Below are 57,282 nucleotides of genomic sequence, written 5' to 3'. Positions count from 1 at the left end.
TTTCAGTCCGGCATCGTGCGCGCGGTTGATGGTGTCGATGCTGCGCTGGGTGATGAACCGGTCCTCGAATACCTCGGCGTCGTGCAGCAACGTGCCGTCGAGGTCGGCGACCAGCAGTCGGGGTTGTTTCGGTGTGATGGCGTCGAGAATCACAGCAGCCCCTCGCAGTGTACACGCACGAGTTCGGCGGAATGGTGCAGTTTGGCCCGCTCGTCCTCGCTCAGATCGAGTTCGACGATCTCGTTGGCACCATTGGCCCGCAGTTCAGTGGGGACGCCGAGAAACACGTTATGTTCGCCGTATTCGCCGTCCAGCAGGGTGGAGACGGGCACGATACGGCGTTCGTCCCACAGGATGGTCTGCACGATGCCGGCCACGGTGGAGGCGATGCCGAAGTTGGTGCCGCCCTTGGCCGCGACGATCTCATCGCCACGGGTGCGGGTCTTCTCTTCGATTTCGGTGGTGGACACGGAGGCGAAACGGTCTTGGTTGTCGGCCAGGAAACGGGCGAATGGCTTGCCGCCGAGCGAGACGGTGGACCATGCGGTGAACTGGGAGTCGCCGTGCTCGCCCATCACGAAGCCGCCCACATTGCGCGGGTCAAGGCCGGTCTCTTCGCCGATGATGGTCTTGAGACGCGAGGTGTCGAGCGCAGTGCCGGTACCGAGCACCTGGGTGCGAGGCAGACCGGAACGTTTCCAGGCATACCAAGCCATCACGTCGACCGGGTTGGAGACCATGACGATCACGCCGTCAAAGCCGGAGGCCATGACGTTGTCGACCACTTCGCCCACAAGACCCACGGTGAAGCCGAGTTCGGCCATGCGGTTGGAGTTGGCCGGCGGCTTGCGGCCCACGGTGATGACGACGATGTCCGCGTCCTTGCAGTCGGCGTAGTCGCCGGCGCGCACCTTGACGTGGCGGTCCTGGAATTCGCTGCCATCATCGAGGTCGCGGGCCTCCCCCAGGGCCTTGGCGGCGGAACGGTCGATGAGCACAAGCTCATTGCACAGGCCGTGCGTGACGATGCCGAAGGCGGCGGTGGCACCGACCTGGCCGGTGCCGACGATAACGACTTTGTTGCGGTTCATAGTGACCATGGTGATGTCCTTTCGTAATACTCGATAGAACGCATACGACCCATGACCGACGGTAACGGTCATGGGTCGCGAGCGACAAGTCTATATGGCGTGCAAGCCGATCAGCCGAGGTTGAACTTGGTCATCATGTCGAGGCCGATGATCAAGGCCACCCACACCAGAGCGATGATAACGGTCCAACGGTTCAGGTTCTTTTCGGCGACACCGGAAGTACCGGCGTTCTGGGTCAGACCGCCGCCGAACATGTCGGACAAACCGCCGCCCTTGCCCTTGTGCATAAGGATGAGCAGGGTCAGCACGAAGCTGAGCAGCACGACGATGACTTGCAGCGTGATCTTAAGAGCGGTCACAGGGTACCTCCGGATTGATTGGACTGTTGACCAGCATAGCGCACACACGGGAAAACCGTGGTATTAGTTCCGTGATTTCATGGATTTAAGTGCCAATCGAGCGATTTTGGCGAGTTCCTCAACGTCCAAGGCCGCCCCTCCGATCAGGAAGCCGTCAACATCGGGCTGGGAAATGAGTTCCGCCGCATTTTTCGAGGTGACCGATCCGCCGTACAGGATACGTACGCTATCGGATACCTTCGTGCCAAAGGTGGTCTTCAAATCGTTGCGGATGGCGTTTGCGGCATCCTGGGCGGATTGCGGAGTGGCCACCATGCCGGTGCCAATGGCCCAGACAGGTTCGTAGGCCACGATGAGTTCGGCGGCTTGTTCTTCGTTGAGATCGCGGGTGACGTCTCGTACCTGGCCCACGGCGAAATCGAGTTCAATGCCTTGGCGTCGTTCCTCGAAGCTTTCGCCGACGCACAAAATCGGCTGCATGCCGGCGGCGAACACGGCACGTACCTGATCGACGATATTGGCGTCATCTTCAGGATGGTATTTGCGGCGTTCGGAGTGGCCGACGATGACGTATGAGCAGCCGAGATGGGCGATCATGTCCGCGGACACATCGCCGGTGAAGGCACCTTGGGTGGTCACGGAAACGGATTGTGCGCCGTAGGCGACATGGAGCTTGTCGGCTTCGACCAGCACCTGTACGCTGCGCAATGACGTGAACGAGGGGAAAAGCGCGACTTCGCAGCGTTTGAAGTCGAAGTGAGCGTCACGCAACAGCCATACCAGCTTCTGCACGAAGTAAGTGGCTTCAAGATGGTCGAAATTCATCTTCCAGTTGCCGGCCACCAACGGAATGCGTTTGGACGCCATATGTTTCCCTTCTAAAAAATACGTAGCTCCCCTCAAGGAGGGGAGCTAGAAAATGGATTACTCAAGCACCTTCAGGCCAGGGAGCTCCTTGCCTTCGAGGAACTCGAGGGAAGCGCCACCACCGGTGGAGATGTGGGAGAAGCCGTCCTCCGGGAAGCCGAGGTTGCGCACGGCGGAAGCGGAGTCGCCGCCACCGACGATGGTGAACGCACCGGCTGCGGTGGCGTCGACCAGACCCTGGGCCACGGCCTTGGTGCCGGCGGCGAACTCAGGAACCTCGAACACGCCCATCGGGCCGTTCCACACGACGGTCTTGGAGTCGACGATCTTGTCGTGGAAGAGCTTCTGGGACTCCGGGCCGATGTCCAGACCCATCTTGTCGGCCGGGATGGCGTCGGCGGCAACGACTTCCGGAGCAACCGGGGTGTCACCGGCCGGGAAGCCGGCGTTCACGACGACGTCGGTCGGCAGCACGAGCTCAACGCCGTTCTTCTCGGCGGTCTCGATGTAGCCCTTGACCTTCTCAAGCTGGTCCTCTTCAAGCAGGGAGGTGCCGACCTCGTAGCCCTTGGCCTTGAGGAAGGTGAACACCATGCCGCCGCCGATGACCAGACGGTTGGCCTTGTCGAGCAGGTTCTCGATGACGCCGAGCTTGTCGGAGACCTTGGAACCGCCGAGCACCACGGTGAACGGACGCTCCGGGTTCTCGGTGGCCTTGGACAGGGCCTTGACTTCCTTCTCGACCAGCAGGCCTGCGGCGGCCGGCAGATCGGCGGCAACGTCGTAGTTGGAGCCCTGGGCGCGGTGGACCACGCCGAAGCCATCGGAAACGAAGGCCTCGCCGAGGGCGGCGATCTTCTTGGCGTAAGCGGCGCGTTCGTCGGCGTCCTTGGAGGTCTCCTCCGGGTTGAAACGAACGTTCTCAAGCAGCACAACGTCGCCATCGTTCATGGCGGCGACCTTGGCCTGAGCGTCCTCGCCGTAGGTGTCCTTGGCCAGCGGCACGTTGGTGCCGAGCAGCTCGCCGAGGCGGGCGGCAACCGGGGCCAGGCTCAGCTCAGGAACGACCTTGCCCTTCGGGCGGCCAAGGTGGGCCATGAGGATGACCTTGGCGCCTTCTTCGCGCAGGGTCTTGATGGTCGGCAGAGCAGCCTTGATTCGACCGTCATCGGTGATGGTGGTGCCGTCCAGCGGAACATTAAAATCAGCGCGAACCAGAACGCGCTTGCCCTTGAGATCTCCAAGGTCCTTGAGTGTCTTCATGAATATCCTTTCCTTGACGAATCGCACGTCAAAGTGGCCAATTTTGCCACTTTGCATATTACAGGCATTCCGGAACAAAACACCGCATTCGTCTACTGACTGAATGCGGTGTTTTGTTCTGTTGTTGTCGCGTTCTGCCGAATAGGCACGGCAAATCGGATTGTCGGGTTACTTGCCTTCGGCTGCTCGAGCCTTCTCCGTCTTCTCGGCAAGCTGAAGCAGTCGGCGAATTCGTCCGGCAATCGCATCCTTGGTGATCTGCGGTTCGGCGATCTTGCCGAGCTCCTCGAGGCTCTTGTCCACGTGATCGATGCGCAGCTGGCCGGCCTGACGGAGGTTGTCCGGAATGTTATCGCCGAGTACTTCGAAAGCATGCTGCACTTTTTCGCTGGCTTCGGCGGCGGCCTTGGCGGAACGGCGCATATTGGCGTCATCGAAGTTGGCCAGACGATTGGCCTTGCCGCGGGCCTCGCCATCGGAGCGCTTGCCGGTCCATTCGCGGGCCGAACGGGTGGCGCCCATGAGCTTGAGCATGCGTTCGATGGCGTCGGGATCCTTGAGGGTCACGCGCTCGGAGCTGCGCAGCGTGCGATGCTTGGCCTGGATGCCGAGACGACGGGCCACGCCGCACAGGGCCATGGCGGCCTCTTCCGTAGGGCAAGCGATTTCCAGGAAGCTGGCCTTACCGGGATCGGATAGGAAGCCACGGGCCATGAAGGCGCCGCGCCATGCCGCTTTGATTTGGGCGATGGATCCGTTGACCACTTCAGACGGCAGTCCACGGACCTGCTGCTTACGGCGGTCGACCAGTCCGGTCTGCAAAGCCAAGGCCACTACGTTGCGGGTGACGAGCACCACGTAGGTCTCGACAGGGCCGTTCGGGGTCTGACGGGTGAGGTGGTTGATCTCGGCTTCGTGCCCGAACGTGTTCCTCAACGTGTTCTTCAGCCATTCTGCAACGTCAAGCGAGGTGAATACGGCTTGGATAACGTATGTATTCTGTACCGGTCGAAGACCGCCGCCAAAACGGATCATGGCCGCAGCTTGGGCCTTGATCGCGGCTGGCGAATCGCCTTCAAAGGCCGCCAACTCGCTTTTGACATCGTCCAGAAGAGCCAAGATCTACCTCCTACAGTCCCGTTCTTCTCAATGCTTCAGGCGCTTCGTGCCGTTATTTGCTGTCACACGGTCGGAAGCCATCGGCTTTCTGTGATACCTAATCTGGTGGACAAGCGAACCCGTTTGATACATACTATGGGCTTTGCTTTCTCGCAGTGTGGTCACCGAACGCTTGCCCGATGACCGCTCGACGCCTGCTTACGATGAGTGACGCTTGTGCTGTTCTCTCGCGGAAACGGTTACGTTGAGCCCATGTGCGCGTAAGCGGCGAGCCAGCTCCTCGCTCATCGCCACCGACCGGTGCTGGCCACCGGTGCAGCCGACGGCGATGGTTACGTAGTGCTTGTCTTCCTGGGCGTATCCTTCCAACGCAATCTCGATAGCTTTCTCATAAGCGTCGAGAAATTCCTTGGCACCCTTGCTGGAAAGCACGTAGTCGGCGACCGGCTTGTCGTGCCCGGTAAGCTCGCGCAGGTTGGGCACCCAGAACGGGTTGGGCAGAAAACGCACGTCGGCCACGAAATCGGCGTCGATGGGCATGCCGTATTTGAAGCCGAAGCTGAAGATGTGTACCGCCACGGTGGTGGGGCCTGAACCGAGCATCGTCTCGTAGAGTTTGGTGGACAGCTGGTGGATGCTCAGGGAGCTGGTGTCGATGACCCAGTCGGCTCGTTCCTTGAGGTCTTCCAGTAGGTGACGTTCCTCAAGGATGCCGTCGATCAGACAGTTGCCGTGCTGCAGCGGGTGCGGGCGGCGCACGGATTCATAGCGCTTGATGAGCACTTCGTTGCTGGCGGCGAGGAACAGAATACGGGTTTTGACGCCGAGATCATCCAGATGGCCGAGCACGGCGGCCAGCTCGTCGAAATAGCTGGAGCGCACGTCGATGACGGCGGCAAGCTTGTGGACGCCCGACCCCGATCCGGAACCGGAGGTGGTCATCATGTCGACAAGCGGGATAAGCAGTTTGGGAGGCAGGTTGTCGATCACATACCATCCCATGTCTTCCACGCAGTCAGCGGCATGAGAGCGGCCTGCGCCGGACATACCGGTGATGAGCAGCACTTCGAAGGCATCAAGCGGGGTCGGCTGGTTGTCCGGAGTCGATGTGGCTGTCGCGGAATTCGCCGGCGCATTCGTGGCGGCCGCCTCGCCGGTATCGAGGATTGTTGTCTGTTGACTCATTACAGGGCCTCCTCAAGAGCTTTGCGCATCGCGATCTCCAGCTGGTCGTCTTCGGTGGTGGTGTCCTGCAGACGCTGGTCGGCATCGCTGGGCGGGTCGTCATCCCAGATACCGGTCATCAGCAATACCTGTACGAGAGCTTGGTACAGCAGCATTTCTTCACCGCCGATGGCGTGACCGCCATGAGCGCGCCAGGCTTCCATGAGCTTGGTGGGGCGTGGATCGTAGACCACGTCCAGCAGCAGTCCGGAGAATGGCTCGGTTCCGGCATTGGTGAGGGCATCCGCGACGTTGTCGGCCGCATGTCCGGGAATCGTGTTGATGACATAGGTGGCGTTGCGGGCTGCCTCGAGCAGGGCCTGATCGTCGCCTAATTCGATTTCGCTATACGGGTTATGCACGTTGACGAACTTCTCGGCCACTGGTTTAAGCCCGGTGTTTTTTCCGGGGTGGCGGGCGGCGACGATGATATGGCCGATTTCGGGCATCATGCAGCATGCGGCCAACGCCGAAGTGGCGGTGTTGCCATTGCCGATGATCAGCGCGGCGCCGCTTCTCGATGCGGTGTGGTGTTCGCCGAGTTCGCGATTGGCATGGTCGAAGGCGAGTTGGATGCCGATGACATCGGTGTTGTATAGCTTGATGTCTGGCTTGCCGTTCGGCCAAGCGGGATCATCGGTAGCCACGCTCCAGTCGAATACCGCGGTATTCGCCACCTTCAGTTCCTTGGCCCACAGATTTTCCGGAACACCGTACGGTTGGATGGCCTTTTTCAACGGCATGGTCAGGCTCAGGCCAGCCCACGTCGAGTCGAGGCCTTTGAGGAAAGCGTCGAGGTCATCCTCTCCCACTTCGTGCTTGTCGTACAGCCAATCGTCGAGTTTCAGCGAACGGTAGGCCGCGTTGTGGAGCACGGGTGACAATGAGTGCGCGACGGGTTTGCCGAGTACAGCGCAACGATGATTGGCCATATCCCCTCCTTGATGTCTGTTCCCATGCTAGCCGACACTTTGCTTCGAATATGTCAACCACAGGCCCCGCAACCGAAAATTCACTCTGGGCTGCTGGACCGGGCCGGCTCACTGCTCGTGCAGCGCGTTGTACAGCGCTTCGGCTTTGGCGTGGCCGATGCCTTTGACCTTCTCGAAGTCCTCGACACTGGCTTCGCGCATGGCTTTGACCGAGCCGAAGTGGTTGAGCAGCCGCTTCTGGTAGCTTTTGCCGATGCCTGGAATCTCGTCGAGCGCGCTGCGCAGGGCACCTTTGCGCCGCTGTTGGCGGTGGTAGGTGATGGCGAAGCGGTGGGATTCGTCGCGTACACGCTGCAGCAGATACATGCCTTCGGACTGGCGTTTGAGGATGATCGGATAGTCGTCGTCCGGCACCCACACCTCTTCCAAGCGTTTGGCCAGTCCGCAGACGGCCACGTCGTTCACGCCACAGTCCTCGAGCGCCTTGGCGGCGGCCATGACCTGCGGCTTGCCGCCGTCGACCACCACCAGGTTCGGCTTGTAGGCAAAGTGATGCCGGTTTGTGTTCTGCTGGACGATGTCGGGCGAAGTTTCCCGTGTATCGTTCTGCACTCCGTCCGGCACCGCGTGCCCCTTGCCACTGATGTCGGAACCGTTCTCACCATTGTCGTTACCGTTCGCAGCGATTGTCTCCGCCGCCACGGCAGTGGTCATCTTGCCGGCGGCCGAGGCCGCGCGCTGTTCCGCGTCGATGCTTTCGCCGGAGTCGCCGGCGATGTTGCCGTGCTTGAAGCGGCGGGTGAGCGTCTCGTAAAGTGCGGACAGATCATCCACCGCGCCTTTGCCGTCCTTGCCTCGGATGGCGAAGCGTCGGTATTCGGATTTCTTGGCGATCGCGTCTTCGAACACCACCATGGAGGACACCTGGAAGGCACCGCCCACAGTGTTCGAAATGTCGTAGCATTCGATGCGCAGCGGGGCTTCCGCGAGTCCCAATGCCTTGGCCACATCGTTCATGGCCTGGGTGCGTGCGCCCATGTCGGAGATGCGGCTCATCTTGCTGCGCTGCAGTGCTTGGCTGGCGTTCTCGTTGGCGCGGCCCATGAGCTGCTTCTTGTCGCCTCGCGAGGCCACGCGGATGGTCACCGCTCCCCCGCGCAGATTGGTCAGCCAGCCTTCGAGTTCCTCACGGCGGGCCGGTTCGACGGGCACGATGATTTCGCGCGGTACCGGTGCGATGGGTGCCAGCAGGTCCGCGCGTCCGGTGGTCTCCTGACGGGTGTTGCGTTCTCGGGTGGCCTGGGCGCGTGCCACAGCGTCCGCGGCCGTGATGGTTTGCGTGGAGCCGATGGCCTCGCGATTGGTGGAGATGGTCGCGGCCGACTGGGGGTGATTGTCCCCGGCGGCGTCCGAATACACCTGCGCCAGAAGGTCGGCCATCAAGTCGGCGTCATCGATGTCCTCAACTCGTTCGACGCTCCAATTGCGTTCGCCGCGAATCGAGCCGGCGCGCACATAAAAGGCGTGCACTGAGGCTTCGAGCTCGTCGCTGGCGAAGCCGAACACGTCCGCGTCCACATCCTGGTCGAAGACGACGGCGTTCTGTTGCACCACGGTTTCCAGCATTTGGATCTGGTCGCGCAGTCGGGCGGCTTTCTCGAATTCGAGTTCGGCGCTGGCCTCTTTCATGTCACGAGTCAACTGGGCGATGTAGGGCCGTCCGAGTCGTCCGGTCATCACGCCGACCAGCTGTTCGCACAGCCGCCGGTGTTCGTCCGCTTCGATACGGTTCACGCAGGGTGCGGAGCATTTGCCGATGGAGGCGAACAGGCATGGCCGTCCGGGCAGTTGCGCCTTGTGGAATACGTTGGTGGTGCAGGTGCGGACCGGGAACGTGCGCAACAGCCGGTCAAGGCTGTGCCGCAATTCCCATACTTTGGCATAGGGGCCGAAATACCGGGTATCCCGACGTTTGCGCGACCGAGTGACCCACACGCGCGGAATTCGCTCCCCCGTGCTGACCGCGAGATACGGATAGGTCTTGTCGTCGCGGAACTGCACGTTGAACCGTGGGTCGAATTCCTTGATCCACGTGTATTCCAACGTCAGTGATTCCAGTTCGGTGGCGACGACCGTCCACTCCAGACTGCGTGCGGTCAGCACCATGGTCTGCGTGCGCGGATGCAGCAGATACAGCGGCTGGAAATAATTGGTGAGCCTGTTGCGCAGGTTCTTCGCCTTGCCCACATAAATGACGCGCCCTTCCCCGTCGCGCCATTTGTACACACCGGGTTTGGTGGGAATATCCGAGGTCTTGGGTCGGAACAGGTCGCGAGAATCCCCCAGCAAAGGTGCCCCATTCGCATTCACCTTCGCCGTCGTTTCCCCGGCACCCACAGCTACGCTTTCCGGCATTAACGCCGCCGCAGTCTTCCGCCACTCATCCGGACTATGCCGCTCAATATCGTTCGTCATAATCCTCCTCGCTATTAAGCAAAACCAATCATCAGGGATTGGGTGGGTTGGGGTGTGTGTTGCTGGACCGTAAAGACTTGGCCTGAGCGGCCCGGAGCATGTCCAGCAACATGCCACCCCCACCCCCCAAGGTCAGCTGCAATGGAAGGCTAAAGCATGGGCTTCAGGAACTTGCCGGTCCATGAGGATTCGCATTCGGCAACCTGTTCGGGCGTGCCCTGCGTGACGATGGTGCCGCCTCCGTCGCCGCCCTCCGGACCGAGATCGATCAGCCAGTCGGCCTCCTTGATCACATCCAGATTATGTTCGATGACGATGACCGTATTGCCCTTGTCCACCAGGGACTGCAGCACCTTGAGCAGCTTGTTCACGTCTTCGAAGTGCAGGCCGGTGGTCGGCTCGTCGAGGATGTACACGGTTTTGCCGTCGGATCGGCGCTGCAGCTCGGTGGCAAGCTTGACGCGCTGAGATTCGCCGCCGGACAGGGTGGGTGCGGGCTGGCCGAGTCGGATGTAGCCGAGGCCGACGTCCACGAGGGTCTTCAGGTATCGGGAGATGCCGGTGTACGCCTTGAAGAAGTCGGCGGCCTCCTCGATGGGCATGTTGAGGATGTCGGCCACGGTCTTGCCGTTGTACGTGACTTCGAGAGTCTCGCGGTTGTATCGTTTGCCGTGGCAGACCTCGCAGTCCACGTAGACGTCGGGCAGGAAGTTCATTTCGATCTTCAGCGTGCCATCACCGTGGCAGGCCTCACATCGGCCGCCTTTGACGTTGAAACTGAAGCGGCCGGGGCCGTAGCCGCGCACCTGGGCTTCGGGAGTCTTGGCGAACAGGGTGCGGATCTTGTCCCACACACCGGTGTAGGTGGCGGGGTTGGATCGCGGCGTGCGGCCGATCGGGTTCTGGTCGACGTGGATCACCTTGCGCACCTGGTCGACGCCTTCCACGCGCCTGTGGCGGCCGGGTACGATGCGTGCACCGTTGAGCTTGTCGGCGAGCACCGGGTAGAGGATCGTGTTGACCAGCGAGGATTTGCCGGAGCCGGAGACGCCGGTGACCACGGTAAGCACGCCGAGCGGGAAGCTCACGTCGATGTTCTTGAGGTTGTTCTCGCGGGCACCCACGACTTTGAGCACCTGGGTCTTGTGGATCTTGCGGCGCTTGGCGGGCACGGCGATCTCTCGCCGGTGGGCGATGTAGTCGCCGGTGATGGAGCGCTTGGCTTCTATGAGGTGCTTGGCGGGGCCGGAGTAGATGACTTCGCCGCCGTGTTCGCCGGCTCCGGGGCCGATGTCGACCACCCAGTCGGCACGGCGTATCGTGTCCTCGTCGTGTTCGACGACAATCAGCGTGTTGCCGAGATCGCGCAGGTGGTGCAGGGTTTCGATGAGGCGTTCGTTGTCACGCTGGTGCAGGCCGATGGACGGCTCGTCGAGCACGTACATGACGCCGACCAGGCCGGAGCCGATCTGCGTGGCGAGTCGGATGCGCTGCGCTTCTCCGCCGGACAGGGTGGCGGCCGCGCGCGAGAGGGTCAGGTAGTCGAGGCCGACGTCGTTCAGGAAGCCGAGTCGGGCCTTGATCTCCTTGAGCACTTCGCCGGCGATCAGCTGTGCCGAGCCTTCGAGTTTCAGGCCGTTGATCCAGGCGAGTTCGCGTACGACGGGCATGTCACACACGTCGAAGATGGATTTGCCGTCCACGGTGACAGCGAGCACTTCGGGCTTCAGACGGCGTCCGTGGCAGACCTGGCAGGGCACTTCGCGCATGTACGACTCGTAGTATTCGCGCATGGACTGCGAATCGGTTTCGTCGTGGCGGCGCATGAGCGTGCGGATCACGCCTTCGAAGCCGGTGGAGTATTCGCGCAGGCGTCCCCAGCGATTGCGGTAGGAGACGTTGACCTTGAAGTCGTGGCCGTAGAGGATGTCGTGCTTGACGTCGTCCGGCAGGTCCTTCCAAGGAGTCTTCATGGAGAAGCCCATTTCCTTGGCCAGACCTTCGAGGATGTGGCCGTAGTACTGGGCGGTCATCTTGGTGCCGCTCCACGGTTCGATGACGCCGTCGGCCAGTGACTTGTCCGGGTCGGAGATGATGAGGTCCGGGTCGATTTCCAGTTTGAAGCCGAGACCGGTGCAGGCGGGGCAGGCGCCGTAGGGGGCGTTGAAGGAGAAGGTGCGCGGCCCGACCTCGTCGAGTTCGAGCGTGTGCCCGTTCGGGCAGCTGCGGTGTTCGGAGAACGGCTGGCGGCGGGCCGGGCTGCCTTCCTCCTCGTCCACGAAGTCGATGACGATGCTGCCGTTGGCGAGCTTGAGGGCGGTTTCCACCGAATCAGTCAAACGTTGGCGGATACCGTCCTTGACCACGAGTCGGTCGACCACGACCTCGATGGTGTGCTTCTTCTGCTTGGTGAGTTTGATGTCGTCGGACAGCTGCGTCATCTCGCCGTCGATGAGCGCGCGGGCGTAGCCGTCGGAGCGCAGCAGCTCGATCATGTCCACGAACTCGCCCTTGCGGCCCTTGACCACGGGCGCGAGAATCTGGAATCGCGTGCGCTCCGGATAGCCGAGCAGTGTGTCGACGATCTGCTGCGGGGTCTGGGAGGCGACGGGCTCGCCGCATTCAGGGCAGTGAGGGATGCCGGTGCGGGCGAAGAGCAGTCGCAGGTAATCGTAGATTTCGGTGATGGTGCCGACGGTAGAACGCGGGTTGCGGTTGGTGGTCTTCTGATCGATGGAGACGGCCGGGCTCAGGCCCTCGATGAAGTCAACGTCGGGCTTGTCCATCTGACCCAGGAACTGGCGGGCGTAGGCGGACAGGGATTCGACGTAGCGTCGCTGGCCTTCGGCGAACAGGGTGTCAAACGCGAGCGCGGATTTGCCGGAACCGGACAGGCCGGTGAACACGACCATGCAATTGCGCGGAATCGCTAGGTCGACGTTCTTGAGGTTGTGTTCGCGCGCACCCTGAATCGTGATCTTGAGATCGTTCGGGATGTGCGAGATATCAGCTACCAGCGAACCATCGTGTTCGATCAGCGGCGCCTTTTTGATCTCCCGGCTCAGGAAGGAGTCGCTGGTCATCACCTTTTCGACGATGACCTCACCATTCTTGCCCTTGCTGCTTTTCGCGCCCGTTGCGCTTGTTGCGCGCCTTGCGCCAGTCCGCGTTGCTGCCACAGCCACACCCCACCTTCCATCTCACCGTTCCCGCGCGCACGGTTATGCGCGCGCCAAATCTGTCCCAAGGATACCCGAACACACGACCAAATTCGAACGCTTGTTCGATGGCGTGTCAGGCCGGAAAACCGAACCATAGTATGCATAATTCCGGACCATCAGTGGACCGAAACGCAAGAGCCGGCCCACGCGACATCAACCGTGCGCCCAGCCCCAGTCAAGCTCTATCCCGAAGACCTCTCCTCCTCTGATTTGCCCCGGTTCACATGTCAATCGTTTGACGTCCGCATCGGGGCAAAACCCGCTGTCCCGGTTCGTGATTTTGGCCTGTTTTCGAGAACCAGGACATTCCAGTTTCCACGAACCACATAAAACGCGAACGGAAACGGCGGAATAAAGCCAATCTCAGAATCGCCATGTTGTCCCGATTCTCGCATCAAACGATTGACGCCCATACCGGGGCAACACAACATGTCCCGGTTCGCGAAAAACACCCGAAATCACAAACCGGGACAACGGATTCTGCCCCGGTACGTCCGTCAAACGATTGATGTTCGAACCGGGACAAAATCTTCAATGGACTCCACGGGGATGCCAAGCTTGCGTAATTCGTCAACTGCATCACGCATGGGAATGCGTTCCTGTTCGATACGCCGATAAGCGATGGTTTTGTCAGCACACAGTCGTTCATAAAGACGTCGCTCCGCCGATTGAAGGCCGGGCGTCGGCTTAGGCTCCCGCATAGCAATCTTCGCGCTGCGTTCAGTACGATCGGTACCAAAATCGTCGTGGCCCGGATCGAGATAACGGAACCGCAGTTCGGTCGGCCGTTTTGACAGACCCAACGTTTCGACACCGAGCAGTCGGCAAATGGCCTTACGACGATTGGTTTTTGACTCATTCAGCCATTTGCCGCTGAATCCTGTCAGTGGAATCTGTGCGACGGTGCGCTTCGCGATATTCCGCCGCCAGCGTACGACCAACCACACGCATGGCTATTGATTCGTCAGGAACGACGACTTTGGAGATCAACTCGACAGAGGTGCCTATGGTGCGATGCTTGGTTATGATTTCGCAACCATTCTTGCTTGCCCATTGCCGTATCTCATTGTTGTTGTCATGCACTGCAATCGCATTGGTTTCCAAAAATGCTTGGTCCGGCAATCCCACCGGCACGGGAAATGGCCATGCCGGTTCGATGTCGTACATATGTGAACGCATGTGGTGATCGCAGCGATGTCTTTCATGCCGGCCATAGTTCCCATCACCTGCTTTCGAACATCGTCGAGTCGAACCGAATCGTCTTAATACCGGCGACGCCGGGATTGCTCATTCGGCAACCCCGTCATCCTTCAATATATCCGACGATGATTCATCATCCATGTCATTCTGGTGCAGCACGGCCTCGCGCAGGGAGGTGAGGCCGGTGTCGGGGTCCTTGTAGGTCACGTAGGCCTTGGTGGAGACCTCGAGGATTTCGCCGGTCTTGCTTTCCGGGGCGGAGACGATGACCTGGAATCCGAGGCGCGGCAGCACCGCGAGGGCGCGCTGCGTGTAACGGCCGTCGGCCTTGATGAGCGCCTCGTCGAGGAACAGCGTGGTGTACGAGGGTTCGCTGGTCAGGCCGCCGCCGAGCAGGTAGATGAGCGCCGCGCCGTATACGAATGAGGTGAGCTCCTGCAAGGCGCCGCCCGAGCGACCACCGGTGGAGGTGATGCGTTCGTCCGGACCGTCGGCATGATGCACGATGGCGTAGAAGGACGAGCGGCAGCGCGGGTCGAGATTGCGGGCACCGTAGCTTTTCACGCCGTTCGCGTCCTTGACCTGCGCGAGTTCGGCGCGCAACAGCCCGACCATCGGCGCACAGGCCGCGAAGGCCTTGCGCGAGGCGTCGGAATCGTTGACGTCGGCGGATTTCCAATCGTTCAGGGTGCCGATGACGCGGATGAGCTGCGTCCAGAAGGCGCGCTCGGGACGGCGCACGTCCGCGTGCAGGGACAGGCTGCCGTGCTTGGGACCGAACTGTTGGCCTTTGAGCATGGCGTTGATGCGGTCAAGCTGGTCGTGGATGTCGCTGGCATCCGTGTCGATGGCGCGTTTGATGGTCAGGAAGCTCCTGAGCAGCTGTTCGAGGCAGCGCCGGTATTCGGCGTCGGTGGCGGCGACCGCGGCCAGCTGGGTGAGGCTGGCGAGTTCGTCGAGATAGTACCGGTAGTCCTCCACGCTGGCGGTCAGCGAGTCGTCGTCGGCCGCGTAGAGCGCGATGTAGGTGCTCATTTTCGATTCGACGCCGGTGCGCGCGGCGTCGGCCTGGCCGTTCAGCAGATTGATGCGGGAGGTCATGTCCTTGCCGATGCCGGCGATGGTGCGTTCGGGGAAACTCTCCCCCGGCGCCCTCGTTCCGGCCACGCCCGCGCCGATGATCATGTGCGCGCGCATGGCGGCGTCCGCCAATCCGGCGAATCGGTTGTCGTAGGATTCGGCGAGCGCCGCCGTGACTTCGTCCGGCAGCGGGCCGGAAGCGGCGTCATCGTCATTGTCGGCGGTGGCACCGGCGGCGTCCGTCGTGCCGGTGTCGGCATGGTCGCGCAGCCAGATGAGCGCCGCTTCGACGGCGCTGCCGGCGCGAGCCGCGGCCTGGTCGGATTCGATGCGCTGGCGTTCCACACGGTCGAGTTCGGCGTTCAGTTCGTCGCGCTGTTTGGCGAGTTCGGCGAGTTTGGGATCGTTTTTGATGGATGCGATGGCGTCCTGCGTGTCCGTGATGGTCCGTTGCGCGCCGGCGATGTCGATGCGTTCCCATGACGTGTAGGCGAGCTGGTTGGCCAGTTCGAGTTCGCGGTGGAGGTTATCGGACTGTGTTTTGGCGGCCGTGTAGTCGGTGTCGGCTTGGCTAAGCGCGTTGCGGGCGGCGTCGACCTGCGCTGCGAGCGCGTTGAGGTAGGTTTCGTTGACGAATCCGATGACCTGGGCGCGGTCTTTGGTGCCGTGCTGGCCGCGTGCGCCGGATTTGATCTGACCGTCGGCCTGCACCTGACGGTTGGTGCGGTCGGTGTCGTCGATGGCGGTGACGCATAGGGCGTCGAATCGTTCGGCCTGGGTCTGCGAGCGCAGCCAGTCGGCGAAGGGCGAGTCGTCGCGGTAGCGCAGTTTGCCGGACAGCCAGTCGCCGTCCTGTTCTCCGGTGAGTATGTTCGCGTGCGCGCCGGTGTCGTCGTAGTGGCGTGCGGTGTCCACGAACTGCCAGGTGCGTCGGGGCATGGTGCGCGGGTCGATGGTGCTGACTTTGGCGGCGAAGCCCTGTTCGTGGCGCTTGTCGACGAGGATGGTCTGGGCGATGGGCGCGTAGGCGACGTTCATGGCGAGACGCCAGTCTTCCTCGTGTTCGTTCACGTCCATAAGTTCGGCCACGTACGGCAGTTCGGCGGGGGTGAGTCCGGTGGCGCGGCAGAGCATGGCGCGGGTTTCGTCCATCTGCTGGGAGATGCGGGTGCGCTGGGAGCGTTGCCGGTCGAAGTCGCGTTGCAGTCGTTCGAGGTCGCCGCGTGCGCCGGCCCGCGCGTTGATGGCGGCGGTGAGGGCTTCCTCGCATTCGCCGTCTCGTTTGTTGTATTCGCGTTTGAAGTTCACGGCGTTGATGCGGCGCTCGTTCCAGGCCTGTTCGTTGCCGGGCAGCGTCTCGCCGATGGATGCGAACGTTTGTTCGATTCGTGTTCGGTTGGCTTGCACGTCTTCGAGGGTGCGGCGGGCCTGGTCGAGTTCGAGTTCGAGTCGGGTCAGGTTGCCGCCGTCCAGACCCTGCATCTGGCCTCGGATCATGTCGAGGCGGGTGCGCAGGTCTTCGGTTCGGCGGCGCAGCAGCTTGGCTTCCGCCTCGCTGTTCTGTTGTTCGGCGCGGTCGGCGGGCAGTTGGACGGCGACTTCGCCACGCATGCGGGCCAATGCCCAGTCGCGCAGCACGGCCGGCACCGTGCCGTCGACGGCCGGCTTGACCGGTTCGAAGGCGCGGGCCTTGCCGCGTGCGGCGGCGTATTCGCCGTAGGCCTGTTGGATGCCGCGCAGCGTGTCCATGCGGCGGGTTTTCTCGTCCATGGCGTGGAAGTTCCCGTCGTAACGTTCGTAGTCCTCGACCGTGGTGCGGGCCAGGCCCAGGGCTTCGGGCACGCCGAGCACGCCTTGTTTGAAGATGTCGTCGAGCCGGGAGGGCGCGTCGGCGGACTGGATCTTGTGCAGCAGTCGGCAGGCGGCCTCGCTCAGGCCCATTGCGCTCCAGATATGTGTGTGGAACGCTTCGGCGCTGGGGAATGTGAGGCAGTCGGGGTAGGTGGCTTTGAGCTGGGCCGGCGTGAACGGGGCGTCACGGTATTGGTCCATGCGCCTGGGGTCCACGGGCTTGCCCCAGACCACGTACTGGCGGCGCACGTCACCGCGGCCGTCGCCGGGCATCAGGTAGAGGAATTTGGCGCAGGAGAGCACCTGGCCGGTGGTCTGGTTGCGATAGGTGTCCACGATGGTGCCCCACACGGGTTGCGGTGCGCCGTTCTCGTCGCGGCCGCGCAGGTAGAGCGGCTCGTCGCCGGTTTCGGTGCTGCCCACGCCGACCATGCCACGCAGGTAGGTGTAGTCGCTGCGTTCGGAGCGGCCGGAGTTCGAGGCCTTGTTGAACGGCGTGCCGGTTGGGTACAGCAGGGAGATCTGCGCGTCGACCAGCGTGGATTTGCCGGATTCGCTGGCGCCGGCGAGCAGGGTCACCGGCAGCTTGTGGTCCGTGGAGGGGCGGAATTCGTGGTAGCCCTCATAGGAGCCCCAGTTGATGAGTCGGCGGGATTCCAGCATCCACCGGTCCGCGATCATCTGCACGTCTGTCGCCTGCATCATTCGGCTCCCTTCTCGTCATCGTCATCTTCCGTGTCGCCGTCGCCGTGTTCCACGACGTCGAGCCAGGTATCGGCCAGTTCGCGGTCGAGCACCACGGGCACGAGCGGCGTGATCTGGTACATGGCTTCGTCGTCCAGGCGCACCAAATACCCGTAGGTGATCATCGCGGAGACGATGGCGCCGATCTGCTTTGCCACGCCTTCCTCGTCGTTGCGGGCGGCCAGATAGCCGGCGCCGGTGGCGAGCGCGGCGCGGATCTCCTCAAAGCTGACGAGCCAGTCGGCGGGGTCGGCGTGCACGTTCTCGTATTCGAGGACGCGGATACGCAGGAAGGCGAGCAGCGCGGCCTCCTCGCGTTTGAGGCTGACGCGGGTTTTGAGCGAGCGCAGGGTCACGTCGTCGCCGGCCACGGGCGTGGCGTACATGATGCGGTAGCGTTCGTTGATCACCAAGTCGAGCAGGTCGTTGTTCAGGGAGCGTACGACGGCGTCGCGGTTGTCGAGCACGGTGTCGTAGGTGGGCCCGATGATATAGCGGTCGCGTTTGAGGGCGATGGCGGCCATGCGTGCCTCGGCCGGCATGTCGCCGGTGTCGCCTTCGAACAGGGCGTACGGGTTGGCGTTGTCCATATGTTCCTCGTGTTCCTCGGCCACGGTCATCCTTCCTCCACAATGATGTTCAGCTCGTCCATGTCGGCCAGCACCGGTCTAGTGATCCAGTTCCGGGGCTCGCCGTCGATCGATACGCAATGCCAGGTCGCGGTATCGCCGCGCTGCGCCGGGGCCGGCTCAGTGGCGATGTCGCTGTCGATGCCGACGCCGTCAGTGGACGGCTCGTCAGCGATGGCGCTGCCGCTTGCGGCTCCCAGCCCGCCCAGGAAGCCGACGATCTCGCTTTCGCGGCGTTCGCTTTCGGGCAGCCGGTTGAAGCTGGCGGCGATGTCCACGAGGGTTGCGTTGGACCTGTCATCGGACCTGTCAACGGTCACCGGGTTGCGCCGGATGAGGCTGACCATGCGCAGGAGTCGGGGGCCGCCGCTGTTGACCATATCCCGCAGATCGGCCACCGGAGTCGCCTGCGGGGCTTCGGCGGCGAGGTCGCTCAGGCCGGGTGCGGTGGCGCGGGTCATGGATTTGGCCGGGCGCATCGGCAATGGCGCGAACAGCGCGTCCGCGGTGGCCGTGTCGTACGGGCGCGAGGCGTCTCCCATATGGGTTTTCGCATCCGCGTTGAGGCGCGCGTACAGTCGGTTCAAGCGGGTGAGCATCGTACGGTAGCGAGTGTCGGTTTGCTGGCGCACGAGCCGGCTGATCGCCTCGTCGGAGACGCGCATCTGGCGGCGCACGGCTTCGATGCCGTCGTAGATGCGGGCCAGTTCGTCGCGGATCTGGCCGAGCAGCAGGCCGGATCCGCCGGCCAGATACGGGGTTTTGGCGATGGCGCGCAGGGCTTCGTCGATTTGCTGGCGGCCCTCGTCGGTGATGATCACCTGGAAGGCGTCCTCGAAGCGGCGGCCGCTGTCCGATTCGCTGAACGAGCGGCGGTATTCGTCGTGGTAGCGGGTCAGGTTCTCGTCCACGCTGATGTCGCCGGTCTGCATGCGCCGGCGCAAGGCGTCGCCGTTGTCCCGCTCGTCGAGCACGAGTTCGCGCAGGTCGATGGGTACGCCGCGCAGCGTGTTGTGGATCACGGCGATCACGTCCTCCACTTGGGCTTCGCTCAGCGTGGCGTGCTGCTTGCCCTGTTGGATGCGTTTGATCTCGTGCTTGCGTTCCTTGATTTCACGGTTGAGGAGTTTGATGCGCTCGCCGGGGTCGGCGGTCAGCTGCATGCGCGCGTGTTCGATTTCCATGATGATGCTGTTGGCCTGCGCGCCGGACAGGGCGCGTGATTCGTCTTCGAGCCTGCTCAGTGCCTCGATGGCGCGGTGGGCGCGGGCCGTCAAACGGTAGAGGAATCGGTGTGTGGCCGCATCATGCGAGTTGGCGAGCCAGGCGTAGTCGCCTTCGCCTTCACGGGTCAGGTCGGCGAGGATCTGATGGGCGGCCTCGGCGAAGGTCTGGTCCTCGCGCGGCGCATATTCGCCGGCGTCGGCCAGAGCGTTCAGACTTTGCGCGAACCGCTCCTCCACGGTCTCGCGCGGCAGCTCGCCGGTGAGCGGGTCGAACGTGGAACGCAGCAGCGACACGTACAGCATCGCGTTCTGGCGCAACAGCAACCGCAGGACGCCCGTCTCATACACCGGTCGCAGCCGTTCCAGCTCCCGCATCACATCGGCCACAGCATGCCTCCCTCTGTCGTGACCGCACCATACTAGCCGATAGCCGCGAACCACACCCCGCCCGCGCCACGCGTGCTCTCTCCGCCCAGCACCAATATGTCACTTTTATTGCACATGTCATCATGTGCAATAAAAGCGACATTGAGGCTGCGCACTCATGGTGATCGTTCACTCCAGCCGTCGCCCCTATTCGCCGCGCAGGGCCTCGGTCGGGGTGAGACGGGCGGCGCGGGAGGCCGGGTAGAGGCCGGCGAGGATGCCGACCAGGATGGCGGCGGCCCAGGCGAGCGGCAGGGAGGTCCAGTCGAGGGCGATCGGCTGGTCGGCTCATCGGCGAAGATGATGTCCGGCCGTTTGGCCAGGGCGCGGGCGATGGCCAAACGCTGCTGTTCGCCGCCCGACAACTGGGCCGGCCGGTGATGCAGGCGATTCCCCAATCCGACCTGTTCCAATGCCTCGGAGGCCCATTGCCGGCGTTCGCCGCGCGGCAGGGTTGTGTATTGCAGGCCTGTCATCACGTTCTCCAAGGCGGATACGGTGGCGATCAGATGGAACTGCTGGAACACGAAGCCGATGCGCGCGGCCCGCAGGACGCTGCGCTGCCGCTCACCCATCGCATTCACATCCCCGCCGTCGTATCGCATTATTCCCGAGGTCGGCATGTCCAGCGTGCCCAGTAACGACAACAGCGTGCTTTTGCCCGAGCCGTACGGCCCGACGATGGCCACGAGCTCGCCGCGATCGATGGCCAGTGACGTATCATGCAATATCTCCAGCACGCTCCCGTCCTTGCCTGGAAACGCCTTCGTCACATGCTCCAACGTCAGCAATGCCCCATGCTCTGGGCCAGCGGGGGCAAACTCGATGTCGTTCATGAGACCACCACCTTGTCTCCCGCCTTGAGGCCGTCGGACTTGGTGATTTGCACTTGCGCGTCGGACACCAGCCCGATTGACACCGGCACACGCACCAACTTGCCGCCGCGTACCGCTTCGACCGCATACGCGCTGCCGGCGCTGGCGATCAGTGCGGTCACCGGCATGATCAGCGTCTCCCCGGTCGAGGCATCGGTGTTCGGGATGATGACTTGCACGGCCGTCGGCCCGAAAGCCGCCACCTGCGTCTGGTCCGGGAAGTCGATGTGCGCCGATGGCTGTGTGGCTTGCCCGGTGTCGCCGGTCTTCTGCCCGCCCTGACCGACCGAGGTGAGCATCGTTTCGACGGTGGTGTTGTCCGGCAGCACGACCTGCGCCTTGTCTCCGGCTTTGAACGTCGCCGCCTGTGTGGCGGTCAACGTGGCCTGCGCATGCAGGGTGACGCCCGTATAGCTTGCCGGGCTGACCTGCGATTGGCCGAGTTTCGCGTTCACCGCCGTGATACGGATTGGTGCGGCTGCAGCCAGGGCCACCGTATTCGGGTCGAATGTGCCGGTGACCGCGTCGCCGGTCAGGCCGCGCGAGCGCTGCCATTGCCGGATCGCCATCGCGGCCCTCATCTCCGGCTGCGTGTACATGCTGCTGGCCGCACGCCTCGGCAAATTCGGCGGCATCACCGTCATGGGCGTGATCATCGGACGGTTCCTGTTCATCTCCGGGCATTTCGTGCTTTCGTTCATCGCCTACATCAACACCGGCACGTTCTTCATCTCGATGATCGCGATTCTGGTGTGCGCGGTTCTCGGCGGCTGGTTCGGCCAGCGCATGATGAAGAAGCATTTCATCAAGGCCGGTATCGCCTGATGAATCCTGCCCGCCGGACGCTCGATCCGCGCGCGAAACTCTACCTTCTGCTGGTGGCGAACCTCATGCTGTTCTTCCATGTAGGGCTCGCCACGCAGATCGTCATGGTCGTGCTGTTCCTGCTGCCCCTGCCGGCGGCCGCCCGATGACGAACCGCGTTGAACTTCGGCGTGACCTATGACGTACTCACCGCGCTGGGAATGCTCGACCCCGATGCCCTGGGACTGCCACGGCTGCATGTGGTCTCGCGCTGGCCGTGGGCGTCACGATGATGCTGCCCTGTTTCATCACCGACTCGCATGGCTCAACGGCGTGGCCGACCGGTACGTGGTATTCGACGGCGGGCATATCGTGCAGGATTACGAGGCCGATGAATTTCTGTCCCTCTCCCCCGGCTGCGGCAAGACCACGCTCGTGCACACGTTGACCGGACTCATCAAGCCTGTTTCAGGCCGCATCGAGCTCAACGGCGTGCCCGCGAAACCGCGCGACCTGACCCGCGCCGGATTCCTGGTCATGCAGGATGTCAACTACCAACTGTTCTCCGACAGCGTGCGCGAGGAACTGCTCATCGGACACATGGAGCAGGTCGGCGAACTACTGCGGCAACTGGCGAGCCAAGGCAAGGCGATTCTCGCGGTCACCCACGATGAGGAGCTCGCCGCCGGCCGGTGCGACCGCATTGTCAATCTTGGCGCCGACGATTCCGGGAGCAGCGGCTCGCATGTCAGTAACCCAGATGCCAGCAGCCCCAACCCTAATGCCTCTACCAATTTCGCCACCGCATCCACCCATGAAAGGAACGCGCAATGACCGCCAGCAACGCCACGGATTCCACGGCCTTCGACATCACCGACTGGCTCGGTGAATGGGAGTCTTTCGAGCATTACATCGATTTGGATGGCGCCGTCATCCAGCAGACTTGGGAAGCCGCCGAGCAGGCGGTGCACGCCAACCCGAACATGGCCCCGATGGCCGCGCGCGGCATCAGGACGTTCTGGTCGATGGCCTGTTCCACCACCAGCCCGGATAACATCATCCATATTGGCTACTGGCGTGTGAACGAGCCGGCCGCCGAATCCGGCTCCACGGACAATGCCGCGCTCGCCATCGAATGGTTCGCCGAGGACGACACCAGCCTCGACACCTACGAATACACCATCGACCATGTCATCGAGCACGGTCTCGAAGGCTCCCCCACCTTCGTGTTCCGCACCGCTGATCCGGCCGCCGAAGACAGCCCGTTCCGCTGGCTGCTGGCCATCAACCCTCTGCCTTCGCGCAAGGCGTTCGCCGAGGGCGGGCTGCTCAGCCACCTGCATTTCCAGTACGCCAACGATCTGCACACGCTCGTCGCCACGGATGAGGCCACCGGCGCCGAGACCTTGCGCAATCCGCGTTGGTATGCCGCCATGTGCTCCAACGAGGGAACCGTCGAGGACCGTTGCGCCATCATCCGTGCGTTGCACCACTTGCAGTAGATCTGGCAACATACGGCAGTATGACGGCTCCCCGCTAGTGAAACAGCATCGCTTCAGTAGCCGTGCGAGTGCAGATACTCGTCATCGAAGCCGAAATAATGGCCGATCTCGTGCAACACGGTTTTGCGGATCTGTTGGTGCAGCTCGGCCTGTGTCGAGCATACGCGTTCATGCGACCCCTTGAACAGGGTGATGACGTCCGGCATCACGCCGCTGTAGCCCGTGGTTCGCTTCGTGATGGGTATGCCCTCATACAGTCCGAGCAGCTCACCGCACGGATTGCTCATTGTGGCCAGTTCGCGCTCATTGGGCTCGTCCGCAACGACGATGCCGACATTCTCCAGCACCCGCGCAAACCGTTCAGGCAAATCATCCAACACCTGTTCAATGGCCCGTTCAAACTCATCGTCACCGATGTGCATACTCAATCCTTCACCTGTTGCTTGGCCTCCCACGATAACAGACATATTCCGGGTTCCGGCTTCTTGCGGGTGCCATAACGTTGCGCGGAACGCTTCCAATCATTCATTAGGTCGATTCTTCATTCATTAGGTCATGAGGCTGCGATTGTCGGTGTTGGAATGGCACCATTCCAGTGGTGACTGTCAGAGCTCACCGACCTAATGAATGAAGAATCGACCTAATGAATGCGTCCGGTCATATCTCATTGTGAAAATGACCCGGTATTGCGGTATTCCGCAATTGCACTTCCAACGATTCTGAAGTATTCATCCAGATTCTGCGTGGTAGCGAACGTTCTTCTTGTGGCGGGAAAAGTCTTATAGCCCGCGAAGGAGAGGTTGTTCCTTTTCTCGATATCTCCTTCCCATCGGTTTCGGTCATAGTGGTACCGTCCGTCGTATTCCAGAATCACATGATCATTCGGATACACCATGTCCACAACCACCTCTTTGTTCTGCAACGGGAGGTATATCGGAGCATTCACCTCCAATTCGGGTAATCCACGTTTTACCGATTCAAGGCGAAGGATGCTTTCCTGCGGCGAATCGGTGTTCTCTCTGCACAACGAGAGCGCTTTGCGAAATAATCTGATACCTGGGAATCTACCTATATCGGCGAGGAACAACGATATCTTGTCTTTCGTTGTCTGTTTCAAATGCTCATTACGGCAGGTGGCCCAATCCAAGGCAATGACCATACTTTCCACATCGACGAACTGTGCGATCTGACACAGCGCCTGTTCCACTGAAACCACGGCGATAAGATCATCAATCATCGTCTGGTCAATGCCATGACCCCAATAATGGCATTGCGTTTCGGTAAGATTCGACAATCTTTCAGCCCCGGACACCGTAACGTGCAGTTTGTTGGGGTCATAGTTGGGCTTGTAATTCAGCGTGGCCGTCATGCCAGCAAGCTGTAGCCTGGTGCCATGGCTGAAACAAAGCTCCTGTGAAGTGCGCATCGATCTGGCACGGCATTGTTCCAGTGTTTTCTGGGCGAGGTCTCGCGCCTCATCAAGTGTGAAAAACGTGTTGTATGCATAGGACTCCATGCCATCCCCCTGATGGTTGTATCCGTGAACCGCGTTATTCACGGATACAACTCACGATGGCATAACCAACTTCTGCGCGCAACCAGCTCGGCCGAATCGGTGGATATGTGTATAACCTGCCAGCTCAGCTGTTGCGGTTGATCTCGATGTCGGTGACGGTGAGGTTGGCCTGGTTGATCAGGTTGAAGAGGATGACCTCGGCCAGCGGACCGGGCTGCATGAAGGTGTGCTGCTTGGCTTCGGAGACGTAGTCATGGCTATCACGGTAGAAGGCGGTGTCGATGCCGCCCGGATAGACGGCGACCACCTTGACGCTGGTGCCCTTGTATGCGGCCTGCAGGCTCTTGGTGTACCCCTTCTCGCCCCACTTGGTGGCGCAGTACACGCTTTCGTTCGCGTTGCCGCGCGTGGCGGCAGTGCTCATGATCTGGGCGATTTTCACGTCACGCTCACCACAGGCCTTGAGGGTTTCCACCGTCCACAGGATCATGCCTTTGAGACCTTTGAGGCATGTGTCGACATCGGCGGCCTCATAGGCGGTGGGCACCTTGAACGAGGGCTGGCCGGCGTTGTTGATGAGCAGGTCGATGTGGCCAAGCGCGGCGATGCTCGCCACGGATTCCTTGACGAACGCTTCGTCAGTGATGTCGCCTACGAAGGCGCGGTAGGATTCGGCGGGCCACTGCGTGCTCAGCTCGGCCTGACGTTCGGCGTTGAAGTCGATGCCGGCCACCAGCCAGCCCTTGGCGATGAGTTGGCTGGCGAGCTCGTAGCCCAAACCCAGCGCGCTGCCGGTGACGATGGCGATTTTCTTACCTGTTGTGGTTGGCATGGTTGTTTCCTTTGCATGCTTGCGAGACTCCCCTCAGACCGCCTACGGCGGCCAGCTCCCCTCAGCGAGGGGAACCTAGGGTTAACCCGTTCTTTGCTGACAGCTCCCCTCAGCGAGGGGAGCCAAGAGGTAGGACTATTCTTCAGCTACGAGTTCGAGGTACGAATCATTCCAGAGGTCTTCGTCGCCGTCGGGCATGAGGAGCACGCGCTCGGGGTTGAGCGCCTCGACGGCGCCCTCATCGTGGGTGACGAGCACAATGGCGCCCTCATACTTGGCAATGGCCTTCAGAATCTCCTCACGGGAGGCGGGATCGAGGTTGTTGGTGGGCTCGTCGAGCAGCAGCACATTGGCTCGCGAGGTGACCAGCGTGGCCAAGGCCAGACGGGTCTTCTCACCGCCGGAAAGCACATGGGCCGGTTTCATCGCGTCATCGCCGGAGAACAGGAACGAGCCAAGAATGGAACGGGCCTGCGTGTTGTCGAGCTCCGGCGCCACATGCTGCAGGTTCTCCAACACGGTGGCGTTCAGATCCAAGGTGTCGTGCTCCTGCGCGAAGTAGCCGATCTTGCAGCCGTGACCGTATTCCACGGAACCGGTGTCCGGCTCCTCGATGTGGGCCAGCAGGCGCAGTGTGGTGGTCTTGCCGGCACCGTTGTAGCCGAGGATCACCACACGCGAGCCCTTGTCGATGGCCAGGTTCACGCCGGCAAACACGATGTTGGAACCGTAGGCCTTGGAGATGTCCTTGGCCATGATCGGCGTGCGGCCGCAGGGCGCGGGCTCGGGGAAACGGATGTCCGCCACCTTCTCGGCCTTCTGCGCCTCGGAGGTGTTTTCCAGCAGCCTTTCGGCGCGGCGCATCATGTTCTGCGCTGCCACGGCCTTGGTGGCCTTGGCGTGCAGTCGGATGCCCTGCTTCATGAGACGGTCGGCCTTCTTCTCGGCCACTTCGCGTTCGCGGCGGCGGCGCTCCTCGTCCACCACGCGCTGGTGCAGGTAGGCCTTCCAGCCGAGCGAATACATGTCGATCTGGCCGAGCTGCGCGTCCAGATGCCAGACCTTGTTCACCACTTCGTCCAGCAGTTCGGTGGAGTGGGAGATGACCAGGAAGCCGCCCTCGTACTTCTTCAAGTAGCCGCGCAGCCATTCGATGGAATCGGCATCCAAGTGGTTGGTCGGCTCGTCGAGGATCAGGGTGTCGGCATTGGAGAACAGGATGCGCGCCAGCTCGATGCGGCGGCGCTGGCCACCGGAGAGCGTGCCGAGCTGCTGCTCCATGACCTCCTGCGGCAGGCCGAGCGAGGCGGCCATGGAAATCGCCTCGGACTGGGCCGCGTATCCGCCGGCCTTGTCGAAGTCCTGCATGGCCTTGTCGTACCGGGTCATGGCCTTGCTCATCACGTCCGGATCCGGGTCGGTCATATCCTTTTCGGCCTTGCGAATGCGGCTGATGATGGTGGCGATGTCACGCGCGCTCATCATGCGGTCGAGCGCGGTCTGCGTGGGATCGGAGGCGTGCGTGTCTTGCGGCAGGTAGCCGAGCTTGCCGGAGACGCGCACCTTGCCGGCGGTGGGCAGCATGTCGCCGGTGATCACGCGGGTCAGCGTTGTCTTGCCGGCGCCGTTGCGGCCCACCAGACCGATCTTGTCTCCCTTGGCCACATGGAAGTTGGTGGGGTGAAGCAGCGTGCGCGCGCCGATCTGAATTTCAAGTCCCTGCACCTCAATAGCCATGAATAACCTACTTGCCTGTTACGAATACTGTCTCTTACCAAAGTCCGACTGTACATCATAGCGAACACCATGCCGACCGTCCCGGCCGCAGCCGTGCGCGAGGCGCGCGACGCCCATGCAATACCCACGATGTGCGCGAAGAGGCCGCCGAAGCATGATTCGCGTCGTACACTATCTGGTATTCGAATACGCTTGCGGCGCAATGCGCACGTACTGTGGAAGGGATTTGCCGCATGGAACCAAATTATCTCGTGTTATTGGGAATCGTGATTGTGATTGTGGGTTTCGCCCTCAGACTTGATGCGATTCTGATCATTATCGTGGCGGCTTTGGTGACTGCGCTGGTCGGCGGCATTGGCGTCGACGGCTTCCTGACCACGTTGGGTACGTCGTTCGTCTCGAACCGCAGCATGGCGATTTTCATCATCGTGTTGCTGGTCACCGGCACATTGGAGCGCAACGGTCTGAAAACCGCAGCCGCGCAGCTGATCGGCAAGGTGAAGAATGCGACGCCCGGTATGGTGATCGCCCTGTATGGTGTGATGCGTCTCGTGTTCGCCGCGTTCAACGTGAGTTTTGGTGGCGTGGCCGGGTTCGTGCGTCCGGTCATTATGCCGATGGCGGTGGGTGCGATTGAAGCGTCCGGTCACGAGCCGAACGACGAGTATGTGGAAGAGCTCAAGGGCATGGCTTCCGGTATGGAGAACGTCGCATGGTTCTTTGGCCAGGTGCTGTTCGTAGGTACGGCCGGTGCGCTGCTCGTGCAGTCCACATTGAAGCCGCTGGGTTATGACGTCGAACTATTGCGCATGGCCATTATCGAGATCCCGGTCGCGGTGATTGCCGTGGCGGTCACCGCCGTCTATTACATCATCAAGGACACACGACTGCGTAAGAAGTACTACGGTGCCGAAGCCGCCGCTCAGGACGCTACCGCTACCACCACCGGCAAGGAGGCCTGATATGTCGTTCTTCATGGACCCCAGCGTGACCGTTGGCACCAAGATCCTCGAGCTCTTCTATATTTTCATGGGTTTCATGTCCGTGTATGCGGGCGTACGCAACCTACTCGATAAAACCAACAAGGCCCGCTACGGCACTTTCGTGTTCTGGACGGCGCTCGGTATCGTCATCGCGTTCGGCCGTTGGATTCCGGCCATTGCGGACGGTGTGCTCATTATCATCATGGTCATTCCCGCCATCTTCCGCCAAGTGCGTAAGGGATCGGCGTCCGATTCGAGCGCTCCCAGCACCGCCGAAGTGGCCGCGAACTTCCAGCGCATCGGCATGCGCATCTTTATTCCCGCCCTGTGTCTGGGCGTGTTCGCCATTATCGGCGCCCTGATTCCCAGCATCAGCGCCCTGACCGGCTGCTGCATCGGTGTGATGATTGCCGCCGTGATTCTGTTCGCGTTCTCGCATGACAACAAGCCGGTCGTATTCCTCAACGATTCGGAACGCCTGTTGTCTGCCATGGGTGCGCTCTGCATGCTGCCGATGCTGCTGGCCAGTCTCGGCGCGATTTTCACAGCCGCAGGTGTCGGCGACGTGATCGCCACGCTGGTCGGCGGCATTATTCCGAAGGGCAACGTCACGCTGGGCATCATCGTATTCGGTGTGGGCATGATGCTGTTCACGATGATCATGGGCAATGCCTTCGCCGCAATTACCGTAATGACCGTGGGCATTGGCGCGCCATTCGTGCTCGCCTATGGTGCGGACCCGGCGGTGATTGGCATTCTGGCGCTGACCTGTGGCTACTGCGGCACGCTGTGCACGCCGATGGCCGCCAACTTCAACATCGTGCCCGTCGCGATGCTCGATATGAAGGACCGCATGGGCGTGGTTAAGAAGCAGGTGCTGCCTGCATTGGTGATGATTGTGGTGCAAATCGTCTACATGCTGATCGCACAATAACCTCGTTGTCCAGATACCACAACAATCCGTGAGATAAGGAGCTAATAATGAGCAAGATTCTGGTGACCGGATTCGATCCGTTCGGCGGCGAGCCGGTTAACCCCGCATTCGAGGCAGTCAAGCTGTTGCCGGATGAAATCGCCAGTGCGACAGTGGTGAAACTGGAGATTCCGACGGTGTTCACGCGCAGTGCGACCGTGGTTGAGGAAGCCATGGTGCGCGAGCAGCCTGATTATGTGCTGTGCATTGGTCAGGCTGGTGGCCGTTCGGCTCTGACCGTGGAGAAGGTGGCCATTAATTTGGCCGAGGCGCGTATTCCCGATAATGATGGCGAGCAGCCGTTCGATATGCCGTTACGGGAGGATGGTGACACCGCGTATTTCGCCACGTTGCCGGTCAAGGCCATGGTCAAGAACATCAATGACCACGGGATTCCCGCATTCATGTCGTATACGGCAGGCACGTATGTGTGCAACAGCATCATGTATAACGTGCTGTATCTGATTGACCACAAATTCCCCGGCGTCAAGGGCGGCTTCATTCATGTGCCGTATGCGACCGCACAGGGCGTGGGCAAGCCGAACGGCACACCGACCATGGAGATCGCGACCATGGCGCGCGGTATCGAAGCTGCCATCGAGGCCGCTGTGAGCACCGAAACCGACGCCACCGACATCATGGGTGCAACCCACTGACATACAGACAGCGATGCCCCCACTGACAACTTCTGTCAGCGGGGGCATCGCTATGCGTTGAACGTTACAGTTCGCGCAACTGGGCGGCGATCTGGATGGATTCGACGCTGGCCTCGGCCTTGTTGCGCGTCTCCTGCCATTCGGTGGCGGGCACGGAGTCGAGCACAATGCCGGCACCGGCCTGCACGCTCGCCTCATGGTCACGCAGGAACGCGGTGCGGATGGCGATGGCCATGTCCATGTTGCCGGAGAAATCGAAGTAGCCGACGGTGCCGCCGTAGATGCCGCGGTCGGCCGGTTCCAACTCGTCGATGATTTCGACTGCGCGCGGCTTAGGAGCGCCAGACAGCGTGCCGGCCGGGAACGCGGACTTGAACACATCGAATGCAGTCAGCGAGGGGTCGACCTTGCCGGTGACCGTCGAGCAGATGTGCATGATGTGGCTGAAACGCTTGATGTCCATGAGCTGCACGACTTCCACGGACTGCGGCACGCACACCTTACTCAGGTCGTTGCGAGACAGGTCGACGAGCATGATGTGCTCGCTGCGTTCCTTCGGATCGGCAAGCAGCTCCTTGGCGAATTTCTCGTCTTCCTCAGGGGTGGCGCCGCGAGGGCGGGATCCAGCAATCGGGAAGGTCATCGCGTGGCCGTTGTCCACCTTGATGAGGGTTTCCGGGCTGGAGCCAATCACGTTGAAGTCGCGGCCCTGAGCGTCGGTCAACGCCATGAAATACATGTACGGGCTCGGGTTCAGCGTGCGCAACACACGGTACACGTCGAACGGGTCAGCAGGCGAATCGATGTCGAGGCGCTGGGAGATGACCACCTGGAACACGTCGCCGTCGACGATGTGCTGCTTGGCGCGTTTGACGGCCTGCTCGTAGTGGCTCTTCTCGGTGCGGAAGCGCAGCTCGGGTTGGGCGACCGTTTCGTCCAGGATGTTGACGCGGGACTCGTCCGGAGCCGGGGTGGCGGCATCGCGCTGCATCTGGTCGAGTCGAGCGACGGCCTCGTTGTAGGCGGCGTCGGCGCGAGTGGATTTATCATCCACATTCACCGCATTGGCGATGAGCCATACCGAACCGGATACGTGGTCGACCACGGCGATATCGGTGGCCAGGGCAAGCACGGTCTCAGGCTGTCCGGTCTCGTCCGGAGCTTCGGCGCGCAGGGTCGGTTCCCAGTGGCGGATGGCATCCCAGCCGACCGTGCCGATCAGACCGCTGGTCAGGTTCGGCAGGCCTTCCACATGCGGGGCCTTCAGAGTCTTCAACGTGGCGTGAGCGACTTCGACCACGTCACCGGTGACGGGCACGCCGACCGGGATCTTGCCCAGCCAGTCGGCCTGACCGTTGTTGGAGCGCAGTTGGGCCATCGAGTTGACGCCGATGAAGCTGTAACGGCTCCACGTGCCGCCGTATTCCGCCGATTCGAGGATGAAGGTGCCGGATCGGCCGCCGGCGAGACGCTCGTAGAAGCCGACCGGGGTGAGCGAGTCGGCGAGCAGACGGCGCACGATCGGAATCACACGGTAGCCGGCGTCGGCCAGTTCGTGGAACTGTTCGCGACTGGGCCAGGTGGCGCCCCACTTCAGGTGTTTGACGCTGCATTCGCTCATATTCGCTCCTTTACCTACAAACTCGATGTCTTGCTTCATGGTACGCGGTCGCTCGGCTTCCCTCAGTCAGGAAAGCCCGTTCTACTGCTCGGCCGGGCGATGGCCTTCGACCACGGGCAGGGGGCCGCCTTCGAGGAAGCAGCTACGCTTGCCGGTGTGGCATGCGGCGCCGACTTGGTCGACTTCGACGAGCAGTGCGTCGCCGTCGCAATCCAGGGACACGCCCTTGACGTATTGCACATGGCCGGAGGTATCACCCTTGCGCCAGTATTCCTGACGGGACCGGGACCAGAAGGTCACGCGGCCGGTGGTCAGCGTGCGGCGTAATGCCTCGTCGTTCATGTAGCCGACCATCAGCACCTCGTGTGTGTCGTACTGCTGGATGACGGCGGCGACCAGACCCTTGACGTCACGCTTCAGGCGCGCGGCAATACGGGGATCGAGTTCAGTGGAATTGTCGTATGTAGTGTCTGTCATACCTATCTTCTTTTTGTGGGCCACCCCCCAGTCAGCTTCGCTGACAGCTCCCGGATTATGTGCGACGTGCGCATAGCGCATTGCCACGAACAATTCACTGGATTGTTCGCCCAGCGGGAGCAAGGTGTATTCGTTTAGCGAACGGTGTAGCCGTGCTTCTTGAGTTCCGCCTTGACATCGGCGATAGTCAGGATGCCGTAATGGAATACGGATGCAGCCAGCACCGCGTCGGCACCTGCTTCGATGGCGGGCGGGAAGTCCTCGACCTTGCCGGCACCGCCGGAGGCGATGATCGGAATCTTGACTTCCTTGCGCACGGCGCGAATCATCTCGAGGTCAAAGCCTTCCTTGGTGCCGTCGGCGTCCATCGAGTTAAGCAGAATCTCGCCGGCGCCAAGCTGCTCGGCGCGCTTGACCCACCAGATGGCATCAATACCGGTGGATTTGCGGCCGCCCATCGTGGTGACCTCAAAACCCGACTGCGTGTGCTGCTCACCCTTTTCGCGGCGGGCATCCACGGAGAGCACCAGCACCTGGTTGCCGAAACGATCGGCCACACGGCTGATAAGCGACGGGTCGTTGATGGCCGCCGTGTTGACACCGACCTTGTCTGCACCGCAGCGCAGCAGTGAGTCGACGTCCTCGGGCGTGCGTACGCCGCCGCCCACGGTCATCGGAATGAACACCTGTTCGGCGGTGCGGGAGACCACGTCAATCATCGTGTTGCGGTGGGAGCTGGATGCGGTCACATCCAGGAAGGTGATCTCGTCGGCTCCCTGACGGTAGTATTCGGCCGCCAGCTCCACCGGGTCGCCCGCGTCCTTGAGGTTCTCGAAATGCACACCCTTCACCACTCGACCGGCGTCAACGTCCAGGCACGGGATGACTCGTACCGCCAACGACATGCTTCACTCCCCTGTTCGGCTTTGCATTACAGTCCTTCAGACTACCTACCGCCCGTTACATGCGCCGCACCAGTTTCTGGAATATGAGAATCCGAGCTGACGCGCCCGCTGCGCGATCTCAAGGCCGCCGGCGCCAAGGTGACGCTTGCTGCCACTACCTTGGACCCGTGTGAGACGGTGCAGCACGACCGCAACGAAGGTGAAACGCTGACCCCGGACGCGCGCCTGTCCGACGTGCAGGCTGCCGACTACGACCTGCTGGTGGTGCCCGGCGGCACCTGCAATGTGGATCGTATCCGCGTCAATGAGGATGCGATCACGCTGGCGCAGGAGTTCACGCACGAAGGCAAACCGATCGCCGCGATCTGCCATGGCGCGTGGCTGCTGGTCAACGCGGGTCTGGTGGCTGGCAAGACCGCCGCGCCCTGCCGCTATATCGCCGCTGATATCGAGAACGCGGGCGGTCATTACGTCGACGAGCAGCTGCACGTGGACGACGCCAACGGCTTCAAGCTCATCACGTCCCGCAAGCCCGACGATCTGGACTACTTCGTGGGCGCAATCAAGGATGCGCTGAAGTGACGGAATCGGCCGCAGGCGATTCCGTCACCGAAACTACCGCTCCTTGGCGGCCAACTGCCCGCAGGCGCCGTCAATATCCTGGCCGCGGGTGTCACGCAGTGTGGCGGTGATGCCCGCGCGGTGCAGGATCTCCAGGAACCGCTGTTCGTCTTCCGGCTTGGAGGCGGTCCACTTCGAGCCCTCGATGGGGTTGAGCGGAATCGGGTTGACGTGGGCCCAGTTGTCGCCGTAATGGTTAAGCCTCTTGGCCAGCAACTGCGCATGCTCGGCCTGGTCGTTGATGCCGCGCATCAGCGCGTATTCGATACTGACGCGGCGCTTGGAGGCCAGCCAATAATCGTGCGCGGCATCCAACACCTGCGTGGTGTTGAAACGCTTGTTCATCGGCACCAGCTCGTCACGCAGTTCGTCGCTGGGGGCATGCAGGGAAACGGCCAGACGCACGGGAATGCCTTCGGCAGTGAGCTTCTTGATGCCGGGGACCACGCCCACCGTGGATACGGTGATGTTGCGCGCGGAAATACCGAAGCCTTCGGGAGGCATGGCGGAAATCTGTCGTACGGCGGACAGCACGGAGTTGTAGTTGCCCATCGGCTCGCCCATGCCCATGAACACGATGTTGCTCAGTCGGCCCGCTCCCCCGGCCACTTCGCCGTCGCGCATCATTTTGGCGGCCACACGCACCTGTTCGATTATTTCACCGGTGGACATGTTACGGGTCAGGCCAAGCTTGCCGGTGGCGCAGAACGGGCAGCCCATGCCGCAGCCGACCTGCGAGGAGATGCACAGCGTGGTGCGGGTCGGGTATCGCATAAGCACCGATTCGATGAGGGAGCCGTCGAACAGCTTCCACAAGGTCTTGATGGTGGTGCCTTCGTCCGCCACTTGGCGGGTCACCTCGGTGATGAGCTGCGGGAAGAACGCGGCGGCGGCCTCGCTGCGCTTGGCTGCCGGAAAATCAGTGAATTCAGCGGCATTTACATCGAAATGGCCAAAGTAATGGTTGGCGAGCTGCTTGACTCGGAACTTCGGCAATCCGAGTTCGGCCGCTTTCTCGATGCGCTGCTCGGGCGTCATATCCACAAAGTGCAGCGGCGGCTTACCACGGCGGGCATGGTCCTTGGATAGCACGTCACGGAAGGCACCTGATGTGCCGCCGGGAGTAATGCCGGTTTCCGGAGTGTCAGGATGCTGTGTGGTCATGATGGGTTCGCTTCGCTCTCAATATCAGAAAATAGTCAAACATGCAATAGAAATATCAGAATCCACCATACGGCGTGCCGCATACGAATCAGATGGCCCATGTCTTAGCCCATGGCGAACGCATATTGAACGATGATTTCCCCCATATATGACATGTGGCACCGTGCGATATACACACGATGCCACATTGTTTCATGCACGAGGCATGCGAATCACAGTCCGGTGACCCACAGTAAGGCGCAGGTGAATGGTGCACTCATCAAAATGGAATCCACACGATCCATCACACCGCCGTGCCCCTTGAGCAGATGGCCCATGTCTTTGATACCGATATCGCGCTTGAGCATGGAAGCACACAAATCACCGAACGTGCCCACGGCACCGATGAGAATACCCGCCACGATCGGCATCCACCAACGAGTGGCCCATTTCGAGGCATCATACGTGCATGCGAATACGGCGAACGCGCCAGCCATAGCGAAGAGCATCGAGCCGATAAGGCCCTCAACGGACTTCTTCGGCGAGATACGCGGGCTGAGCTTGTGTTTGCCGAGCCAGGCACCGGCAAACAAACCGCCCGTATCGGATAGGGCAGGAAGGAACACCAGCATGATGGCGTGTGCAATCGGATGCCCATTAAAAGTCAGCGAGATGATGATGCAGCTGGCCAACAACGGAATGTACAACACGGTAAGCACGGACACAGCCACATGGCTGAGCCGGGAATGGTGCTGCTCACCGCCCTCGTGGTTGAACGATGACTCGAGGCGGGCGCTGGCGTCCGTGCTGGAGAGTTTGCCGGCGACCGCCAGTGGGAGGCGGTTGCCGACGTTGATCTTCGCGCTGGACGCGATGGCGACCAGGATGATCGACACGATGATGCTCAGGGACATCGTGATGAGATGGTACGGGGAATAATACGTGGCGATGAGGGTGAAGGACGAGCACAGCCACAGCATGATCACCGGGATATGCAGGCCCACGGTGGCGAAGTCCACCCTGAGCTCCCACAACGCCAGGATCATGAACACGACCACCAGCAACACGAACAGATCGACGCTCAGCAGCAGACACCCGACGATCAGGATGACCAGCGCCGCACCGGTGGCGATGGCCTGCGGCATGTTGCGGCCGGTCTTCTTGTTGATCTGGTCGAGCGCCTCCTCGGCCTCCTCGTGGAGTTGTTCGTTGCGTTCCATAATGCTCCGTACCAGGTCCGAATCAGACCTCCATGATCTCCTTCTGCTTGCTTTCCAGCAAGGCGTCGATCTCATCGGTGACGGACTTGGTGACCTTGTCGAGATCCTTCAGCAGACGATCGCCTTCGTCCTCGCCCATCTCGCCGTCCTTGACGGCCTTGTCGAGGGCTTCCTTGGTCTTGCGGCGAATATTGCGCACGGCCACCTTGCCGTCCTCGGCCTTGCCCTTGGCGAGCTTGACGTATTCCTTGCGGCGTTCCTCGGTGAGTTCCGGCATGGTCAGACGGATGACGTTGCCGTCACGGTTCGGGCTGACGCCGAGGTCGGAATTGCGCAGGGCCTTTTCGACGGCGCCGGCCTGGGAGGCGTCGAACGGAGTGACGGACAGGGTGCGGGGCTCGGGCACGCCGATGGAGGCCACGGCCTTGATCGGGGTCGGGGCGCCGTAGTAGTCCACGGTGATGCCGTTGAGCAGGGCCGGGTTGGCGCGGCCGGTTCGGATGCCGGAGAAGTTCTCCTTGGTGTTTTCCACGGTCTTGGCCATCTGTTCCCTGGCCTGATCAATGAGGGACATGTTCACTCCTTGTATGTGATGATTGTCGATGTTGTTCGTCAGCGAACGCCCGATCCGGGACGTCCATATGCTATTCGGCCACGCGCGATTCGGCGGTGGAGACCAGCGTGCCGATCTCGTCCCCGACCAGCGCGCGGGTCACGTTGCCCGCCCCTTCGAGGCCGAAGACGCGGATGCGCTTCTTGTTGTCGCGGGCCATGGACAACGCCGAGGCGTCCATGACCGCCAGATTGTCCACGAGGGCGCGATTGTAGCTCAGGGTTTCGAAACGCTTGGCGTTCGCGTCCTTGTTCGGATCGGCGGTGTAGACGCCGTCGACGCCGTTCTTGCCCATCAGCACCTCGTCGCAATGGATTTCGAGGGAGCGCTGGATGGAGACCGTATCGGTGGAGAAATACGGCATGCCGGCGCCCGCGCCGAAGATCACCACACGGCCCTTTTCGAGGTGACGAATGGCCTTGAGCGGAATATACGGCTCGGCGACCTGTCCCATTGTGATGGCGGTCTGCACGCGGGTGGCCTGCCCCTCCTGCTCCAGGAAGTCCTGCAGAGCGAGGCAGTTCATCACCGTGCCGAGCATGCCCATGTAATCGCCGCGGGAGCGGTCGATGCCGGCCTGCTGGAGTTCGGCGCCACGGAAGAAGTTGCCGCCGCCGACAACGATGGCCACCTGCACGCCCTGCCGTACGGCCGGGACGATCTCCTCGGCGATGCGGCGAATCACATGGGTGTCGATGCCGACCTTGCCGCCACCGAACGCCTCACCGGACAGTTTGAGCAGAACCCTGCGCGGCTTGTCGCTATCAGTCATATCATGCCTTCCTCAGAACCGAACATGTGAAATTATCCGTAGACCAGCGTATCGGTTTACAACGACACTCTTGGGCAACGACACCCTCGGAACACGCCATCGACGATCCGCGGGCCCTTACGACGAAACGCCATCCGTTTGACGTGCAGACGGATGGCGTTTCGCGGAATCCTACGCTAATCGCGCGAAGTGGGCCTCGGGCTCACTCCTCTTCGCCCTTGCCGACCTCGACGCGGGCGAACGCGGTGGCGGTGCCACCGACTTCCTTGAACAGGTCGCCGACGGTCTTGGACGGATCCTTGACGAACGGCTGTTCGAGCAGCACGACTTCCTTGAAGAACGCGTTGAGACGGCCTTCGACGATCTTCGGAACGATCTTCTCGGGCTTGCCCTCGGCCAGGGATTTCTCGGTGGCCACGCGACGCTCGGACTCGACCACATCGGCCGGAACGTCCTCGCGGGTCAGCCACTTGGCTCCCATGGCGGAGATCTGCAGGGCGGCTTCGTGGGCCACGGCGGCACCGGCCTTGTCGGTGGCGATCATGGCCACGATGCTCGGCGGCATCTCGGCGGACTTCTTGTGGGCGTAGACCTCGACGTGCTCGCCGGAGATCTTGGCGAACTGACCGACCTTGACGTGCTCGCCGAACAGGGCCGCGGCCTCTTCGACGGCGAGTTTGACGGTGGAGTCCCCGGCCTTGGCTTCGAGCAGTTCGTCGGCGGAGTTGGCTTCGGCGTCCACGGCGTAGCCGAGAACTTCCTCGCTGAACTCGACGAACTTCGGGGTCTTGGCCACGAAGTCGGTTTCGGAATTCAGTTCGACGGCGTAGCCGGTCTCGCCATTGGCGGTCTCGACGACCTTGGAGGCAATGGTGCCTTCCTGGGCCTTGCGGCCTTCACGCTTGCCGGCTGCGGCGATGCCCTTGGCGCGGATGATTTCCTTGGCGCGGGCGACGTCGCCTTCGGCTTCGGTCAGAGCCTTCTTGACGTCGAGCATGCCGGCGCCGGTGTCTTCACGAACCTGCTTGATCAGTGCGGCGGTAATTGCTGCCATTGATTATTCTCCTTGAGAAATTTTGCTTACCCATGAACGATGGGAAGCGCTTATTCAGGCACTTCCCATCGTAGAGCATCACTCGGCCTTGGGGGCCTCGGCGGTTTCGCCCTCGGCGGCAGCCGGAGCGGCGGCTTCAGCGGAAGCCTCGGCAGGAGCCTCGTTGGTCAGGAGTTCCTTCTCCCAAGCGGCCATCGGCTGCTCGGCGGCCTCGCCCTCGGTCTTGTTGGCGCCGGAGCGCTCCAGCAGACCTTCGGCGACGGCGTCAGCCATCAGGCTGGTCAGCAGTTCGATGCCGCGGATGGCGTCATCGTTGGCCGGGATCGGGTACTCAACGGTGTCCGGATCGGCGTTGGTGTCGACGATGGCGACAACCGGGATACCCAGCTTGTGAGCTTCCTCAACAGCCAGGGTTTCCTTGGTGATGTCAACGACGAACATCGCGGACGGGGTGCGGTTCATGTTGCGGATACCGCCCAGCTGCTTGTTGAGCTTGTCCTTCTCGCGCTCAAGCAGGAGGAGCTCCTTCTTGGTCAGGCCGGAGCCGTGCACGTCGGTGAAGTCCATTTCCTCAAGTTCCTTGAGGCGGTTGACGCGCTTGGAGACGGTCTGGAAGTTGGTCAGCATGCCGCCGAGCCAACGCTCGGAGACGTAGGGCATGTTCACGCGGGTGGCCTGGTTGGCGATAGCTTCCTGAGCCTGCTTCTTGGTGCCGACGAAGAGCACGGTGCCGTTGTGGGCCACGGTGGTCTTGATGAAGTCGTACGCCTTGTCGATCATGTCGAGCGACTTGAACAGGTTGATGATGTGGATGCCGTTGCGCTGGGTGAGGATGAACTGCTTCATCTTCGGGTTCCAACGACGGGTCTGGTGGCCGAAGTGCAGGCCAGCCTTCAGCATATCGCTCATAGTGATCTGAGCCATGGTATTACTACCTTTCATTGTCGGTTCTTGCCTGGCCATGCGCACCTGCGTGCAGCTGCTCCCCCGGTTTCACGAGTTGTGCAGCCGACCGACACAAGCCGTCGCGAGCATGACGCGAATTTGTTGTGTGCCGGTTGACAATATTGGGTGGCTCTGTACGCCAGCGACTGCGTCCGTTGCCGGGTGGCACACAAGTTCCGAGAATAGCACGGAGCCGGTACTAAAAGGCTCCCCTCTCTGAGGGGAGCTGTCGCCGTAGGCGACTGAGGGGAGTTTCGGGCGGTACCTGCAGAACCACCCTCAGTCTCACTATGTTCGACGGCTCCCGCCAGCGGGAGCCGATTATGGACTACTTCGCCTGACGATTGCGCATGTAGCGCAGGGCTTCGCGGCGTTCTTCCTTTTCCAGGCGATCCAAATACACGTGGCCGTCGAGGTGGTCGCATTCGTGCTGAAGCATACGGCCCATCAGCCCGGAGCCCTCGAGCACGACCTCGTTGCCGTCCAGGTCGATGCCACGCACGCGCGCGTAGTCGGCACGACGGGTCTTGTACCACAAGCCGGGCACAGACAGACAACCTTCATCGCCGTACTGCTCGCCGGACTTCTCCTCGAGTACGGGGTTCAGAACGTAGCCGACCTTGCCGTCGATGTTGTAGGAGAAGGCCCTCAGGCTCACGCCGATCTGGTTGGCGGACAGGCCCGCTCGGCCCGGATCGTCCACGGTTTCCAACAGGTCGTCAACCAGGCGGCGCACGGCCGGGGTGATCTCCTTGATCTCATCGCAGGGGGTGCGCAGGACTGGGTCGGGCACGACCCTAATCTCACGGATGGCCACTATCGTTACTCCTCGTTCTTCTCGTCAGCCGGCTGGTCCAGCTTGCTGCCGGTGTCAGCGGCATTGTCGGCATTGTCGGCGGAATCGCCGGTCTCGCCCTCTTCGGGTTCGGCCTTCGACTTCTTGATCTTCTCCGACACGCTAGCAATCGAATCAGACACGCTGGTTTTCATCTGTTCCGAGGCCTGTTTGACCTGTTCGGACGCCTGCTTGACCGATTCGGAGGATTTCTTGACGGTCTCCAGCGTGCTGTCGATGATCTTGGCAGTGGCGGGCAACGGCTTGTTGGATGGCTTGGGCGCGTACAGATCCTCTTCGATGACGGTGGCGTAGCGCTGCAACACCTTGGGACGCACCACTTTCATGCTCGGGGTGAGCGTGCCGTGATCCTGACTGAATTCCTCATCCAGCACCGCGAATTTGCGCACGGACTCAGCGCGGGAGACATTGGCGTTGGCCTGGTCGATGTACTGCTGGATAAAGGCGCGCACCGCGTCGTTGCCGCTGGCCTCGGCGAGTGTCATGTCGGCATTGAGGCCCTGACCTTCCAGCCAGGAATGCAGCATTTCGGGGTCGAGCTCGATAAGTGCGGATACGAACGGCTTGCCGTCGCCGACTACTACTGCATGAGCCACGATCGGGCAGGTGTCGATGACATCCTCCATCGGGGCGGGGCTGATGTTCTTGCCGCCGGCGGTGATGATGATGTCCTTCTTGCGTCCGGTGATGAAGGTGAAGCCGCGGTCGTCGATACGACCCAGATCGCCGGTTTTGATCCAGCCGTCGGCAGTCATCGTCTGTGCGGTGAGTTCGGGCTGCTTGTAGTAGCCAAGGAACACGTTCGGGCCGGTCAGCTCAATTTCATCGTCTTCGCCAAGACGCACGCCCATGCCAGGCCCAGGCTTGCCGACCGAACCGACCTCGTTGTCATCCTCCCAATTGACGAGCATCGGAGCGGCGGTTTCGGTCATGCCATAACCCTGGATGAAGGTGATGTCATCCATGCCGTTGAAGAAGTGGGCCAAATCCACGTTGAGCGGCGCACCACCGCAGGCCAGCCATTTGAGGTTCGGTCCGAGAGCGGAACGAATGGATTTGCCCACCGTGGCCATGTAGAACGAATGGCGCATGCGCTCGATGAACGAATGGCCGCGGCCGGCCTGCTCATCCTTGCTCCACTTGACGAAGTGCTTGACCGACTGGGCGAAGATATGCCCCTGGATGCCGGCACCAGCCTTCTGCGAGGCCGCGTTATACACCTTCTCGAACACACGCGGCACGCCGAGCAGGTATGTGGGCCTGAAGCTGCGGATATCGGCGAGCAGTCGCTTGGCGTCGGGAATGTATCCGACCACGCCGCAGCCACCGATGCACACGTACTGGATGTAGCGGGCGAAGCAGTGCGCCAGTGGCAGGAACAGCAGCAGACGGTTGTCGTCGTACAGCATGCCACGCAGAATCTCGTAGCCGTTAAGCACGATGTGCGTGTAATTGCGGTTGGAGAGCATCGCGCCCTTGGGCTTGCCGGTGGAACCGGAGGTGTAGACCACGGTAAGCAGATCATCGGCTTTGATACGAGCGATAGCCGCATCCAACGTCTCATCGGATACGCCATGCCCGAAGTCAGCGACAGCGTCAAGGCCATCGGCCTTGAAATTGAACACGTATTTCATGCCCGGATGATTGACACGAATCTGCTCAAGCGTCTGTGCGCGCTGGAAGTCGCCGGCAAAGGCGATGGCGGGATCGACTTCCTCGACGATGCCCGCGGTCTGACGGGCGGAATCGGTCTCATAGACGGGCACAACCACAGCGCCGATTGCCGCGCAAGCGAAATCAGTCACACCCCACTCATAGCAGGTAGGCGAGTAAATCAGCACCATGGTGCCGGCTTTGACGCCAAGTCCCAACAGTCCCTTGGCCACCTCGCGTACGCGGGACAGCATTTCAGTAGCTGTGGCGCTGCGCCATTGGTGGGTGTTGTCATCCTGCCATTCCGCGATGACGTCATCCGGCGTGCGAGCTGCTCGTTTGGCCAGCAGCGAGTAGACGGTGTCGTCATCGGTGGTGACATATCTGGGTTCTTCTACATGTTCACGCATGATCACTACTATAGGCGAACCAGCCTATGACACGGCAGAACCGTCTTCCGCTGCCAGCGTAGGAATCGGTGTGCGGGCGGGGCCGTCTGGTCAGCCCAGATCGGCATAGATGCACATCCATCGGGAACCGATGTACTTCAGTTTGAGGTTGACTCGCAGATTTTCCTGGCCGATGGTCATGAATACCGCCATTTCCAGCGTGTCCTTGCTGGTGATCATGCCGTCGATCAATGTGGGGACAGTGGGCAGATAGCAGAATTTCGCTTTGAGCTCCGGATGAGTGACCATGTGGGTGCCGAGCAGGTATTGCATGGTTTGCAGCCGGTCCAGGCATGGTTTTGTCATGGCTCTGTTGAGATGTGCGACGCTGAGTTTGCCACGTATCGCGTCCGCCGATGTGCAGGCGATGCGGCATGCAGCCATGGCCATGGAATGACATTCCTTCGCATTCAGCCCGCCTATGAAGGTGGGTTGGATGTGATACCGCACCGGGCGATCCGACAGCTCCACAACGATGAATCCGTCATAACTCGGCAACGGCCCGTACTGATATGTGCCGTGGAAAAATCCCGAATACTCCATGATGACCCCTTCAAGCCCCCTTGCAACTCACCATCATCGGCGAGCGTCTGTACTACAACATCACGAAAGGCGCGCCAAGTCAAACGACTTGAGCGCGCCTTCGGACAAGTTAAGCCTCCTGCATGGAGGGCAAACCCCCATCTTCAGGGGGTAATCGGGATTATCGTGCGGAATACGGGTTGACCACCATGCCGCAACGCTGGAAGTTCTTCACGTCGACGTAGCCGGTGGAGGCCATCGCGCGCTTGAGGGCGCCGATGAAGTTGGTCTTGCCGTCCGCCTGGTGGCTCGGTCCGAACAGCACCTGTTCGAGCGGGCCGACCGTGCCGACCGTGGTGCGGGAGCCGCGCGGCAGCGTCTGGTGGCGGGCTTCGGAACCCCAGTGGGTGCCCTTGCCGGGGGCCTCGGTGGCGCGGGCCAGCGGCGCGCCGAGCATGACCGCGTCGGCGCCGAGGGCCAGGGCCTTGACGAAGCTGCCGGAGTCGCCCATGCCGCCGTCGGCGATGACCTGCACGTAGCGGCCGCCGGATTCGTCCATGTAGTCGCGGCGGGCCTCGGCCACGTCGGCGATGGCGGTGGCCATCGGGGCCTGCACGCCGATGGTCTGGCGAGTGGCGGAGACCGCGCCGCCGCCGAAGCCGACGAGCACGCCGGCCGCGCCGGTGCGCATCAGGTGCAGGGCAGCGGTGTAGTTGGATGCACCGCCGACGATGACGGGCACGTCAAGGTCGTAGATGAACTTCTTGAGGTTCAGCGGTTCCTGGCCGGAAGAGACGTGCTCGGCGGAGACCACAGTGCCGCGGATCACGAACAGGTCCACGCCCGCGTCCACCACGGTGGAGTAGAACTGCTGGGTGCGCTGCGGGGAGAGCGCGCCGGCCACGGTGACGCCGGCGGCGCGAATCTCGTGCAGACGTTGCGTGATGAGCTCCGGCTTGACCGGCTCGGCATAGATCTGCTGGATACGCTCGGTGGCCTGATCGGCCGGCAGCCCGGCGATTTCGTCCAACAGCGGGGTCGGGTCCTCGTAACGGGTCCACAGACCTTCCAAATCGAGCACGCCGAGCGCGCCCATCTTGCCCATGGCGATGGCGGTGGCCGGGCTGGTCACCGAATCCATGGGGGCGCCGATCACCGGCACATCGAACTCATAGGCGTCGATCTGCCAAGAGGTGGAGACGTCCTCGGGGTCGCGGGTGCGACGGGAGGGGACGATCGCCACATCGTCGAGTGCGTAGCCGAGACGGCCCTTTTTGCCCAAACCGATTTCAATTTCCTGAGACATGGTTGTAAGCCTATTGCCCGGGTGGGACGCCAACAAGGCCGTTTCCCACGGACCGGACGATTGCTTCAAGTCGTTACAAACATGCGCTATGACTAAATCATCTTCACACCATCTATCAGGAGGAAGCATGGCCAAAATCAAGGTCGAAGGCACTGTCGTCGAACTCGACGGCGACGAAATGACACGCGTGATCTGGAAAGACATCAAGGATCGTCTGATCCTGCCGTACCTCGACGTGAACCTCGACTACTACGATCTGGGCATCGAGCACCGCGACGAGACCGATGACCAGGTGACCATCGACGCCGCCCACGCCATCCAGAAGCACCATGTCGGCGTCAAGTGCGCCACCATCACCCCCGATGAGGCCCGAGTCAAGGAATTCGGTCTCAAGAAGATGTGGAAGTCTCCCAACGGCACCATCCGCAACATCCTGGGCGGCACGATCTTCCGCGAGCCTATTGTGATGAGCAACGTGCCTCGTCTGGTGCCCGGCTGGACCAAGCCGATCGTCGTGGCCCGTCACGCATTCGGCGACCAGTACAAGGCCACCGATTTCAAGGTTCCGGGAGCCGGCCAGCTGACCGTCACCTTCACTCCGGACGATGGCTCCGAGCCGATTCAGCACGTGGTCTACAACTACGGCGAAGACGGCGGCGTGGCCCAGGTGCAGTACAACGTCAACGATTCGATCCGCGGTTTCGCTCGCGCCTGCTTCAACTACGGCCTGATGCGTCATTACCCGGTGTACTTGTCCACCAAGAACACAATTTTGAAGGCCTACGACGGCCAGTTCAAGGACATCTTTGCCGAGGTATTCGAGACCGAATACAAGGACAAGTACGCCGAGGCCGGCCTGACTTACGAGCACCGCCTGATCGACGACATGGTGGCCAGCTCCCTGAAGTGGCACGGCGGTTACATCTGGGCCTGCAAGAACTACGATGGCGATGTGCAGTCCGACTCCGTGGCCCAGGGCTTTGGTTCGCTGGGCCTCATGACCTCCGTGCTCATGACCCCGGACGGCCAGACCGTCGAGGCCGAAGCGGCGCACGGCACCGTGACCCGTCACTACCGCCGCTGGCAGAAGGGCGAGAAGACCTCCACCAACCCGATCGCCTCCATCTTCGCGTGGACCGGCGGCCTTAAGCACCGCGCCGATCTGGACGGCACGCCCGAAGTCCGTCACTTCGCCAAGACGCTGGAGAAGGTCATCGTCGACACCGTTGAAGGTGGTCAGATGACCAAGGATCTGGCCATGCTCATCGGCCCGGACGAACCGTGGCTCGACACCGACGGCTTCATGAACGCGCTGGACGAGAACCTGGCCAAGGCTCTGGCCGAGTAAATCATCGAACACATCGTACGGACCTACATAGGTCATGTCATGTCGCCAACTGTCATGATTGTCGTGCTTCATCTGGAATGTTCCTCAGCACGATAATCATGACAGTTGTTCGATGCACGCACGTAATACCCCTAATTGTTCCCGGATATGTGGCGATTTGTCCACTGGTCCGGGACTTTTTCGTATACGGCCTACTAGAATCGTGATTCAGTTTGTTTTCACGCCCGCTTGAGGAGGTTTCGCCGCTTATGGTGTTCGCACGCCGCTCAACCACCCTTCTCGCCGCCATTATCACATCCTGCGCGATGGTGCTGTCACTGACCGCGTGCACCTCAGACAATAAGACCGTTGTAGATGGTCAAACCACGGTGACGTCCAATTCTTCCGGCGGCGTGGCCGTGTTCACGCCTTCGGACGGCATTACGCTGAACCAGCAGACGCCACTGAACAAGTGGGCGAAGCTGGTGCCTGACCTGACCAAGGCTCTGGTCGACGCCGGTTTCAAGAAAGGCGATATCGATCATACGACGTCCGACTCGTTGGACAAGCAAAGCCGCGCCATCCAAGACTTTGTGGTCGATCATCTTTCGAATAACACCACGGGCGATTCCGGCATTGCCATCGCGCCCGACAACATGACATTGCTCGTGGCTCCAGTAGTCGAGGCCGACGCTTCCACTCGCCAATACGGCGATTACGTCAGCCAGAACCTGAGCACCAACGATGCCACGGATGAGGGAGCTACTTCTGACGGTGATTCTTCCGAAGACAGCTCTTCCAAAGATGACTCGTCCAACACTGAGAGCGACGGCACTGCATCGGACGAGCAGGCGCAGGCCGTGGACCGGCTGGTCTCATCGCTCAAGCTGGCCAAGGAATCCGGCATGCATGTGGTATTGCTCGGCAACAGCATCGAGGGATATACGCCGGACGCCTTCGTCAAGTTCTCGGACGCCCAGACCATCGGCAAGCTACAGGCGGAAAAGATGGTGTCCAAACTCAAGTTGGATAAGGCCAGTAAAGACAACCCCAAATACATTGAGGTGCTGCTGCCATACACCGCCGTGGACGAAAAAGGCAACGCCAACGATTCCACGTTCGCCCAAGAGGCGTTCCGTGGTATCTGGCAGGTACTGGGCTCCTACTATCAGAAGGGCGTTGTGGAAAGCCCTTCAGGCACCTTGGACGGCAAATCCACGGAAAACGATTGGCAAGCCGTGGCCTACGATGCCGCCAAGGAAGGCTCCACTGCGAAAGTGCTTGACAAGCGTCTGGCAAAAACCGACGGGCAGTCCACACTCACCCGTATTGACGGCATCATCACGATGAACGACTATATCGCCTCCGCGGTCGTCAAGGAATTGGACGATCTGGGATACACCGGCTCTGCCGCCGATATCAATCCGCAGATCACCATCTCGGGCATTGTCGGCAATATCACCGGCAAGAAGGATCTCAGCCGCGACGCCGTGCCGGACCCGATCAAATCCCCGGAAAACGACAACGCAAACGACTCATCCAGTTCCGATGACGATGCGGATAAGGACACCTCCGCTTCCGACAAGGACCGTGACTCGCAATGGCCTCTGGTGACCGGATACGGCGCGTACGTCTCGAACATCCCATCCATCGTCAATGGCAAGCAATGGATGACCGGCATGGAAGACAGACAGACCATCGCCACGGATATCGCTCAGGCCTGCGCCAGGCTCAACAAGAACGAAGCGCTGAATTCCATGCCTTCAATCAGGAACTCCGAGGTAGGCGGCGTGAAGAAGATCCCGACCATCAATGAACCGTTGCTGGCTGTCAGCGCCAGCAATCTCAAGTCCGCGCTGATCGCCCCCGGATATATCTCCTTGGCCGATGCCGGTCTGTGATTCATACTCGTCACGCCGCTAGCCGCCTGCGATGCCTCTTTCGTACGGCCCTGTTCCGGCCGACAAACATTGCTGAATCATGACGGCTTCAGTACGATTTTTCGACTCCCCGCATATTGCTGTGGGTCAAGATAGTCGGCTGTTCCTCGCTTGAGGCCCCAATGCAGGCAACGGTCTTCGCAATGGTCCGAGTTGCCCTCAACGATGCCTACGGGCTGTCTGCGGGAGATCGTATCCCCCACCGAGAGCTCGGTAACAGCCGGTTCGAATGTTGACGTGACACCTCCACGATGCCGTACACTCACCACATCTTTGCCAGCTACTTTGCCAGCAAAACTCACGGTCCCTGCCTGTGGTGACAGAATTACGGTACCTTGCTCCGCAACAAGATCCACGCCACGATGACCTGGTGCCCACGGGTTGATCGGCCGCTCGAACTGTTGTTCGACCTGTGGATCGTCGACCGGCCAGTCGAACCGGGGTTCGCACTGATTGCCATTGCGCCATGCCAAATCAGACATATCGGTGAAATCCTCCACCGTGTATGCCGCATCTCCGGTCACCGCAGTATCCGCATGCGCAACATGCTGAGGCGTGGATGCCAGCCCTACTCCCAAGGCAAGCAGCAGGCCGATAACGGCGGCCAACGCGATTATGGCATCCATACGCCGTTGCCGTTCCTGAGCCCGCTGACGCGCTTGCTGACGCCGCCTGCTGGCACGTCGGGCTTCGTCGCGACGCCAATCAAACAACAGTGGTGCATTCATGAGATTCCTCCCCATAGTGTAAGTGTGATGTGATTCCGGCTTCTTTGCCGGTGATACCCACCTTGAGGGGTCCGAAACAGGATGTCCAGTCAGAACGACCTATGTGGTTCCAGCTTCCGAAGTTATCCACAATGAGATTTCGCGTGACAGTATCGCCGCATCGTCATGTTGTATGAGTGGGTATTCGATGAGTCCGATTCTGCGGAATTCAGCGCGACATGCCATACACGCATGTAATTTGCTTTTTCGTGGCAAGCATGTAGAATGTGTGACTTGTGCGCGAGAGAAATCTCAAACACAGCAGACATTCCTGCGTAGCTCAGTTGGCAGAGCATCCGACTGTTAATCGGACGGTCACTGGTTCAAGCCCAGTCGCAGGAGCTCACCTGAACGGGTAACTCCGGACGGGATGAAAATTGAATATTCCTGCGTAGCTCAGTTGGCAGAGCATCCGACTGTTAATCGGACGGTCACTGGTTCAAGCCCAGTCGCAGGAGCTCACCTGAACGGGTAACTCCGGACGGGATGAAAATTGAATATTCCTGCGTAGCTCAGTTGGCAGAGCATCCGACTGTTAATCGGACGGTCACTGGTTCAAGCCCAGTCGCAGGAGCTCACCTGAACGGGTAACTCGGGACGGGATGAAAATTGAATATTCCTGCGTAGCTCAGTTGGCAGAGCATCCGACTGTTAATCGGACGGTCACTGGTTCAAGCCCAGTCGCAGGAGCCATCGAAAGCCTCGATTCTCCGAGGCTTTTTTATTTTCATCGCATTGGTGACCAGACACGACACCCCATCATCAACCGGGAAATCCATGGCGAAGACCTCACCACTACTCACATCAGGCAAACAGGACACTGTCAATTCACCGATGAGAGGCACGGTATTCCCAGTATCAGTCTGGGAATACCGTGCAAATCTTACATCGAGACCTTGGTCAGGGGCATGGCGGAGTCGATCGGGAAGTCGGGGGCGCTGGGGGCCACGCCGGCTTCGACCAGGTTCACGCCGAGCATGGCGACCATGGCACCGTTGTCGGTGCAGAGCTTGATTTGCGGGATACGGACGTCGACGCCGTAGTTCTCGCCGAATTCGAGCAGTTTGGCGCGCAGCTGCGAGTTGGCGGAGAAGCCGCCGCCCACGATCAGCGTGTTGGAATCGTACTGCCGACAGCCGCGCATGGACTTACGGGCTAGCACGGTGGCCACGGAGTCGGCCAGGGATGCGCACACGTCGTCCACCGGAATCTCATGGCCGGCGGCCTGCTCGCTTTCCACCCAACGGGCCACGGCGGTCTTGACACCGGAGAAACTGAAATCATACGGGTGCGCGGCACCGGCCTTGCCTTGGGTCAGACCCATCGGCACCTTGATGGCGTGCGGGTCGCCGTTCTGGCCGTGGCGGTCGATGTGCGGGCCGCCCGGATACGGGAAGCCGAGCAGACGGGCGACTTTGTCGAAGCACTCCCCCGCCGCGTCATCCAGCGTGGTGCCCACCACATCGATCTTGCGCGGCATGTCCTCCACATGCAGCAGCGAGGTGTGGCCGCCGGAGACAATCAGAGCCAGCGTGTCCTTGGGGAACGGGCCGAACTGCAGCTGAGTGACGGCGATGTGCCCGATCACATGGTTGATGCCGTAAATCGGCTTGTTCGCAGCCCAGGCCAGCGCCTTGGCGCCGGACACGCCCACGGCCAGGCAACCGGCCAGTCCAGGACCGGCGGACACGGCGATGGCGTCCACGTCCGCCAACGTCATGTTCGCGTCGGCGAGCGCCTTGGACACGCATGGCACGAAGGCCTCAGCGTGCGCACGGGAGGCGATTTCGGGGATCACGCCGCCGTATCGCGCGTGTTCCTCCATGGATGAGGCCACGACGTTGGAGAGCAGTTCGCGGCCGCGTACGATGGCGGCCGCGGTTTCGTCGCAGGTGGATTCAATGCCCAGTACAACCGGTTCGCTCATCGTGCTTCTCCGTTCTTCTCCGTTTGCTTGCCAGTGATGTCTTCAGTGTCCGCCGATGCCGTCTGCGAGGCGGCAAAGCCCACGACCCTAGGTTTCAGGTCCAAGCTCATGGTGTATGCGTCGATGCCTTCAGGCTGGTAGTAGCGTTTGCGCAATCCAATGCGTTCGAATCCGAACCGGTGATACAGGGCCAGCGCAGGGTCGTTATCCACACGCACTTCGAGCAGCATGCGCGAGGCGCCCTGACGCTTCGCCTCGTCGACCAGTGCCTGAAGCAACGCAGCGGCGATGCCTTGCCGCTGGTATGCCTTGCCCACGCCGATGGTCATGAGCTCGGCGTCCTCGCCGTCATACCAGAAGCCGGCGTAGCCGCGGACAACCGCCTGTTCCACCTCTCCCAGCACATCCAGCAGATACGTGCGGGCCGGTGCGTCCAGTTCCTCTCGCACCATGTTCGCATTCCATGCGCCGAGGCCGAACAGTTCGCCTTCCAACTGTGCGATGGAGCAAACCGCAAGATCACGACTTACGGCAGTGATGTCAACAATCATCGGGCCACAACCCACTTCACGCCTTATCGGCACCGGCATGGCCGAGCACGTGCTTCAGCGGATTCGGCACTTCGGCGTCCGGACGGCGCAGGTACAACGGTTCGACCGGCGTATCGGGATTACGGTTGGCAACCAGTTCCGCATCAGTGGCAAAGATAGCGAGACCTTGCTCCCCTTGGTCCAATACGGATTCATCGGTGATGTCGCCAAGCTGCTCGATTGCACCCAGCGCATCCGCATATTTGCGGGCCCCATGACCCACAACATCCACGACCACATCCACATTGCTGTCTTCTGGCATAAGTCCGTCGCGGTACGTATGAACGGCATCATTCACGCGCTGCGCGATGGATGCAGGGTAATCGATATCCATGTCAATCAGAGCCGTCGCCACGGTTTCGCCATCGGGATCGCCAACGAGCGGGTCCGAGTACAACGCAAAATAGAGTTGCTTGCGGCGTGCGTCGTTTACGGCAAGAGTGAGCACATGGCATTTATGAGTATCGCCGAGAGTGCCGGCTTTGCCACGGCGAATGAGATTCCATTGCACCTGAGACTCAAGAACATTATGGCCGATAAGCGTCGCTCCCGTTGCGAAAGCCAGTGCCTTGGCCGTAACGATACCGGCACGCAGACCAGTAAAGGGGGCTGGACCGGTACCCACAATGACTGTTGCAATGTCAGATGCTGGGAACCCGGCCTCCTCGACCGCGCGCGCGATATTGACCTGCAGTTTCTCCACATGGGTGCGCGAATCGGTCTCTACAATGGGATCGCGCCCCACAATGCCGACCGTCGAGCCGAATGAGGTGTCAATCACCAACGTGCCACCCATGAATCCTCCTAGTCGTAAAGCCTCTAGAGAGTGTACATCGAGGAGTCTATAGGCGCATGGCTTACTGCAGATCGAACGCGGCCCATCGCTTGCCGACTGGGACGAATGCGACGGTACGAGTGCCGTTGCTGGTGAGTTCGCCGTCTGATCCAGCGGATGCGGCATCGGAGGAATCGAGAGGTCGATCGATATGGATTTCAAGTCGTTCTGGCGCCAAGGCGGTGGCCATTTGTTCGCCCCACTCCATAAGCACCACCGTGTTCTCGCCGGGGTCTTCAAGTTCTTCGTCCAATCCCAGCGATTCCAGCTCGTCCAACAAACGCCCGATGGCGTCCTGCCCCGGCGCATAGGCTGAGCCGCCCAGACGGTAGGCATCCACATGCACCAGATGAGACGGAGTGCCGTCGGCGAAATGTCCGTCGAGTTCGCGGGCAATGGTGAATGTAGGAGACACGATGGGTTCGGTAATGCCCAGCCCCGCCCCGAAGCCCTGGGCGAATGTGGTTTTGCCGGCACCAAGAGGGCCTGAGAGCAGCAATACATCGCCGCCGTGTACCATTCCGGCCACACGACGGCCGAGCTCCTGCATGGCCTCGCTGGTGGGAGCCGCAATAGTGTGTTCGCTCATAAATACCCCTTTATCGACTTTTACCGACCTTTATGACTGATGTCTTCAATGCAGCGTTCCAGCGCATATACCGGGTCGCCACCGTTTGTTTTGCTTTGCTCATCCGCCCAGGCGAGCATACGGATGCAATGCGCGAGTCCTGTCGAAGTCCAGCCGCCAAGTTGGCGCATCGCATTCTTCAGCACCCACGGATTGGTTTTCGCTTCGGCCTGGGAAATCGTGCCGGCCCGTACCGCCGAGGCTTTGGCAATGGTACGGAGCTTCATGGCCAACGCGCCGATCAGCGCGATGGGATCGGTCCCTTGTTCCACAGCTGCACGCATCATGACGATGGCTTCTGCGGTTTTGCCTTCCACGGCCTTGTCTGCCACGGCAAAACCGGTGACCTGCGGATTGGCGGTCAAATACTGGTTGACACGGTCGAGGCCCATCGGATTATCGTCAAAGTCGAAACACAGTTGCTCGCACATGGCGGCGAGTTCGCCGGTTTTGCCGCCGAGTACGGATACCAGCTGCTGTGCGGCCATCGGTTCGACTCTACGACCACGTTTCTCGAATTCTCCGAGCACGAAATTGAGCTGTGCATCCGGTTTCTTCAAATCCGGCACGTCCTCTTTGCGAGCGCCGGCTTTCACCAGTTGGTCGATGATTTTGCGCCCTTTGACGCCGCCCTCGTGCTGGCAGATCACCACGCTGGAGCCGTTCGGATCCTTGGCGGCCTGCTTGGTGTACGCCACCAGAGCTTCGGCGAGCTTGTCGTCGGCATTCTGCAGGTTGACGAGTTTGACCACGGCAACGTCGGAAAGCAACGATGGGCTGACGGCTTCATCGAAGGCATACTGGTCGGCCGATGTGGCGTCGAGTTCGATGAGGTCGGCGTCGGGCCGCGCCTTCAACGCCTGCGCGCACAGTGCCTTGGTGCGCGCGTCGTTCAAATACGAGTCGCCTCCGGGCACCACGGTTACCGGTGCATTCGCTGCTGTTTTCGCCATGCCACCATCTCGCCACACAGGTTGGACAATGACCTGCCGGCATCACGATTTTGCCGCTGCCGTCAAGATAGTGGTATTCGGCTGGGATTGCGATGGTTGCTGCACCGAATACCGCATTGGCTATTCGGCTTGCCGCCGCGTAAAGAGGCGTCTCGTCTCCTCACACCAGAGACTGAGGCGGACGCGCCAAGCGGAACCGAAGCGCACGCCAGACATTCCGGCCTCATAACGACGGACATGCTGGAGGCAACGGCTGACGAACACCAGTAGCATGCCGATACCGATTTCCGCCGCCACAATCAGCACGGCACCCGTAACGCCGTCTTTCCATGGGATAACGGCCATCGTGCTGCCGCCCAGCCACAACGCCACCCGTTCCATCACCAGCGTGCCCCATGACGATATCCACGCGAATACGCCGGCCAGCCATGGCGTGCACCATGCGCAGGCCAGTGCCATCAATCCCGCCATCGTGGCCAATCCCACGAACGGTGACACCAGCAGGTTCGCCGGCACGGACAGCAACGACAATTCCGGTTCCATCAACACCTGAATCGGCAGGGTGAACAATTGCGCGGCCACGGTCATCGCCATCATTTCGGCGATGCTGTGCGGCATCGCTCGCTCAAAGGCACCGGCCAGCCGCCCCGCAAACAGCACGATACCCAGTACGGCGGCCGAAGACAAGGCGAATCCGTAGCTGGCCGACATATCCGGGTTCACCGCCAATACACCGATTATCATCCAGCATAGGGCGCTCAACGCTTGCGTACGCCGTCCCATCGCATACGCCAACGCACCTATCAATCCCATGATGAACGCGCGGGTGACCGAATCACTGGGGAACATCGTCAATGCCAGCAGCGCATATACTCCAGAGACCAGCAACGCCGTCAGCCGCCGATCAAGCAGCATCCACATGCATAACCGACGCACCAGTCCTGCCACCAGTACGAAGTGACCGCCGGATACGGCCATGAGGTGCATGATGCCGGACCGGCGGAACTGATTTTCCAACGTTTGCGCATACGTGCTGTTGACCGGCATCGGACCGGCATCGCCGCCGATATAATCCTGGCCAAGCACACCCATCGTCAATCCCGGCACCAACACACGCCCCTGATCGGACAATTGCTCGGTCACGGTGAAAAACGCCTCCTGCACCTGCGCAATCGCGGCGAGATGCCACGGCGGAGCCCGCACCTGCGCTACCGGCTGTTTTCCTTCCAAGAGCAGCCATAGCGGTATGCGTCCATATCGCGCTTGCTGCAATACGCCCGTCAACAGATAGACCGCGCCTCGACGCAACTGCCCACAATACGATTCATCGGCGTATACGCGCACGGCGACCGTGGAACGTACGTCCGTGCCATCCACAGTGATGCCGTTCAGCCGTATGTCCGTCTGACAATCGTATGTGCGTTGGTCCGAAGCGATCACGGGCGTCGTCACCGTGGCCATGACTTCGTGGTATGAACTGGATTGGCGAGCTTGTGCGGAGGCAGGATCATGCCAGGCAATGGTGTCCGACGCGATTGCCGCCATGCTGCCGATGCACGCCACCGCAACGCATACGGTCAATGTTCCCGTCCACCTGATTCGCAGGCGGAAAGACACCACGATCATCGCCGCCACGGCAGCACATGACGCCACTGTTATAGGTAATATTCGTGTGACAGGCCATTCCATGCCGATTATGGTGGCGTCAATGCCAGCTCCGGCATCGGCCTTTGCCTGACCGGTGCCGAGTCCATCAGACATCCTCCATGCGAATAATGCGTGCGCTCCCAGACTCGCCGCCCACATCACTATGGCGATCGGCAGCATCCTCCAATCGCGGCTCCCCTGCTCGCGCAGTATCCGATCCCTGCTCATCCGACCGTCACCTGCCCTCGCATGGTCTCCAGCGTCTTGGAGCCGATGCCTTTGACATCCAGCAGCTGATCGACTGATGCATACCCGCCAATCGCCGTGCGATGATCAATGATCCGCTGAGCGGTAACCGGCCCAATACCTTTGATGGATTGCAATTCCTCAGCGGTGGCCGTGTTGAGGTTGATGAGACCATGCGTGGAAGCGCCGGCATCGCTGCCGTCCGTCTGCATGTGCGGAGATTGCGTGGTATCCGATTCGGGGTTCGCTGTGGCATCGGAATGCTCCGACTGCTGCGGATCCGTGCGTTTCTCGTCTGTGGTGTTCTGCGATGGCATCGTCTGATCTCCAGCGGAGCCGCCCGTGGTCTGCATGGCGGTCGGTTGAGACAGCATGGCCATATTCATCGACTGCTGGACCAGCAATGCCAAGCTGATGCCAAGGGCGACGATCAGCAGCAATATCACGGCCAAGGCATGCCCAATGGTGAACGACAATCGCGGCTGATCCCGGGTGAGTCTGGCTGATTCTCCGACGGCATCGGCGGAACGTACGCCAATCAGATCCGATAACGCACGTTTGTCACGGGTCGCCTGCCGCAGGCCGCTCTGCGCCCTTTGGGGCGGGTGGCCGGCCGGACGAATCCGTGCATGGCCGGGAGGCGGCGGAGGCGTCGTGGGCCGTTCCACTCGCGGTTGGGGCATGGCTTCGCTCTGCCTGCTGAATGCGCGCAAACGGTTGGCGGCATGGTCTGCGCGATGGTTATGAGAAACGCCCATGCATCCACGCTGATGGATTCATGGGCGTTTGTCCAGCTGAAACGGGGTATGTGGTTCTAGCTTATGAAGTTATCCACAATTGAGGTGGGGCGGTTGACGCTCCCCTCAGTCTCGCCACGCGAGCGGCTCCCCTCAAAGAGGGGAGCCTAACCCGCAACAAGTCACTCCGCGGGAACGATGGAGACGATCTTCGGGGCCTTGACGATCACCTTGCGCGGCTCTTTGCCGCCAAGACGGTCGGCGACGGCGGCCAGCGCCTGCCGTTCGAGGTCGGCCGGATCGATGTCGACCGGCACTTCGAGCTTGGCGCGCACCTTACCCTTGATCTGCACCACGGCGGTCACGGTATCGTGGCCCACGTAACGCTCGTCGGCCACCGGCCACGGCTCGGCGGACAGGGATTCGGCGTGACCCAGCTTGCTCCACATCTCCTCGCAGATGTGCGGGGCGATCGGCGCGAGCATCAGGACCAACGGCTCCACGGCGGCACGCGGCACGGCCTTCAGACCGGTCAGATGGTTGTTGAGCACGATGAGCTTGGCGATGGCGGTGTTCGGACGCATGCCTTCCATTTCCGCGGTCACTTCGGCAATCGTGTTGTTGAGCAGCTTCAGGGTCTTTTCGTCCGGCGTGTCCTCGGTCACATGGGCCTGGCCGGTGGTCTCGTCCACCACGTTGCGCCACAGACGCTGCAGGAAGCGCATGCCACCGACCACGTTGCGGGTGTTCCACGGGCGGGATTCGTCCAGCGGACCCATGCTCATCTCGTACAGGCGGAAGGTGTCGGCGCCATAGTTCTCGTACATGTAGTCCGGGGTCACGATGTTCTTGAGGGACTTGCCCATCTTGCCGAATTCACGGTTGGCGTGTTCGCCGTTCCAGGTGAACGTCGGCTCGCCGGAGGCGTCGGCCGGGCCTTCCACGACCTCGTCGGCCGGCACGTACTGGCCGCGGTCGTCGGTGTAGGCGTAAGCCTGGATCATGCCCTGGTTGAACAGCTTGTGGAACGGCTCGGCCGAATCCACATAGCCCAGGTCGAAGAGCACCTTGTGCCAGAAACGGGAGTAGAGCAGGTGGAGCACAGCGTGTTCGACGCCGCCGATATACAGGTCCACGCCGCCTTCATCACCCGAGTACCTGTTGTGGTTCGGACCCATCCAGTAGTCGAACTCATCCTTCTGCACCATGTGCTTGGTGTCGGTCGGGTCGATGTACCGCATGTAGTACCAGCAGGATCCGGCCCAGTTCGGCATGGTGTTGGTGTCGCGGTAGTAGGTCTTCTTGCCGTCGCCCAAGTCAAGCTCGACCTTGACCCAGTCCTCGTTGCGGCTCAGCGGCGCCTCGGGATTGGACTCGGCGTCCATCGGGTCGAAGGTGCGCGGCTCATAGTCCGGCACATCGGGCAGGCTGATCGGCAGGGCGGAATCCGGCAGCAGGTGCGGGGTGCCGTCCTCGCCGTACACGATCGGGAAGGGCTCGCCCCAGTAGCGCTGGCGGGAGAACAGCCAGTCGCGCAGACGGTAGCTCACGGTGCCCTTGCCGACACCGGCGCCCTCCAGCCAGGCGTTGACCTTGGCGATGGCATCATCCACGCGCAGACCGTTAAGGCTCAGCGCGTCGCCCTTGGCTTCGGTGGCCTCGACGGAGGAGTTGATCACGATGCCGTCATGGGAAACGAACGGCGCCTTGCCCTCGTAGTTGGCCAAGTCGTCGCCGGAATCCGGCAGAGGCTTGACGGTGTAGATGACCGGCAGACCGAACTTCACGGCAAAGTCGTAATCGCGCTGGTCGCCACCAGGCACGGCCATAATGGCACCGGTGCCGTAGTCCATCAGCACGTAGTCGGCAGTGAACAGCGGGAGCTTCGCGCCGGTGATCGGGTTGGTGGCGTACAGGCCGGTGAACAATCCGGTCTTCTCCCC

Annotated in this window: 48 protein-coding genes, 4 tRNA genes and 4 pseudogenes (2 of these 56 running past the window's edge); 14 read left to right on the top strand and 42 right to left on the bottom strand. The window is 61.2% G+C overall.

Features of this window, described 5'->3' with window-relative positions:
* The 16 genes and pseudogenes from FYJ31_RS03085 to FYJ31_RS03005 all read right to left on the bottom strand — a co-directional run.
* Positions 1-153, bottom strand: the beginning of a protein-coding gene (locus FYJ31_RS03085; protein ID WP_050496249.1) for an HAD family hydrolase. 699 nt of this gene lie to the left of the window's left edge; the window shows 153 of its 852 coding nt (coding positions 1-153); it begins with the start codon at positions 151-153; its stop codon lies off the left edge, out of view.
* Complete coding sequence (locus FYJ31_RS03080) at positions 150-1,100, bottom strand: L-lactate dehydrogenase (protein WP_154535926.1); 951 nt, start codon at positions 1,098-1,100, stop codon at positions 150-152. The genes FYJ31_RS03085 and FYJ31_RS03080 overlap by 4 nt, the downstream gene beginning before the upstream one ends.
* A 101-nt stretch (positions 1,101-1,201) precedes the next feature.
* Complete coding sequence (gene secG / locus FYJ31_RS03075) at positions 1,202-1,450, bottom strand: preprotein translocase subunit SecG (protein ID WP_003829342.1); 249 nt, start codon at positions 1,448-1,450, stop codon at positions 1,202-1,204.
* A 63-nt stretch (positions 1,451-1,513) separates the two neighbouring features.
* Positions 1,514-2,317, bottom strand: a complete 804-nt coding sequence (gene tpiA / locus FYJ31_RS03070) for a triose-phosphate isomerase (protein ID WP_032744140.1) — start codon at positions 2,315-2,317, stop codon at positions 1,514-1,516.
* 57 nt (positions 2,318-2,374) lie between these two features.
* Positions 2,375-3,580 (bottom strand): phosphoglycerate kinase, encoded by a 1,206-nt coding sequence (locus FYJ31_RS03065; protein ID WP_012577436.1) that lies wholly within the window; start codon positions 3,578-3,580, stop codon positions 2,375-2,377.
* 168 nt (positions 3,581-3,748) lie between these two features.
* Positions 3,749-4,699: a DNA-binding protein WhiA gene (gene whiA, locus FYJ31_RS03060; RefSeq protein WP_012577435.1), complete on the bottom strand. Its 951-nt coding sequence runs from the start codon at positions 4,697-4,699 to the stop codon at positions 3,749-3,751.
* A gap of 198 nt (positions 4,700-4,897) precedes the next feature.
* Positions 4,898-5,884 (bottom strand): RNase adapter RapZ, encoded by a 987-nt coding sequence (gene rapZ, locus FYJ31_RS03055; protein ID WP_154535925.1) that lies wholly within the window; start codon positions 5,882-5,884, stop codon positions 4,898-4,900.
* Positions 5,884-6,855: a shikimate dehydrogenase family protein gene (locus tag FYJ31_RS03050; protein ID WP_012577433.1), complete on the bottom strand. Its 972-nt coding sequence runs from the start codon at positions 6,853-6,855 to the stop codon at positions 5,884-5,886. The genes rapZ and FYJ31_RS03050 overlap by 1 nt, the downstream gene beginning before the upstream one ends.
* 108 nt (positions 6,856-6,963) lie before the next feature.
* Complete coding sequence (gene uvrC, locus FYJ31_RS03045) at positions 6,964-9,330, bottom strand: excinuclease ABC subunit UvrC (protein WP_154535924.1); 2,367 nt, start codon at positions 9,328-9,330, stop codon at positions 6,964-6,966.
* A gap of 149 nt (positions 9,331-9,479) precedes the next feature.
* Positions 9,480-12,515, bottom strand: a complete 3,036-nt coding sequence (gene uvrA / locus FYJ31_RS03040) for an excinuclease ABC subunit UvrA (protein WP_326831165.1) — start codon at positions 12,513-12,515, stop codon at positions 9,480-9,482.
* Positions 12,516-13,048: 533 nt separating this feature from the next.
* A pseudogene (locus tag FYJ31_RS13155) lies at positions 13,049-13,765 on the bottom strand (DUF3322 domain-containing protein).
* Between the two features lie 73 nt (positions 13,766-13,838).
* Positions 13,839-17,387 (bottom strand): ATP-binding protein, encoded by a 3,549-nt coding sequence (locus FYJ31_RS03025; RefSeq protein WP_195839423.1) that lies wholly within the window; start codon positions 17,385-17,387, stop codon positions 13,839-13,841.
* Positions 17,384-18,046 (bottom strand): DUF4194 domain-containing protein, encoded by a 663-nt coding sequence (locus FYJ31_RS03020; RefSeq protein WP_154535922.1) that lies wholly within the window; start codon positions 18,044-18,046, stop codon positions 17,384-17,386. Before FYJ31_RS03020 ends, FYJ31_RS03025 begins: the two co-directional genes overlap by 4 nt.
* On the bottom strand, positions 18,043-19,668 hold the full coding sequence (locus tag FYJ31_RS03015; RefSeq protein ID WP_326831164.1) for a DUF3375 domain-containing protein: 1,626 nt from the start codon (positions 19,666-19,668) through the stop codon (positions 18,043-18,045). Before FYJ31_RS03015 ends, FYJ31_RS03020 begins: the two co-directional genes overlap by 4 nt.
* 155 nt (positions 19,669-19,823) lie before the next feature.
* Complete coding sequence (locus FYJ31_RS03010; RefSeq protein ID WP_229773827.1) at positions 19,824-20,543, bottom strand: ABC transporter ATP-binding protein; 720 nt, start codon at positions 20,541-20,543, stop codon at positions 19,824-19,826.
* The gene (locus tag FYJ31_RS03005) at positions 20,540-21,181 is read right to left on the bottom strand and encodes a hypothetical protein (RefSeq protein WP_195839426.1); all 642 of its coding nucleotides are present in this window, start codon (positions 21,179-21,181) and stop codon (positions 20,540-20,542) included. Before FYJ31_RS03005 ends, FYJ31_RS03010 begins: the two co-directional genes overlap by 4 nt.
* Here FYJ31_RS03005 and FYJ31_RS03000 point away from each other — a divergent pair.
* From FYJ31_RS03000 to FYJ31_RS02985, 4 genes and pseudogenes are all read left to right on the top strand, one after another.
* Positions 21,147-21,407, top strand: a pseudogene (locus FYJ31_RS03000) (MptD family putative ECF transporter S component); the annotation flags it as partial. The gene FYJ31_RS03005 and the pseudogene FYJ31_RS03000 overlap by 35 nt on opposite strands.
* A complete protein-coding gene (locus FYJ31_RS12680; protein WP_229773826.1) occupies positions 21,407-21,556 on the top strand; it encodes a hypothetical protein in 150 nt (49 codons plus the stop codon). The pseudogene FYJ31_RS03000 and the gene FYJ31_RS12680, both read left to right, overlap by 1 nt.
* A 139-nt stretch (positions 21,557-21,695) precedes the next feature.
* A pseudogene (locus tag FYJ31_RS02990) lies at positions 21,696-22,220 on the top strand (ATP-binding cassette domain-containing protein); the annotation flags it as partial.
* A complete protein-coding gene (locus FYJ31_RS02985; RefSeq protein ID WP_154535920.1) occupies positions 22,217-22,888 on the top strand; it encodes a hypothetical protein in 672 nt (223 codons plus the stop codon). The pseudogene FYJ31_RS02990 and the gene FYJ31_RS02985, both read left to right, overlap by 4 nt.
* A gap of 53 nt (positions 22,889-22,941) precedes the next feature.
* Here FYJ31_RS02985 and FYJ31_RS02980 read toward each other — a convergent pair whose 3' ends face one another.
* The 4 genes from FYJ31_RS02980 to FYJ31_RS02965 all read right to left on the bottom strand — a co-directional run bounded on the left by FYJ31_RS02980 (position 22,942) and on the right by FYJ31_RS02965 (position 26,973).
* Positions 22,942-23,310 carry a metallopeptidase family protein gene (locus FYJ31_RS02980; RefSeq protein ID WP_154535919.1) on the bottom strand — a complete coding sequence of 123 codons (369 nt, stop codon included), beginning with the start codon at positions 23,308-23,310 and terminating at the stop codon, positions 22,942-22,944.
* A gap of 242 nt (positions 23,311-23,552) precedes the next feature.
* Positions 23,553-24,404: a hypothetical protein gene (locus tag FYJ31_RS02975; RefSeq protein WP_012577422.1), complete on the bottom strand. Its 852-nt coding sequence runs from the start codon at positions 24,402-24,404 to the stop codon at positions 23,553-23,555.
* A 124-nt stretch (positions 24,405-24,528) separates the two neighbouring features.
* Positions 24,529-25,236 carry an SDR family NAD(P)-dependent oxidoreductase gene (locus FYJ31_RS02970; protein ID WP_071478268.1) on the bottom strand — a complete coding sequence of 236 codons (708 nt, stop codon included), beginning with the start codon at positions 25,234-25,236 and terminating at the stop codon, positions 24,529-24,531.
* Between the two features lie 135 nt (positions 25,237-25,371).
* Positions 25,372-26,973, bottom strand: coding sequence for an ABC-F family ATP-binding cassette domain-containing protein (locus FYJ31_RS02965; RefSeq protein WP_154535918.1), 1,602 nt, complete (start codon positions 26,971-26,973; stop codon positions 25,372-25,374).
* Positions 26,974-27,206: 233 nt separating this feature from the next.
* On the opposite strand from FYJ31_RS02965, the gene FYJ31_RS02960 reads away from it, so the two are divergent.
* From FYJ31_RS02960 to pcp, 3 genes are read left to right on the top strand one after another with little or no spacing between them, the layout of a single operon-like run.
* Positions 27,207-27,935, top strand: coding sequence for a DUF969 domain-containing protein (locus FYJ31_RS02960; protein ID WP_144099438.1), 729 nt, complete (start codon positions 27,207-27,209; stop codon positions 27,933-27,935).
* 1 nt (position 27,936) lies between these two features.
* Positions 27,937-28,890, top strand: a complete 954-nt coding sequence (locus FYJ31_RS02955; protein ID WP_060620984.1) for a DUF979 domain-containing protein — start codon at positions 27,937-27,939, stop codon at positions 28,888-28,890.
* A gap of 47 nt (positions 28,891-28,937) precedes the next feature.
* The gene (gene pcp / locus FYJ31_RS02950) at positions 28,938-29,585 is read left to right on the top strand and encodes a pyroglutamyl-peptidase I (RefSeq protein WP_144099437.1); all 648 of its coding nucleotides are present in this window, start codon (positions 28,938-28,940) and stop codon (positions 29,583-29,585) included.
* 64 nt (positions 29,586-29,649) lie between these two features.
* On the opposite strand, the gene trpE is transcribed toward pcp, so the two are convergent.
* The 3 genes from trpE to hisF form a co-directional block, all read right to left on the bottom strand.
* A complete protein-coding gene (gene trpE, locus FYJ31_RS02945) occupies positions 29,650-31,206 on the bottom strand; it encodes an anthranilate synthase component I (RefSeq protein WP_136500974.1) in 1,557 nt (518 codons plus the stop codon).
* Positions 31,207-31,287: 81 nt separating this feature from the next.
* Positions 31,288-31,683, bottom strand: coding sequence for a phosphoribosyl-AMP cyclohydrolase (gene hisI, locus FYJ31_RS02940; protein WP_060620981.1), 396 nt, complete (start codon positions 31,681-31,683; stop codon positions 31,288-31,290).
* A gap of 134 nt (positions 31,684-31,817) precedes the next feature.
* Complete coding sequence (gene hisF, locus FYJ31_RS02935; protein ID WP_007052761.1) at positions 31,818-32,588, bottom strand: imidazole glycerol phosphate synthase subunit HisF; 771 nt, start codon at positions 32,586-32,588, stop codon at positions 31,818-31,820.
* Positions 32,589-32,675: 87 nt separating this feature from the next.
* On the opposite strand from hisF, the pseudogene FYJ31_RS02930 reads away from it, so the two are divergent.
* Positions 32,676-33,170 (top strand): annotated as a pseudogene (locus FYJ31_RS02930) (type 1 glutamine amidotransferase domain-containing protein); the annotation flags it as partial.
* Positions 33,171-33,203: 33 nt separating this feature from the next.
* Here the strand turns inward: FYJ31_RS02930 and rlmN are convergent.
* The 10 genes from rlmN to FYJ31_RS02880 all read right to left on the bottom strand — a co-directional run bounded on the left by rlmN (position 33,204) and on the right by FYJ31_RS02880 (position 43,742).
* Entirely contained in the window at positions 33,204-34,373 is a 1,170-nt protein-coding gene (gene rlmN, locus FYJ31_RS02925) for a 23S rRNA (adenine(2503)-C(2))-methyltransferase RlmN (RefSeq protein ID WP_012577413.1), read from the bottom strand.
* A 212-nt stretch (positions 34,374-34,585) separates the two neighbouring features.
* The gene (locus FYJ31_RS02920; RefSeq protein WP_012577412.1) at positions 34,586-35,572 is read right to left on the bottom strand and encodes a phosphatidate cytidylyltransferase; all 987 of its coding nucleotides are present in this window, start codon (positions 35,570-35,572) and stop codon (positions 34,586-34,588) included.
* A 22-nt stretch (positions 35,573-35,594) separates the two neighbouring features.
* Positions 35,595-36,146 carry a ribosome recycling factor gene (frr, locus tag FYJ31_RS02915; RefSeq protein WP_012577411.1) on the bottom strand — a complete coding sequence of 184 codons (552 nt, stop codon included), beginning with the start codon at positions 36,144-36,146 and terminating at the stop codon, positions 35,595-35,597.
* Between the two features lie 70 nt (positions 36,147-36,216).
* Positions 36,217-36,957: a UMP kinase gene (gene pyrH / locus FYJ31_RS02910; RefSeq protein WP_012577410.1), complete on the bottom strand. Its 741-nt coding sequence runs from the start codon at positions 36,955-36,957 to the stop codon at positions 36,217-36,219.
* A 202-nt stretch (positions 36,958-37,159) separates the two neighbouring features.
* A complete protein-coding gene (tsf, locus tag FYJ31_RS02905; RefSeq protein WP_032744165.1) occupies positions 37,160-38,011 on the bottom strand; it encodes a translation elongation factor Ts in 852 nt (283 codons plus the stop codon).
* A gap of 78 nt (positions 38,012-38,089) precedes the next feature.
* On the bottom strand, positions 38,090-38,935 hold the full coding sequence (gene rpsB, locus FYJ31_RS02900) for a 30S ribosomal protein S2 (RefSeq protein WP_012577408.1): 846 nt from the start codon (positions 38,933-38,935) through the stop codon (positions 38,090-38,092).
* Between the two features lie 349 nt (positions 38,936-39,284).
* Complete coding sequence (def, locus tag FYJ31_RS02895) at positions 39,285-39,773, bottom strand: peptide deformylase (RefSeq protein ID WP_007052751.1); 489 nt, start codon at positions 39,771-39,773, stop codon at positions 39,285-39,287.
* A 5-nt stretch (positions 39,774-39,778) separates the two neighbouring features.
* Complete coding sequence (locus FYJ31_RS02890) at positions 39,779-41,875, bottom strand: AMP-dependent synthetase/ligase (protein WP_144099436.1); 2,097 nt, start codon at positions 41,873-41,875, stop codon at positions 39,779-39,781.
* Positions 41,876-41,965: 90 nt separating this feature from the next.
* Positions 41,966-42,457 carry a hypothetical protein gene (locus tag FYJ31_RS02885; protein ID WP_195839422.1) on the bottom strand — a complete coding sequence of 164 codons (492 nt, stop codon included), beginning with the start codon at positions 42,455-42,457 and terminating at the stop codon, positions 41,966-41,968.
* Positions 42,458-42,617: 160 nt separating this feature from the next.
* Positions 42,618-43,742, bottom strand: coding sequence for a GuaB3 family IMP dehydrogenase-related protein (locus tag FYJ31_RS02880; RefSeq protein ID WP_012577405.1), 1,125 nt, complete (start codon positions 43,740-43,742; stop codon positions 42,618-42,620).
* A gap of 127 nt (positions 43,743-43,869) precedes the next feature.
* On the opposite strand from FYJ31_RS02880, the gene FYJ31_RS02875 reads away from it, so the two are divergent.
* Together FYJ31_RS02875 and FYJ31_RS02870 are read left to right on the top strand one after the other, a co-directional pair.
* A complete protein-coding gene (locus tag FYJ31_RS02875; RefSeq protein WP_007056123.1) occupies positions 43,870-45,090 on the top strand; it encodes an NADP-dependent isocitrate dehydrogenase in 1,221 nt (406 codons plus the stop codon).
* A 248-nt stretch (positions 45,091-45,338) separates the two neighbouring features.
* A complete protein-coding gene (locus tag FYJ31_RS02870) occupies positions 45,339-46,970 on the top strand; it encodes a substrate-binding domain-containing protein (protein ID WP_144099434.1) in 1,632 nt (543 codons plus the stop codon).
* Between the two features lie 77 nt (positions 46,971-47,047).
* On the opposite strand, the gene FYJ31_RS02865 is transcribed toward FYJ31_RS02870, so the two are convergent.
* Entirely contained in the window at positions 47,048-47,737 is a 690-nt protein-coding gene (locus tag FYJ31_RS02865) for a M23 family metallopeptidase (protein WP_060620973.1), read from the bottom strand.
* A 308-nt stretch (positions 47,738-48,045) separates the two neighbouring features.
* Between FYJ31_RS02865 and FYJ31_RS02860 the strand changes: the two genes are divergently transcribed.
* The 4 genes from FYJ31_RS02860 to FYJ31_RS02845 all read left to right on the top strand — a co-directional run bounded on the left by FYJ31_RS02860 (position 48,046) and on the right by FYJ31_RS02845 (position 48,469).
* A tRNA-Asn gene (locus FYJ31_RS02860) sits at positions 48,046-48,118 on the top strand.
* Between the two features lie 43 nt (positions 48,119-48,161).
* Positions 48,162-48,234 (top strand) — tRNA-Asn (locus FYJ31_RS02855).
* A gap of 43 nt (positions 48,235-48,277) precedes the next feature.
* Positions 48,278-48,350: transfer RNA gene (locus tag FYJ31_RS02850), tRNA-Asn, on the top strand.
* A gap of 43 nt (positions 48,351-48,393) precedes the next feature.
* Positions 48,394-48,469: transfer RNA gene (locus FYJ31_RS02845), tRNA-Asn, on the top strand.
* 190 nt (positions 48,470-48,659) lie between these two features.
* On the opposite strand, the gene tsaD is transcribed toward FYJ31_RS02845, so the two are convergent.
* The 8 genes from tsaD to leuS all read right to left on the bottom strand — a co-directional run.
* Entirely contained in the window at positions 48,660-49,703 is a 1,044-nt protein-coding gene (tsaD, locus tag FYJ31_RS02840) for a tRNA (adenosine(37)-N6)-threonylcarbamoyltransferase complex transferase subunit TsaD (protein ID WP_029679520.1), read from the bottom strand.
* On the bottom strand, positions 49,700-50,254 hold the full coding sequence (gene rimI, locus FYJ31_RS02835) for a ribosomal protein S18-alanine N-acetyltransferase (protein WP_195839421.1): 555 nt from the start codon (positions 50,252-50,254) through the stop codon (positions 49,700-49,702). The genes tsaD and rimI overlap by 4 nt, the downstream gene beginning before the upstream one ends.
* 16 nt (positions 50,255-50,270) lie before the next feature.
* A complete protein-coding gene (tsaB, locus tag FYJ31_RS02830; protein WP_154535916.1) occupies positions 50,271-51,089 on the bottom strand; it encodes a tRNA (adenosine(37)-N6)-threonylcarbamoyltransferase complex dimerization subunit type 1 TsaB in 819 nt (272 codons plus the stop codon).
* Positions 51,090-51,150: 61 nt separating this feature from the next.
* Positions 51,151-51,717 (bottom strand): tRNA (adenosine(37)-N6)-threonylcarbamoyltransferase complex ATPase subunit type 1 TsaE, encoded by a 567-nt coding sequence (gene tsaE / locus FYJ31_RS02825; protein WP_012577375.1) that lies wholly within the window; start codon positions 51,715-51,717, stop codon positions 51,151-51,153.
* 20 nt (positions 51,718-51,737) lie between these two features.
* The gene (gene holA / locus FYJ31_RS02820; RefSeq protein ID WP_154535915.1) at positions 51,738-52,709 is read right to left on the bottom strand and encodes a DNA polymerase III subunit delta; all 972 of its coding nucleotides are present in this window, start codon (positions 52,707-52,709) and stop codon (positions 51,738-51,740) included.
* A gap of 120 nt (positions 52,710-52,829) precedes the next feature.
* Positions 52,830-54,584 carry a ComEC/Rec2 family competence protein gene (locus tag FYJ31_RS02815; RefSeq protein WP_195839420.1) on the bottom strand — a complete coding sequence of 585 codons (1,755 nt, stop codon included), beginning with the start codon at positions 54,582-54,584 and terminating at the stop codon, positions 52,830-52,832.
* Positions 54,581-55,360: a ComEA family DNA-binding protein gene (locus FYJ31_RS12675; RefSeq protein ID WP_012577372.1), complete on the bottom strand. Its 780-nt coding sequence runs from the start codon at positions 55,358-55,360 to the stop codon at positions 54,581-54,583. The genes FYJ31_RS02815 and FYJ31_RS12675 overlap by 4 nt, the downstream gene beginning before the upstream one ends.
* A 161-nt stretch (positions 55,361-55,521) precedes the next feature.
* Positions 55,522-57,282, bottom strand: partial view of a leucine--tRNA ligase gene (gene leuS / locus FYJ31_RS02805; RefSeq protein ID WP_154535914.1) — the 3' portion only. The gene runs 1,203 nt beyond the window's last position; 1,761 of the gene's 2,964 nt are visible here — the last part of the coding sequence; its start codon lies off the right edge, out of view; the stop codon is at positions 55,522-55,524.

Source organism: Bifidobacterium sp. WCA-178-WT-4B, from assembly GCF_009696495.1.
Taxonomy (GTDB): domain Bacteria; phylum Actinomycetota; class Actinomycetes; order Actinomycetales; family Bifidobacteriaceae; genus Bifidobacterium; species Bifidobacterium infantis.
Note: the sequence above shows the minus strand (reverse complement) of the source record. Positions and strands in the feature narration are given on the sequence as shown.

What these genes read in the sequence shown, in the direction of transcription:
- FYJ31_RS03080 (WP_154535926.1), bottom strand. Translation starts at nt 1,100, where the DNA reads ATGGTCACTATGAACCGCAACAAAGTCGTTATCGTCGGCACCGGCCAG.
- tpiA (WP_032744140.1), bottom strand. Translation starts at nt 2,317, where the DNA reads ATGGCGTCCAAACGCATTCCGTTGGTGGCCGGCAACTGGAAGATGAAT.
- FYJ31_RS03065 (WP_012577436.1), bottom strand. Translation starts at nt 3,580, where the DNA reads ATGAAGACACTCAAGGACCTTGGAGATCTCAAGGGCAAGCGCGTTCTG.
- rapZ (WP_154535925.1), bottom strand. Translation starts at nt 5,884, where the DNA reads ATGAGTCAACAGACAACAATCCTCGATACCGGCGAGGCGGCCGCCACG.
- FYJ31_RS03050 (WP_012577433.1), bottom strand. Translation starts at nt 6,855, where the DNA reads ATGGCCAATCATCGTTGCGCTGTACTCGGCAAACCCGTCGCGCACTCA.
- uvrC (WP_154535924.1), bottom strand. Translation starts at nt 9,330, where the DNA reads ATGACGAACGATATTGAGCGGCATAGTCCGGATGAGTGGCGGAAGACT.
- FYJ31_RS03025 (WP_195839423.1), bottom strand. Translation starts at nt 17,387, where the DNA reads ATGATGCAGGCGACAGACGTGCAGATGATCGCGGACCGGTGGATGCTG.
- FYJ31_RS03020 (WP_154535922.1), bottom strand. Translation starts at nt 18,046, where the DNA reads ATGACCGTGGCCGAGGAACACGAGGAACATATGGACAACGCCAACCCG.
- FYJ31_RS03010 (WP_229773827.1), bottom strand. Translation starts at nt 20,543, where the DNA reads ATGAACGACATCGAGTTTGCCCCCGCTGGCCCAGAGCATGGGGCATTG.
- FYJ31_RS03005 (WP_195839426.1), bottom strand. Translation starts at nt 21,181, where the DNA reads ATGTACACGCAGCCGGAGATGAGGGCCGCGATGGCGATCCGGCAATGG.
- FYJ31_RS12680 (WP_229773826.1), top strand. Translation starts at nt 21,407, where the DNA reads ATGAATCCTGCCCGCCGGACGCTCGATCCGCGCGCGAAACTCTACCTT.
- FYJ31_RS02985 (WP_154535920.1), top strand. Translation starts at nt 22,217, where the DNA reads ATGACCGCCAGCAACGCCACGGATTCCACGGCCTTCGACATCACCGAC.
- FYJ31_RS02980 (WP_154535919.1), bottom strand. Translation starts at nt 23,310, where the DNA reads ATGCACATCGGTGACGATGAGTTTGAACGGGCCATTGAACAGGTGTTG.
- FYJ31_RS02975 (WP_012577422.1), bottom strand. Translation starts at nt 24,404, where the DNA reads ATGGAGTCCTATGCATACAACACGTTTTTCACACTTGATGAGGCGCGA.
- FYJ31_RS02970 (WP_071478268.1), bottom strand. Translation starts at nt 25,236, where the DNA reads ATGCCAACCACAACAGGTAAGAAAATCGCCATCGTCACCGGCAGCGCG.
- FYJ31_RS02965 (WP_154535918.1), bottom strand. Translation starts at nt 26,973, where the DNA reads ATGGCTATTGAGGTGCAGGGACTTGAAATTCAGATCGGCGCGCGCACG.
- FYJ31_RS02960 (WP_144099438.1), top strand. Translation starts at nt 27,207, where the DNA reads ATGGAACCAAATTATCTCGTGTTATTGGGAATCGTGATTGTGATTGTG.
- FYJ31_RS02955 (WP_060620984.1), top strand. Translation starts at nt 27,937, where the DNA reads ATGTCGTTCTTCATGGACCCCAGCGTGACCGTTGGCACCAAGATCCTC.
- pcp (WP_144099437.1), top strand. Translation starts at nt 28,938, where the DNA reads ATGAGCAAGATTCTGGTGACCGGATTCGATCCGTTCGGCGGCGAGCCG.
- trpE (WP_136500974.1), bottom strand. Translation starts at nt 31,206, where the DNA reads ATGAGCGAATGCAGCGTCAAACACCTGAAGTGGGGCGCCACCTGGCCC.
- hisI (WP_060620981.1), bottom strand. Translation starts at nt 31,683, where the DNA reads ATGACAGACACTACATACGACAATTCCACTGAACTCGATCCCCGTATT.
- hisF (WP_007052761.1), bottom strand. Translation starts at nt 32,588, where the DNA reads ATGTCGTTGGCGGTACGAGTCATCCCGTGCCTGGACGTTGACGCCGGT.
- rlmN (WP_012577413.1), bottom strand. Translation starts at nt 34,373, where the DNA reads ATGACCACACAGCATCCTGACACTCCGGAAACCGGCATTACTCCCGGC.
- FYJ31_RS02920 (WP_012577412.1), bottom strand. Translation starts at nt 35,572, where the DNA reads ATGGAACGCAACGAACAACTCCACGAGGAGGCCGAGGAGGCGCTCGAC.
- frr (WP_012577411.1), bottom strand. Translation starts at nt 36,146, where the DNA reads ATGTCCCTCATTGATCAGGCCAGGGAACAGATGGCCAAGACCGTGGAA.
- pyrH (WP_012577410.1), bottom strand. Translation starts at nt 36,957, where the DNA reads ATGACTGATAGCGACAAGCCGCGCAGGGTTCTGCTCAAACTGTCCGGT.
- tsf (WP_032744165.1), bottom strand. Translation starts at nt 38,011, where the DNA reads ATGGCAGCAATTACCGCCGCACTGATCAAGCAGGTTCGTGAAGACACC.
- rpsB (WP_012577408.1), bottom strand. Translation starts at nt 38,935, where the DNA reads ATGGCTCAGATCACTATGAGCGATATGCTGAAGGCTGGCCTGCACTTC.
- FYJ31_RS02890 (WP_144099436.1), bottom strand. Translation starts at nt 41,875, where the DNA reads ATGCGTGAACATGTAGAAGAACCCAGATATGTCACCACCGATGACGAC.
- FYJ31_RS02885 (WP_195839422.1), bottom strand. Translation starts at nt 42,457, where the DNA reads ATGGAGTATTCGGGATTTTTCCACGGCACATATCAGTACGGGCCGTTG.
- FYJ31_RS02880 (WP_012577405.1), bottom strand. Translation starts at nt 43,742, where the DNA reads ATGTCTCAGGAAATTGAAATCGGTTTGGGCAAAAAGGGCCGTCTCGGC.
- FYJ31_RS02875 (WP_007056123.1), top strand. Translation starts at nt 43,870, where the DNA reads ATGGCCAAAATCAAGGTCGAAGGCACTGTCGTCGAACTCGACGGCGAC.
- FYJ31_RS02870 (WP_144099434.1), top strand. Translation starts at nt 45,339, where the DNA reads ATGGTGTTCGCACGCCGCTCAACCACCCTTCTCGCCGCCATTATCACA.
- FYJ31_RS02865 (WP_060620973.1), bottom strand. Translation starts at nt 47,737, where the DNA reads ATGAATGCACCACTGTTGTTTGATTGGCGTCGCGACGAAGCCCGACGT.
- tsaD (WP_029679520.1), bottom strand. Translation starts at nt 49,703, where the DNA reads ATGAGCGAACCGGTTGTACTGGGCATTGAATCCACCTGCGACGAAACC.
- rimI (WP_195839421.1), bottom strand. Translation starts at nt 50,254, where the DNA reads ATGATTGTTGACATCACTGCCGTAAGTCGTGATCTTGCGGTTTGCTCC.
- tsaB (WP_154535916.1), bottom strand. Translation starts at nt 51,089, where the DNA reads ATGGGTGGCACGTTGGTGATTGACACCTCATTCGGCTCGACGGTCGGC.
- tsaE (WP_012577375.1), bottom strand. Translation starts at nt 51,717, where the DNA reads ATGAGCGAACACACTATTGCGGCTCCCACCAGCGAGGCCATGCAGGAG.
- holA (WP_154535915.1), bottom strand. Translation starts at nt 52,709, where the DNA reads ATGGCGAAAACAGCAGCGAATGCACCGGTAACCGTGGTGCCCGGAGGC.
- FYJ31_RS02815 (WP_195839420.1), bottom strand. Translation starts at nt 54,584, where the DNA reads ATGAGCAGGGATCGGATACTGCGCGAGCAGGGGAGCCGCGATTGGAGG.
- FYJ31_RS12675 (WP_012577372.1), bottom strand. Translation starts at nt 55,360, where the DNA reads ATGGGCGTTTCTCATAACCATCGCGCAGACCATGCCGCCAACCGTTTG.